This is a genomic window from Rhizobium sp. CF142 (assembly GCF_000281145.1).
Lineage (GTDB): Bacteria > Pseudomonadota > Alphaproteobacteria > Rhizobiales > Rhizobiaceae > Rhizobium.
The window spans coordinates 1-46156 of sequence record NZ_AJWE01000125.1 but is presented as its reverse complement, the minus strand read 5'-3'; the positions used below and the strand labels follow the sequence as shown (position 1 = coordinate 46156).

43 protein-coding genes, 1 tRNA gene and 1 pseudogene are annotated in these 46156 nt (G+C 60.1%); 25 read left to right on the top strand and 20 right to left on the bottom strand.

The window, feature by feature from the left end; translation table 11 throughout:
* Positions 1-57 precede the first annotated feature (57 nt).
* From PMI11_RS31450 to PMI11_RS31430, 5 genes are all read right to left on the bottom strand, one after another.
* A complete protein-coding gene (locus PMI11_RS31450; RefSeq protein ID WP_007825551.1) occupies positions 58-807 on the bottom strand; it encodes an electron transfer flavoprotein subunit beta/FixA family protein in 750 nt (249 codons plus the stop codon).
* A gap of 183 nt (positions 808-990) precedes the next feature.
* On the bottom strand, positions 991-1776 hold the full coding sequence (locus tag PMI11_RS31445) for a rhomboid family intramembrane serine protease (RefSeq protein ID WP_037072551.1): 786 nt from the start codon (positions 1774-1776) through the stop codon (positions 991-993).
* A 37-nt stretch (positions 1777-1813) separates the two neighbouring features.
* Positions 1814-2392: a cob(I)yrinic acid a,c-diamide adenosyltransferase gene (locus tag PMI11_RS31440; protein WP_007825546.1), complete on the bottom strand. Its 579-nt coding sequence runs from the start codon at positions 2390-2392 to the stop codon at positions 1814-1816.
* A gap of 14 nt (positions 2393-2406) precedes the next feature.
* The gene (locus PMI11_RS31435) at positions 2407-2610 is read right to left on the bottom strand and encodes a twin transmembrane helix small protein (protein ID WP_007825545.1); all 204 of its coding nucleotides are present in this window, start codon (positions 2608-2610) and stop codon (positions 2407-2409) included.
* A gap of 18 nt (positions 2611-2628) precedes the next feature.
* Positions 2629-3462 (bottom strand): SDR family oxidoreductase, encoded by an 834-nt coding sequence (locus PMI11_RS31430; RefSeq protein WP_007825544.1) that lies wholly within the window; start codon positions 3460-3462, stop codon positions 2629-2631.
* A 68-nt stretch (positions 3463-3530) separates the two neighbouring features.
* Between PMI11_RS31430 and PMI11_RS31425 the strand changes: the two genes are divergently transcribed.
* Entirely contained in the window at positions 3531-4502 is a 972-nt protein-coding gene (locus PMI11_RS31425; protein ID WP_007825543.1) for a YihY/virulence factor BrkB family protein, read from the top strand.
* Here PMI11_RS31425 and gluQRS read toward each other — a convergent pair.
* Positions 4467-5348 (bottom strand): tRNA glutamyl-Q(34) synthetase GluQRS, encoded by an 882-nt coding sequence (gluQRS, locus tag PMI11_RS31420; RefSeq protein WP_007825542.1) that lies wholly within the window; start codon positions 5346-5348, stop codon positions 4467-4469. The two genes, PMI11_RS31425 and gluQRS, sit on opposite strands and share 36 nt — an antisense overlap.
* Here gluQRS and PMI11_RS31415 point away from each other — a divergent pair.
* Complete coding sequence (locus tag PMI11_RS31415; protein ID WP_037072550.1) at positions 5347-6033, top strand: DNA-3-methyladenine glycosylase family protein; 687 nt, start codon at positions 5347-5349, stop codon at positions 6031-6033. The two genes, gluQRS and PMI11_RS31415, sit on opposite strands and share 2 nt — an antisense overlap.
* A 112-nt stretch (positions 6034-6145) precedes the next feature.
* On the top strand, positions 6146-6703 hold the full coding sequence (locus tag PMI11_RS31410; RefSeq protein ID WP_007825539.1) for an HNH endonuclease: 558 nt from the start codon (positions 6146-6148) through the stop codon (positions 6701-6703).
* A gap of 70 nt (positions 6704-6773) precedes the next feature.
* Here the strand turns inward: PMI11_RS31410 and PMI11_RS31405 are convergent, their stop codons facing one another.
* Together PMI11_RS31405 and PMI11_RS31400 are read right to left on the bottom strand one after the other, a co-directional pair.
* Positions 6774-7289, bottom strand: a complete 516-nt coding sequence (locus PMI11_RS31405) for a disulfide bond formation protein B (protein WP_007825537.1) — start codon at positions 7287-7289, stop codon at positions 6774-6776.
* Positions 7290-7311: 22 nt separating this feature from the next.
* Positions 7312-7902 (bottom strand): YqaA family protein, encoded by a 591-nt coding sequence (locus PMI11_RS31400; protein WP_007825535.1) that lies wholly within the window; start codon positions 7900-7902, stop codon positions 7312-7314.
* Between the two features lie 199 nt (positions 7903-8101).
* Here PMI11_RS31400 and PMI11_RS31395 point away from each other — a divergent pair, with 199 nt between their 5' ends.
* Positions 8102-8401: a hypothetical protein gene (locus PMI11_RS31395; RefSeq protein ID WP_037072556.1), complete on the top strand. Its 300-nt coding sequence runs from the start codon at positions 8102-8104 to the stop codon at positions 8399-8401.
* Positions 8402-8406: 5 nt separating this feature from the next.
* Here PMI11_RS31395 and PMI11_RS31390 read toward each other — a convergent pair whose 3' ends face one another.
* Positions 8407-10152 (bottom strand): cation:proton antiporter domain-containing protein, encoded by a 1746-nt coding sequence (locus PMI11_RS31390; protein WP_007825533.1) that lies wholly within the window; start codon positions 10150-10152, stop codon positions 8407-8409.
* 158 nt (positions 10153-10310) lie between these two features.
* Here PMI11_RS31390 and PMI11_RS31385 point away from each other — a divergent pair, with 158 nt between their 5' ends.
* Positions 10311-10589: a hypothetical protein gene (locus PMI11_RS31385; protein ID WP_007825531.1), complete on the top strand. Its 279-nt coding sequence runs from the start codon at positions 10311-10313 to the stop codon at positions 10587-10589.
* A gap of 100 nt (positions 10590-10689) precedes the next feature.
* Here PMI11_RS31385 and PMI11_RS31380 read toward each other — a convergent pair.
* Positions 10690-10774: transfer RNA gene (locus PMI11_RS31380), tRNA-Leu, on the bottom strand.
* An 85-nt stretch (positions 10775-10859) separates the two neighbouring features.
* Complete coding sequence (locus PMI11_RS31375; protein ID WP_007825528.1) at positions 10860-12155, bottom strand: MFS transporter; 1296 nt, start codon at positions 12153-12155, stop codon at positions 10860-10862.
* Positions 12156-12281: 126 nt separating this feature from the next.
* On the opposite strand from PMI11_RS31375, the gene PMI11_RS31370 reads away from it, so the two are divergent.
* Positions 12282-12854 (top strand): TetR/AcrR family transcriptional regulator, encoded by a 573-nt coding sequence (locus tag PMI11_RS31370; protein WP_007825526.1) that lies wholly within the window; start codon positions 12282-12284, stop codon positions 12852-12854.
* A gap of 47 nt (positions 12855-12901) precedes the next feature.
* Here the strand turns inward: PMI11_RS31370 and PMI11_RS31365 are convergent, their stop codons facing one another.
* Positions 12902-13696 carry a class I SAM-dependent methyltransferase gene (locus tag PMI11_RS31365; protein WP_007825521.1) on the bottom strand — a complete coding sequence of 265 codons (795 nt, stop codon included), beginning with the start codon at positions 13694-13696 and terminating at the stop codon, positions 12902-12904.
* A 238-nt stretch (positions 13697-13934) separates the two neighbouring features.
* A complete protein-coding gene (locus tag PMI11_RS31360; protein WP_007825518.1) occupies positions 13935-14915 on the bottom strand; it encodes an aldo/keto reductase in 981 nt (326 codons plus the stop codon).
* 222 nt (positions 14916-15137) lie between these two features.
* On the opposite strand from PMI11_RS31360, the gene PMI11_RS31355 reads away from it, so the two are divergent.
* The gene (locus PMI11_RS31355) at positions 15138-16775 is read left to right on the top strand and encodes an AMP-binding protein (RefSeq protein WP_037072554.1); all 1638 of its coding nucleotides are present in this window, start codon (positions 15138-15140) and stop codon (positions 16773-16775) included.
* A gap of 99 nt (positions 16776-16874) precedes the next feature.
* Here the strand turns inward: PMI11_RS31355 and PMI11_RS31350 are convergent, their stop codons facing one another.
* The 3 genes from PMI11_RS31350 to secA form a co-directional block, all read right to left on the bottom strand.
* Positions 16875-18152 carry a GNAT family N-acetyltransferase gene (locus PMI11_RS31350; RefSeq protein WP_007825516.1) on the bottom strand — a complete coding sequence of 426 codons (1278 nt, stop codon included), beginning with the start codon at positions 18150-18152 and terminating at the stop codon, positions 16875-16877.
* Positions 18153-19568, bottom strand: a complete 1416-nt coding sequence (locus tag PMI11_RS31345) for an oligosaccharide flippase family protein (protein WP_007825515.1) — start codon at positions 19566-19568, stop codon at positions 18153-18155.
* A gap of 159 nt (positions 19569-19727) precedes the next feature.
* Positions 19728-22445 (bottom strand): preprotein translocase subunit SecA, encoded by a 2718-nt coding sequence (gene secA / locus PMI11_RS31340; RefSeq protein ID WP_007825514.1) that lies wholly within the window; start codon positions 22443-22445, stop codon positions 19728-19730.
* A 248-nt stretch (positions 22446-22693) separates the two neighbouring features.
* On the opposite strand from secA, the gene PMI11_RS31335 reads away from it, so the two are divergent.
* From PMI11_RS31335 to PMI11_RS31305, 6 genes are all read left to right on the top strand, one after another.
* Complete coding sequence (locus PMI11_RS31335; RefSeq protein WP_037072548.1) at positions 22694-23578, top strand: peptidylprolyl isomerase; 885 nt, start codon at positions 22694-22696, stop codon at positions 23576-23578.
* A 231-nt stretch (positions 23579-23809) separates the two neighbouring features.
* Positions 23810-25051, top strand: a complete 1242-nt coding sequence (gene argJ / locus PMI11_RS31325; RefSeq protein ID WP_007825511.1) for a bifunctional glutamate N-acetyltransferase/amino-acid acetyltransferase ArgJ — start codon at positions 23810-23812, stop codon at positions 25049-25051.
* Complete coding sequence (locus PMI11_RS31320; protein ID WP_037072547.1) at positions 25032-25838, top strand: GNAT family N-acetyltransferase; 807 nt, start codon at positions 25032-25034, stop codon at positions 25836-25838. The genes argJ and PMI11_RS31320 overlap by 20 nt, the downstream gene beginning before the upstream one ends.
* Positions 25835-26248 (top strand): 8-oxo-dGTP diphosphatase MutT, encoded by a 414-nt coding sequence (mutT, locus tag PMI11_RS31315; RefSeq protein WP_007825507.1) that lies wholly within the window; start codon positions 25835-25837, stop codon positions 26246-26248. Before PMI11_RS31320 ends, mutT begins: the two co-directional genes overlap by 4 nt.
* Before the next feature lie 126 nt (positions 26249-26374).
* Positions 26375-26713 (top strand): hypothetical protein, encoded by a 339-nt coding sequence (locus PMI11_RS31310; protein ID WP_007825505.1) that lies wholly within the window; start codon positions 26375-26377, stop codon positions 26711-26713.
* A 69-nt stretch (positions 26714-26782) separates the two neighbouring features.
* Complete coding sequence (locus PMI11_RS31305) at positions 26783-26950, top strand: Flp family type IVb pilin (RefSeq protein WP_007825504.1); 168 nt, start codon at positions 26783-26785, stop codon at positions 26948-26950.
* Between the two features lie 113 nt (positions 26951-27063).
* Here the strand turns inward: PMI11_RS31305 and PMI11_RS31300 are convergent, their stop codons facing one another.
* A complete protein-coding gene (locus tag PMI11_RS31300; protein ID WP_037072553.1) occupies positions 27064-27948 on the bottom strand; it encodes a methyltransferase domain-containing protein in 885 nt (294 codons plus the stop codon).
* 77 nt (positions 27949-28025) lie between these two features.
* Here PMI11_RS31300 and PMI11_RS31295 point away from each other — a divergent pair, with 77 nt between their 5' ends.
* Genes PMI11_RS31295 through PMI11_RS31280 form a run of 4 tightly spaced genes read left to right on the top strand, consistent with a single transcriptional unit; the run spans position 28026 to position 30384 of the window.
* Positions 28026-28802: a ComF family protein gene (locus tag PMI11_RS31295; protein ID WP_037072546.1), complete on the top strand. Its 777-nt coding sequence runs from the start codon at positions 28026-28028 to the stop codon at positions 28800-28802.
* 32 nt (positions 28803-28834) lie between these two features.
* Positions 28835-29092 carry a glutaredoxin 3 gene (grxC, locus tag PMI11_RS31290; protein ID WP_007825499.1) on the top strand — a complete coding sequence of 86 codons (258 nt, stop codon included), beginning with the start codon at positions 28835-28837 and terminating at the stop codon, positions 29090-29092.
* A 9-nt stretch (positions 29093-29101) separates the two neighbouring features.
* On the top strand, positions 29102-29959 hold the full coding sequence (locus tag PMI11_RS31285; protein WP_007825498.1) for a carbon-nitrogen hydrolase family protein: 858 nt from the start codon (positions 29102-29104) through the stop codon (positions 29957-29959).
* A complete protein-coding gene (locus tag PMI11_RS31280; protein ID WP_007825497.1) occupies positions 29956-30384 on the top strand; it encodes a DUF1178 family protein in 429 nt (142 codons plus the stop codon). Before PMI11_RS31285 ends, PMI11_RS31280 begins: the two co-directional genes overlap by 4 nt.
* Before the next feature lie 47 nt (positions 30385-30431).
* Here PMI11_RS31280 and ubiG read toward each other — a convergent pair whose 3' ends face one another.
* Both ubiG and PMI11_RS31270 read right to left on the bottom strand, forming a co-directional pair.
* The gene (gene ubiG / locus PMI11_RS31275; RefSeq protein ID WP_007825496.1) at positions 30432-31178 is read right to left on the bottom strand and encodes a bifunctional 2-polyprenyl-6-hydroxyphenol methylase/3-demethylubiquinol 3-O-methyltransferase UbiG; all 747 of its coding nucleotides are present in this window, start codon (positions 31176-31178) and stop codon (positions 30432-30434) included.
* Between the two features lie 167 nt (positions 31179-31345).
* Positions 31346-31846 carry a BA14K family protein gene (locus PMI11_RS31270; protein ID WP_007825495.1) on the bottom strand — a complete coding sequence of 167 codons (501 nt, stop codon included), beginning with the start codon at positions 31844-31846 and terminating at the stop codon, positions 31346-31348.
* Between the two features lie 409 nt (positions 31847-32255).
* Between PMI11_RS31270 and PMI11_RS31265 the strand changes: the two genes are divergently transcribed.
* The 8 genes and pseudogenes from PMI11_RS31265 to clpB all read left to right on the top strand — a co-directional run bounded on the left by PMI11_RS31265 (position 32256) and on the right by clpB (position 43766).
* A complete protein-coding gene (locus PMI11_RS31265; RefSeq protein ID WP_007825494.1) occupies positions 32256-33530 on the top strand; it encodes an aspartate kinase in 1275 nt (424 codons plus the stop codon).
* Between the two features lie 90 nt (positions 33531-33620).
* Complete coding sequence (gene ptsP, locus PMI11_RS31260) at positions 33621-35888, top strand: phosphoenolpyruvate--protein phosphotransferase (RefSeq protein ID WP_007825493.1); 2268 nt, start codon at positions 33621-33623, stop codon at positions 35886-35888.
* Positions 35889-35916: 28 nt separating this feature from the next.
* Entirely contained in the window at positions 35917-36996 is a 1080-nt protein-coding gene (prfA, locus tag PMI11_RS31255; protein ID WP_007825491.1) for a peptide chain release factor 1, read from the top strand.
* A pseudogene (prmC, locus tag PMI11_RS31250) lies at positions 36993-37859 on the top strand (peptide chain release factor N(5)-glutamine methyltransferase); the annotation flags it as partial. The gene prfA and the pseudogene prmC, both read left to right, overlap by 4 nt.
* Before the next feature lie 348 nt (positions 37860-38207).
* Positions 38208-38912 (top strand): DUF4167 domain-containing protein, encoded by a 705-nt coding sequence (locus tag PMI11_RS31245; RefSeq protein ID WP_007825489.1) that lies wholly within the window; start codon positions 38208-38210, stop codon positions 38910-38912.
* Between the two features lie 191 nt (positions 38913-39103).
* Positions 39104-40507, top strand: a complete 1404-nt coding sequence (locus PMI11_RS31240) for a DUF1254 domain-containing protein (protein ID WP_007825486.1) — start codon at positions 39104-39106, stop codon at positions 40505-40507.
* Positions 40508-40688: 181 nt separating this feature from the next.
* Positions 40689-40892, top strand: a complete 204-nt coding sequence (locus tag PMI11_RS31235; RefSeq protein ID WP_157179715.1) for a hypothetical protein — start codon at positions 40689-40691, stop codon at positions 40890-40892.
* 270 nt (positions 40893-41162) lie between these two features.
* The gene (clpB, locus tag PMI11_RS31230; protein ID WP_007825482.1) at positions 41163-43766 is read left to right on the top strand and encodes an ATP-dependent chaperone ClpB; all 2604 of its coding nucleotides are present in this window, start codon (positions 41163-41165) and stop codon (positions 43764-43766) included.
* A gap of 68 nt (positions 43767-43834) precedes the next feature.
* Here the strand turns inward: clpB and PMI11_RS31225 are convergent, their stop codons facing one another.
* A complete protein-coding gene (locus PMI11_RS31225; RefSeq protein WP_037072544.1) occupies positions 43835-45778 on the bottom strand; it encodes a M23 family metallopeptidase in 1944 nt (647 codons plus the stop codon).
* Positions 45779-46156 lie beyond the last annotated feature (378 nt).

Genomic DNA, 46156 nt, shown 5'->3' with positions numbered 1-46156 from the left:
GTTGTCGTGGTCAGCCAGAAGAAGAATGGCCATTATCGTGTTCTCCCTTTCCAGATCTCAGAGTACGCCGGCTTCGTTCTTGAGCTTGTCGACAAGCTCGGCGACCGATTTCACCTTCACGCCTGCCTTGCGGCCCGACGGTTCTTCCGTTTTCAGCACCTTGAGGCGCGGCGCGGTGGAAACGCCGAAATCAGCCGGGCTCTTCTTGTCGAGCGGCTTCTTCTTCGCTTTCATGATGTTCGGCAGCGTTGCGTAGCGCGGCTCGTTCAAGCGCAGGTCGGTCGTCACGACGGCCGGGAGCTTGATCTTGATCGTCTGCAGGCCACCGTCGATCTCACGGGTGACAGTGGCGCTGTCGCCGGCGATCTCGACCTTGGAGGCGAAAGTCGCCTGGGCGGAGCCGAGAAGGGCTGCAAGCATCTGGCCGGTCTGGTTGGAATCATCGTCGATTGCCTGCTTGCCGACAATGATGAGGCCCGGCTTTTCAGCGTCGGCAACACCCTTGAGGATCTTTGCGACTGCGAGCGGTTCTACGGCGTCATCGGTTTCGACGAGGATGGCGCGGTCGGCGCCCATGGCGAGCGCAGTGCGCAAAGTTTCCTCGGCCTTGGCCGGGCCGATTGAGACGACGACCACTTCCTCGGCCTTGCCGGCTTCCTTCAGGCGAAGGGCCTCCTCGACCGAAATCTCGTCGAACGGGTTCATCGACATCTTGACGTTGGCAAGGTCGACGCCCGATCCATCCGGCTTGACGCGGATCTTCACGTTGTAATCGACAACGCGCTTGACTGGGACGAGAATTTTCATGGGGTCCTTCCTTCGAACAGAGATGGGCCTTCAACAGAGACTTCTGGGAAAATGCGCGCTTGGACGCTGCTCCGATTGTCGAATGGCGACATGGATACGCGTTTTTCCTCCAAATACAACGCTTCCGTAACGCAGCCAGTCGATTTGGATGGCAATATATTAACGTTTACGTTCACGTCAATATTAAAGCTTGTCCCGCCCCCAGGGCAGGCGCGGCGGCACGGGCATGCCGGAGGCGGTGACACGGATGGGGACCGGCCGGTCGCGAACGGCACGTGGTGTGACGATCTGCCGGTCGAAGAGCGGCACGCCTGGCCGGCGCAGGATCAGAATGAGCAGGGCGCCAGCGATGATGCCGCCGACATGGGCGCCCCACGAGACGTTACCGTCCGGATCGACCAACAGCATGAAAAACTGCTGACCAACCCAGAGCAGGAGCGGAATGAAGGCCGGCAGCGGCAATGGCACGCGGATGAAGACCAGCACCCAGACCCGCACGCGCGGATGCAGCATCAGATAGGCCGCCACCACGCCGGAAATTGCGCCCGATGCACCGACGAGAGGCGCTTCCGATATCGTCGACAGCAAGCCATGGCAAAGGGCACCGGCCGCAGCGCAGGCGAGGTAGAAGACGAGGAAACGCAGATGTCCCATCGCATCCTCGACATTGTCGCCGAAGACCCAGAGGAAGATCATGTTGCCAGCAAGATGCCAGAAGCTCGTATGGATGAAGGAATAGGTGATGTAGGTGGCGGCTTCCGGCACGATCTCCAGTCCCGGCGCCAGCATCGCATGGCCGAAGATGATAGCCGGGATATAGCCGAGGCCGACGGTTGCCGCCTGCGCGACCTGATCGCTTTCGACTGCCGTGAAGATCCAGGCGGCTATGTTCGCCGCCATCAGGCCGAGCGTGACCCACTGAACCCTGATGTGTTTCAGCGTATTGGCATCGTGCAGCGGTATGAACATGAAGGCCTGCCCCCGGGCGATCGTGACGGCTGCGAACCTACCTGTTTTTTCCGGGAACCCAAAGCACATCCGCCTTGCCGCCATTATTTGCATGACGGGCGGCTACGAACAGAAAATCGGAGAGGCGGTTGACGTATTGGAGTGCTGCGGCGCTTACGATTTCCCCGTCGTTTCGGGCAAGCGCCACCATCAGCCGTTCGGCGCGGCGCGCGACCGTGCGGGCGAGGTGCAGATGGGCGGCCGCAGCGCTGCCGCCTGGCAAAACGAAGGATTTCAGCGGTTGCAGTTCGGCATTCAGCCTGTCGATATCCTGCTCCAGCCGTGTGACCTGGCTTTCGACGATGCGCAGCGGCTCGTAAGCCGGCGGCTCAGCGGTTTCAGGCGTGGCGAGATCTGCACCGAGATCGAAGAGGTCGTTCTGGATCAGCGCCAGCATGGTGTCGAGCTCGAGCAGGTCCGCCGTATGCAGCCTTGCTACGCCGATCGCCGAATTCGTTTCGTCGATGGTTCCATAGGCTTCGACGCGCAGGTCGTGCTTCGTGCGGCGCGGGCCGGAGACCAGCGCGGTCGTGCCGTCATCGCCGGTTCTGGTGTAGATCTTGTTGAGCTTTACCATTGCCGGCTCGCAGATCAGCTCGGACGTCCGCCGCCGGTCAGCCAGAGCGTCAGCATGATCAGGATGACGGCTATCGCCTGCAGCAGCACGCGTAGCTGCATCAGCTTGTTGGAAAGGTTCGCATCGCCACCCTTCATCATGTTGAACAGGCCGCGGATCAGCACGAGTGCGACGAGGCCCATGACGATGATCGCGATGACATAGGTGACTGTGGACATGGCAGTCTCTTTTCTTCTTCAGTCCGTCCAGCGCATCAGGCAGTAGAAGAGATTGGCCGGAAGCAGCCTCTTCAACAATATGCCCTGTTTAGCCGGAATCGTTACGGGATAATGTGGCTTCGGATTTTTCGAGTTCAATGCACGCGTCAATACTGCATAGACCGCCTCGGGGCCAAGTTTGTGGCGGTTGACCGGGCCTGAGCCTTCAAGGCGGGCAAGCTGTCTGCGGTATTCGACCGCATGGGGCGAGTTTTCCAGGTCGATATGTTCTTTGATCTTTGCCAGCGCGTTTGCCGTAAAGCGGCTGGTGATCGGTCCCGGCTCGATCAGGCTGACATGAATGCCGCTTCCCTGCAGTTCCATGCGCAGGGTGATGCTCAAGCCTTCCAGCGCGAATTTCGAGGCCGTGTAGGCGCCGCGATAGCGGTAGGGCACGAGGCCGAGAATCGAGGAGCATTGCACGATGCGGCCCTGGCCGCGGCGGCGCATGAAGGGGATGACCTGTCGCGTCAGTTCATGCCAGCCGAAGACATTGGTCTCGAACTGGTCGCGTAGCGCCTGCGTCGACAGATCTTCTACCGCGCCCGGCTGCCCATAGGCGCCATTGTTGAACAGTGCATCGATCCTGCCCCCGCTGCGCTCGGCCACAGCATCCACCAGTGCCGAGATCGTCTCGGGCTGTGTGTAGTCCATCAGGAAAGCTTCGATGCCGTCTGCTTCAAGCGAAGACAGATCCTCGACCTTGCGTACTGTGGCGAAGACACGCCAGCCATCCGCTTTCAGGGCGCGCGCGCAATAGGCGCCGATGCCGGAAGAGCATCCGGTCACGACGATGGTGCGCTGATCGGCCATTCAATGATTCCTGTACAAAACGGGACTCGTTTCCCATATTCGCGGGAAGGATACAATTGGGAAGCCGAATGCCGAAATTCCTGCGCACGCTCTATGATGTGGTCTACGATGCCATCTGCCACCTCATCGAGGACGATGGCTTTGCCATGGCAAGCCATGTTGCGCTTTCCACTCTGCTTGCAGTCTTTCCCTTCCTGATCTTCGGCACTGCGCTTGCCAATTTTCTTGGTGCCGACCAGTTTTCCACCACGGCCATCCATCTGATCTTCGATACATGGCCGGAAGCCATCGCCAAGCCGCTGGCCGATCAGGTGGTGCAGGTGTTGACGATCCCTCGCGGCGGGCTGCTGACCATCTCTGTGCTTGCAGCTGCCTATTTCGCCTCTAACGGTGTCGAGGCGCTCAGGATCTCGCTGAATCGTGCCTACCGCGTGCAGGAGACGCGCCCCTGGTACCTCACGCGCCTTGCGAGCCTCGGCTATGTCCTCATCGCCGTGATCATCTTTGCGGTCATCAGCATCCTACTCGTGGCAGTCCCTGTCGGTCTTGATTATGCCCGCGACTGGCTGCTGCACAACGACTCGCTCGAATGGCTTCCCGTCACGATCCGCCAATGGCTGCCTGCTATTGTCGATACACTCGAAATTGTCTTCAGCTGGCGTATCTACGGCACGCTCGTCATGCTGACGATTGCCCTGCTTGTCGTCCACCTCTGGCTGCCTTCCGGCAAGCGTCGTGTTTTCGACGTTGTTCCAGGCGTGTTCCTGACCTTGGTGGCCTGGCTCGTCGGCGCGCTGATCTTTGCTTACTATCTCACGACCTTCGCCAATTACACAGCCACCTATGCCGGTCTGGCATCTGTCATGATCGTGCTGATCTTTCTCTATATGGTGGGTGTTATCTTCATCGTCGGCGCGGAGATCAATGCGGCGCTCATGAAGTTCCGGGTGCTGCGCAATTTCTCGCGAACATTCTCGGTGGTCGGACGTGACCACGCCGCCGATTCAAAGTCCGACAAGACGGCGAATATCGGAAGCTGACAGCCCGCGGTCACGCAGTTCCGCAAGGCCGGTATCGCCCTCGCTCTTGGAAAGCTTGCGGCCGTCTGCATCCACGACGAGGCGGTGATGGTGGTAGACGGGCTGCGGCAGGTTGAGCAGGTTCTGCAGCAACCTGTGCACCGAGGTGGCGTGAAAGAGGTCAAGGCCGCGCACGACGTGGGTCACGCCCTGCAGCGCATCGTCGATGACGACGGAGAGGTGGTAGCTGGAGGGCGCATCCGAGCGTGAGAGAACGACGTCGCCCCAAGCAGCGGGCTCGGCCAGGATGTCGCCCTTTCGTTCATCGCCGGTCTCCGTCCAAAACAGCGGTTCGCCGATCAGATCCAGTGCCCTGTTCATGTTGAGCCGCCATGCATGTTTGAGACCGGAGGCCAGCATCGCGTCCCGTTCTTCCTCGCTGCGGTCACGGTCGTCGGCTGGATAGTGCGGCGTGCCATCCGGATCGCGCGGCCAGGGCTCGCCCATTCTCTCATAGGCGGAGACGCGTGTTTTGACCTCGCTGCGCGTGAGGAAGGAGGGATAGACCAGTCCGCGTTCGATCAGTGAATGAAGGGCTGCCTGGTATTCGGAGAAATGTTCCTGCTGGCGACGGACCGGCCGTTCCCATTCAATGCCCAGCCACGCGAGATCGGCGTAGATGCTGGCCTCGAATTCGGGTGTGCAGCGCGTCAGATCGATGTCTTCGATACGCAGCAGCAGCCGTCCGTCTGCGGCCCTGGCCATGTCGTCGTTCAGGAAAGCCGACAGCGCGTGACCGAGATGCAGAGGTCCGTTGGGGCTCGGGGCGAAACGGAAGACGGGTTTTTGACGCGGAGTCGTGATCATGCTTTCTTCTGGCATGGATTTGAAGCGATCGCGAGGCAAGGTGCGGGTCATCAGCAATGAAAAGGATATTGAAGAGGGGCTTGCCGCTCTCCTTGTTCTCGATCCACGGCTCGCGCCGATTGTCAGCGAGGCCGGCCCTGTCCCGCTGAGGCTGCGCGAGCCGGGCTTTGCCGGCCTTGCTCATATCATCGTTTCGCAGATGGTATCGCGCGCCAGCGCCGAGGCGATCTGGCGGCGGATGCAGCCGGCGAGCGGACTGCTAAGCGCGGAATCTTACATATTGCTTCACCCCGATGCCTGGCGCGAGTTTGGGCTATCGCGCGCCAAGGCCGATACGCTGACGCGGATTGCGCAAGCGGTCGCATCCGGACGAATCAATCTGCAGACCCTGGTCCAGAAACCGCCTGGCGAAGCGCTCGCAGAACTGACGGCTCAGAAGGGAATCGGGCCATGGACGGCAGAGGTCTATCTGATGTTCTGCGGCGGCCATGTGGACGTGTTTCCGGCGGGTGACGTGGCGCTTCAGGCGGCGGTCGCTGCGGCATTCGGTCTCGCTGAACGCCCGCAAGCCAAAGTACTTACAGGGCTTGCGGAAATCTGGTCACCCTGGCGCTCGGTCGCAGCCCGGCTTTTCTGGGCTTATTACGCCGCAAAAACGCGTCGCGACGTGCTGCCGATCGGCTGACAGACACGCTCCCTCAATTTGCCTTTATCCCCTGAATTTATTGGACTTCACAATCCTGTAACAACCGGCCTAATATACAGGTGCAGATGCCGAATCGATCCAGGAGGGCTCCTTGACGATTGCAGTCTCACCACAGGCCCTGCCAGCGCTCGTCCTGAACGCTGACTACCGGCCACTGAGTTATTACCCCTTGTCGCTCTGGTCCTGGCAGGACGCGATCAAGGCGGTATTTCTCGACCGTGTGAACATTATCGCAGAATATGAGCATGAGGTTTCCTCACCGAGCTTCTCGATGCGGTTGCCGAGTGTCGTGTGCCTGAAGACTTACGTTCAGCCGTCCCGCAATCCCGCCTTCACCCGCTTCAACGTCTTCCTGCGCGACAGGTTCGAGTGCCAGTATTGCGGCGCTCACGACGATCTGACCTTCGACCATGTCATCCCGCGCGCTCATGGCGGCGAGACGACCTGGGAGAATGTCGTGGCGGCCTGTTCGCCCTGCAATCTACGCAAGGGCAGCAAGCTTCCGAAGCAGGCAAGCATGTTCCCGGCGCAGAAGCCGTACCAGCCGACTGTGCAGGATCTGCACAATAACGGCCGGCTCTTCCCGCCGAACTATCTGCATGACAGCTGGCTCGACTACCTCTACTGGGATACCGAACTGCAGCCGTGATGCCTTGGTTCGAAGTCTGTGGTTTGCGCAGTCGTCAGCTGCGCAGTTCTGCGCGACGTGCCATGAGCGCTTAGGCTGTCTTCTTCACGCTCCAGAAGGCGAAGGCGGCGAGGGCCAGGCTTGCGATCACATTCCAGCCCGCAAAGGACAGGCCGAGAACGCGCAGTGCTGCATCCGTGCAGGACGGGCCCTTGATCGTGTTCAGTTCGCCCAGGAGATCGCCGGCATTGGTGGTCATGCTGCTTGCAGTGGTCGAGCAGGTGGCGGGGCCTGGCCAGAAGTGCCATTCCACGCCTGCGTGATAGACGCCCATGCCGGCGCCGACGAGCATCAGGATGCCGACGGCAAGAATGATGGCGCGCGTCATCCAGTTCGGCAGGCCAATGAGGGCGGCGATCGCGCCGACGATCGCGATCGGAATGCCATAATAATAGGGCTGGCGCTGCAGCAGGCAGAGCGCACAGGGAATATAGCCGCCGATATACTGGAAGCCGAGTGCCGTTCCGACGACCACTGCCATGGCGACTGCGAACAGCAGAGAGAGGACGACGCCCGGACGGGCAAGCGGCGAGGTGGTGGCATTCATGGCGGAACTCCGCGAAGTTGGCTCAGTGGGCAAAGTATCGGTAGGCGATATATAGCACGATCACGACCGCCGCGCCGATGCCGACGATCTGGCCGAGGCGCTTCTCGATGAAGTGGCGGATCGGCTCGCCGTAACGACGCAGCAGCCAGGCAAGGAACAGGAAGCGGGCGCCGCGGGCGATGATCGCCGAAACGATAAAAAGCGGCAGGCTGACATGGATGACGCCTGACAGGATCGTGACGATCTTGATCGGCGGCAGATGCGCCAGACCCGAGGTGACGAGCAGCAGCAGGATCGTCTCGTAAGTGACGTAGGATTTCATCTGCTCGAATTGATCGAGCTTTCCATAGAATTCCAGAACCGGGCGCGCCACGGTTTCGTAGGCAAAATAGCCAAGCGCCCAGCCGGCGATGCCGCCCAGCACCGATGCGACGGTGGCGACGATCGCGTAGCGATAGGAGCGTTCGGGCTTGGCAAGCGCCATCGGCAGGAAGAGCACGTCAGCGGGAACCAGAAAGACGGAGCTTTCGACGAAGGCGATGACGGCGAGCCAGACTTCGGCTGATTTCTTCGAGGCCAGAGACATGGTCCAGTCGTAAAGTCTGCGGAGCATCCGTTCCCTTTCTCTGTTGCGACGCACAAAGCATTAGGGGGCGATCATTGCGCTGTAAATGCTCGGGCTGCGGCTTCCCGGCGTTCGCGTTGAAAATTTTCGTGATCTGATGCACGTATTCCCTCCCAAGATCTTGCGGGATGGCAAAAGCGCCAAACTACGTCAGGCTGGGTTGTCGTTCGACGAATCCGGGCATGTCATGAAATTCAGGGTCATAGAGGGCGGGCTGAGTTCCGCAGGTGAGCGGGATAGGCAAGCGAGCGGTCGCGGGCCGGAGCGAGAGGATATCAGGCGCGAGGCAGTTCGTCGTTTGAGCACCAGCGGCTATCACCGTTCCCGCATTATGGAAGCAGCCGGCGTGTCGATGCCGCCGGCGTTCCAATATTTCGCCATGCAGATCGATTTCGCTGCAGACGCTATCTGCCAGCTCGATCCCATCCCGGCCGATTTTCGTTCTGATCTTTACTGGCCGAAGCTGGATGAAACTGCGACGGCGTGATCCGCTTACGACAGGTCCATGGATTTTTCCCACTGCTGGCGCATGACGTTCATTTCGGTGCGCTTCTGCGCCATTTCGCTGACGATGGCGCGAAGGTTGGGGTGACGAGACATGAACATATTGAAGTCGCGCCGTTCCAGCACTTCGAACTGGCAGAAATCGACGGCGGTGACATCAGCCGTGCGGCGTCCACCGCTGAGCAGCGCCATTTCGCCGAAGAAGGCGCCGGGTTCGAGTCGCACGGCACCACTTGCCAGCCGCACCTCGACCGCGCCGGAGGAGATGAAATACATGCTGTCGCCGCGGTCGCCGCGGCGGATGACGCGTTCGCCGGGCGAGGCGAGTTTGGGGTTGAACAGCAAGAGCAGTTCCTCAAGCGCATCCTCGCCAACTTCGGAGAAAAGCGGGAAGGTCTCGACCAACTGCTGGATCCGCAGATGATGCTGGCGTGCGCGCTCCTCGCCGAGCGCCCTGATCTTTTCCAATTCCCGTGCCAGGGCGTCCTGGTTTTTCCGGCCGTAGCTTTCATGCAGGCGCGGCCATTTCACCCTGATCTTGCGGTTCAGCTTCTCCGCCACGAAGATGACGAGCGGGTTCAGCGTGATGGAAAGGATTGCGGCGGCGAGGATCAGATCCTGTCCTTCATGCGGCAGGAGCCCGAGCGAAACGCCAAGGCTGGCAAGGATGAAGGAGAATTCGCCGATCTGGGCAAGGCCGCCGGCGGCCGTCAGGCCCATGCCGATCGGATAGCGCAACAGGACGACAATCCCGAAAGAGATGATTGCCTTGCCGACAATGATCAGTGCCAAAGCACTGATCACGGCCAGAGGCTGCTGCACAATGATCGACGGATCGAAGAGCATGCCTACGGAAACGAAAAACAGCACCGAGAAGGCATTCTGCAGGGGCAGGGAATCGGCGGCGGCGCGATGGCTGAGATGGGATTCGCTCATGACCACGCCGGCGAAGAATGCGCCGAGCGCAAAGGAAACGCCGAAGATTGCCGCCGAACCGAAAGCAATGCCGAGCGCGATGGCGAGCACGGTGAGCGTGAAGAGTTCACGCGAGCCGGTGCGGGCAATCAGCGTCAGAAGCCAGGGCACGATGCGCGGCCCAAGGAAGATCGCCATAGCGGCAAAGGCTGCGACTTTCAGCAAGGTGAGTACGATGGTGGCCGAAAGCGGCAGGTCGAGGCCATGCGAGGCGGCGTCGCTCGCATGCCCGCCCAGAAGTTCGGCGAGGGCCGGCAACAGCACGAGCGCCAGTACCATGGCGAGATCCTCGACGATCAACCAGCCGACGGCCACGCGCCCGCCGGCTGTATTGACGAGGTTGCGCTCTTCCAGCGCCTTCAGGAGTACGACCGTGCTGGCAACCGAAAGGCTGAGGCCGAAGACGATGCCGGCGCCGAGGCTCCAGCCCCAGAGCTCTCCGAGGCCGACGCCGAGCAGGGTGGCAAACAGGATCTGACCGATCGCGCCCGGCACGGCGACGCCGCGCACGGCCAAAAGATCGGATGCGGAAAAGTGCAGGCCGACGCCGAACATCAGGAGGATCACGCCCATTTCGGCGAGCTGGCTCGCAAGCTCGGTGTCGGCCACAAAGCCCGGTGTGAACGGTCCCATGAGAATGCCGGCGAAGAGATAGCCGACCAGTGGCGGCAGTCGCAGCCTGTCGGCGCAATAGCCAAGAACCGCCGCAAAGACGAAGCTTATGGCTACCGTCGCAATCAATCCTGCGTCCTGATGCATCATCCCTCTCAAAATGCCCCGCGGCCGGCACTTTAGGATGAAGCACCGGCAAAGTTAAAGAGTTGATTTCGATGGATTAGGCCTAAATGGACGGCTTTTTGAGCGGAACCACTAGGCTCCCCTGTCGTTGCCTATACATGACGACAAGGAGAAGAGAGATGCAAAAGATTATCATCAACTGTGCAATCGCTGCCCTTGCCCTGGGCTCGGCTGCAGCGCCTGCAATGGCAGACAGCGTGACGGTCACACGCGAGCGTGCCTATGACGGTTATGACCGGTATGACCGTGACCGGGTTCGCCCCGGCGTTACCATTAGTGATCGCGGCATTGCGTTCGGCGCGGTGCGCGAACGGGACCGTGACCGTTGCGTCACCCGCAGTGTGACCCGTCAGACCGATGAAGGCACTGTCACAAAAACGGTCCGACGGTGTGATTGAACAGTAGCCTGAGGCACTCTACTCCGCTGGGACTCAGCATCGTCCGCCCTCGCCCTTCGGGGCGTGGGCGAAGTCTAAAATCCATTTATTCAGAGATATTTGGTGCCCCATGCCGGGGTCGAACCAGCACTTCTTTCGAAACTCGATTTTGAGTCGAGCGCGTCTACCAATTCCGCCAATGGGGCAGCGAAATACGAGGCGGCTGTCTAACATGCGTTCGCCCGCGCGTGCAAGACGGCGGGCGAAGTTTTGGCGTTTGGAAATCGAGGTTTAGTGGGCGACTGCCTCACTCGGGGCCGTGAGGCCGGATTTCTTCAGAGTGATCGCCAGGACCGAGGCCAGCAGGCAGAAGGCGCCGGCAATGAAGAAGGCTGGCAGGTAGCTTTCCAGCGCCGTGCGCGACAGGCCGGCGCCATAGGCAGCGGTTGCAGCGCCAAGCTGGTGGCCGGCGAAGACCCAGCCGAAGACGAGGCCGGCTTTTTCACGGCCGAAGCGATCGGCGGCGATCTTGACGGTCGGCGGCACGGTGGCGATCCAGTCCAGGCCATAGAAGACAGCGAAGATCGACAGGCCGTAGAAGCTGAAATCGCTGAAAGGCAGGAAGAGCAGCGAGAGGCCGCGCAGGCCGTAATACCAGAAGAGCAGCCAGCGATTGTCGAAGCGGTCGGAGAGCCAGCCGGAGCCGATCGTGCCGAAGAAATCGAAGATACCCATGACGGCGAGAACGCTGGCGGCTGCGACCGGCATGATGCCGAAATCGCCGCAGAGTGTGACGAAATGCGTCTGGATGAGGCCGTTGGTGCTGAGCCCGCAGATGAAGAAGGTGGCAAACAGGATCCAGAAGGTCGAGGTCGTTGAAATGTCCCTGAGAACCGTGATCGGCGTTGCAAGCGCTGCGCCGAGCGTGCCTCGGGCCGGGGCCGGCGCAACCTGGGTTTCGCCGACTGAGGGCAGGTTTACGTCAGAGGGGCGGTCGCGCATGAAGAGCAGCACGAGAAGGGCCGCGACCATGATCATGGCACAGACGAAGAAGACGGTGGCGCGCCAGCCATAGCGTTCGGTCAGCTCAGCCATCAGCGGCAGGAAGACGAGCTGGCCGGTTGCCGAACTTGCCGAGAGCATGCCGACGACAAGGCCGCGATGCTTGACGAACCAGCGCGTGGAAACCGTGGCTGCCAGCACCATGGCCGTCAAGCCCGTGCCGAAGCCGACGACAATGCCCCAGAGCGCCAGCAGATGCCAAAGCTTGGTCATAAACAGCGAGCCGACGAAGCCCGCGCCGATGAGGGCGAGTGCGAAGACGATGACCTTGCGGACGCCGAAATAGTTCATGAAGGCTGCCGCAAACGGACCCATCAGGCCGAAGAGGATCAGGCGGATGGCAAGCGCGGAGGAGATCTGCGAGGTTTCCCAGCCGAACTCATCCTGCAGCGGCTTGATGAGGACGCCCGGTGCGCCCATTGCGCCGGCGGTCACCAGCATCGTCAGGAAGGTGGCGGCGACGACAACCCATCCATAGTGAATGTTTCGCCGGGCAAGGGATGATGCAAGGACTGCAGAGACCATGGGCAAATTCCGTTTATGACCTGAGGACCATATACAAGACCGCTTTACATGACGGCCATCATATTTGTTGCGTATTGATGATGGACATCATATAAATTGTCAAGCGACCAATTCCGGAGACGAAAAATGCGGGTCAGCCGCGAGAAATTTGCAGAAAACCGCGAGAAGATTCTGACGGTAGCCAGCGTGCTCTTCCGCGAGAATGGGTTCGACGGCGTCGGTGTTGCCGACATCATGAAGGCTGCAGGTCTTACACATGGCGGGTTTTACGGCCATTTCGAATCGAAGGACGACCTTGCGCTGGAAGTCAGCCGCAAGCTGATCGAGCGCGTGGAAGAACGCTGGCGTGAGATGATCGCCGCTGAACCAGACAAGCCGCTTCAGGCGTTGCTCGATCACTACATCGATTGGTGCACGGTCGACGATCCCGGCGGAAGCTGCGTGTTCGCCTCGTTGATCCAGGAAGTCAGCCGCAGCGAAGGTGCGGTTCGTGCAACCTTCAGCGAGGGCTTGTCCACGCTGGTCGATGTGTTGAAGGAGGTGGTGCCGGGGGCGACGGAGGAAGAGCGCCGCGCCAATGCAACGACGACGCTTTCATCGATGATGGGGGCCGTCATTCTTGCCCGCGCGGTCGAGGATCGGGCGCTCGCAGAGCAGTTTCTGGTCACGATGCGCCGCAAGCTCGACCCGGCGCAGTAATCCCAAAGTCCGGACACAAACCGCGACACGCTTTTACTGGAATTGCTTTAGTCTCGGAAGGCGATCACCGCATGGCTTTCCACGATTTCGGTGAAGGTGCCGTCCGGCGACAGAGCGGCGAGTTCGCTGCGGAAGGCTGCCTCGAATTCCTCTGTCTTGTCGCCTAGCGCCTGTGGAGAGGTAACGGACATGGAAAAGGCGCGGCCGATGATATCCTCTGTTCCGATTACCCGTTCGTTGACGATGCCGATGCGTTCGAGGTTGCGGAAGGGGGAGCGCAGCAGAACCGCCTCATGCGGTCCGAATTCCTGCGCGCGGCGTAGTTTACGCTCGGCGCTTTTTTCCGGCGAATAGGTCTCCGACAACTGATGCAGCACGTCACGCCAATCCGGTGTCGCTGCGATATGTCTGTCGGAGAAGAGAACGACGGCTCCGCCCGGATCGATGAGCTTTTCTAGGACTGCAAGCGTCGCCGGGCGGTCCATCCAATGGAAGGAGCGGCCCAGGACAGCAAGTTTCAGCGGCGCCAGATCCGGGTTGAGATCGTAAGAGGAGCCCTGGATGAGCCTTATGTTCACGGCGGCTTCGGCTGCATTTTCGCGTGCGGCATCCAGCATTTCCGGCTCGGGATCGACCCCGATCACATCAGCGCCGGCGAGGCGTGCGAAGGCGACGCCGAGCGGTCCTGGTCCGCAGCCGAGATCGAGCACGCGGTCGCCGGGTTTCAGGCCGGTACGTTCGGCGACGCGTCCGATCAGCCTGTCGGGATAGGGGACGCGGAAGCGGCTGTAGTAGACGGCAGTGGTGCGAAAGCGGCGGGCTTCGTAGGGAACGATGGTCATGTGGACGGTCCTCTGTTTGCCGCAAACCGCTAAGGCTCAACTGTGATCGGCTCGTGATGGTTTTTTGCTACGGCGCGGGCCGCCTCGAAAGAGACCACGTTTTCCCGCTGGAGCGGCATGATCTGCTTCAATAGATCGCGGCCCAGCTCACACAGCGGGCACCAGCATGGGAGTCCCGATATCGGGAAAGGAATGAGCCTCTCTCCATATTGGCGGAGGGAGGCCGTCACTCGGCAGCTTATTTGAAGCCGGCGACGTTGTGCGGGATATAGGGTGCTTCGAGTGCGGCGATATCATCGGCGCTGAGTTTCACAGTCAGTGCACCGACGGCGTCCCTCAGGTGTTGCGCCTTGGAAGCGCCGATGATCGGGGCGGTGACGGCGCTCTTCTGCAGGATCCAGGCGGTGGCGACCTGCGCGCGGGAAACGCCATGGGCCCTGGCGATTTCGGCAACCTTCTCTACGATCTTGCGATCGGCATCTTCGGCCTGCTTATAGAGCGTCTTGCCGAATTCGTCGGTCTCGCTGCGGTTGGTCTTCTCATCCCAGTCACGGGTCAGGCGGCCGCGGGCAAGCGGGCTCCAGGGAATGACGGCAATCTTCTGATCCTCGCAGAAAGGCAGCATTTCGCGCTCTTCCTCGCGGTAGAGCAGGTTCACGTGGTCCTGCATGCTGACGAATTCCGTCCAGCCATTGAGGCGCGAGGTGTAGAGCGCCTTGGCGAACTGCCAGGAATACATGGAGGAGGCGCCGATATAACGCGCCTTTCCTGATTTCACGACGTCATGAAGGGCTTCCAGCGTTTCCTCGATTGGTGTCGTGTAGTCCCAGCGGTGGATCTGGTAGAGGTCGACGTAATCGGTGCCGAGGCGGCGCAGGCTGTTGTCCATTTCGTCGAAGATCGCCTTGCGCGACAGGCCGGCGCCATTCGGTCCGGGCCGCATGCGGTTGAAGACCTTGGTCGCGAGTACGATATCCTCGCGCTTGGCGAAATCCTTGATGGCGCGGCCGACGATCTCCTCGGAGGAACCATTGGAATAGGTGTTGGCCGTGTCGAGGAAATTGATGCCGAGATCGATCGCCTGTTTTAGGAGCGCGCGGCTTTCCTCTTCCGGCAGGCTCCAGGCGTGATTTCCACGGTTGGGATCGCCATAGGTCATGCAGCCGAGGCAGATCTTCGAGACTTCGAGACCGGTCTTCCCGAGTTTTACATATTCCATGAAAGTGCTCCGCGATGAATTTCAGCGACTCCCCAGGCGCATGCACATGATGTAGCGCAGAAATCGCCGAAGTCTCAGCGAGCACACGGAGAATGTGTTCTGCAGCTAGCGCAATAATACGTGATGAGCGGGCGGGATGTCGTCTTATCCATGCGGATTACAATGCTTGCGCATTCGGTCGGTGAGGTGTTAGCTGGTGCAGCATTTTACCGGATCATGCCCATGAAACTGCCGCCCGGCGATCGATATGACACGCTCTACCGCGATTTCTCCTGGCAGATATCAGAGGATTTCAATATCGGCCGCGCCGTCTGCGACGATTGGGCCGCGCGTGACCCTGATCGCGTCTGCCTCGAACATTTCAGTCCCGACAGCCACCATCTCTCATTGACCTATGGCGAGCTTGCCGCCCGTTCCTCATCTTTCGCCAATGCGCTTTCAGCGCTTGGTATCGGCAAGGGGGATCGTGTGGCGCTGCTCCTGCCGCAATCCTTCGAGACGGTCATTTCGCATGTGGCGATCTACAAGACGGGCGCGATCGCATTGCCGCTCGCGCTGCTTTTCGGTGTCGAGGCGCTGGAGTACCGGCTGAAGGCTGCGGGTGCGGCAGTTATCGTCACCAATGGTTTCGGGCTCGGACGCATCAACCAGATCCGCGACCGACTGCCTGACGTCAAACATGTCATCAGCGTCGAGGGAGCCTCCGCAAGCACGCTCGGCTTTGCCGATCTGGTCTCTGCCCATTCTTCCACTTTCGAAATTGCGCAGTCAGGCCCGGACGAGCCGGCGCTGATGATCTTCACGTCGGGCACGACGGGGCCGCCGAAGGGCGCGCTGCATGGCCACCGGGTTCTCGCCGGTCATATTCCCGGTATGCAGTTTGCCCATGAGGGTTTCCCGCAGACGGGAGACAAGGTCTGGACGCCATCTGACTGGGCCTGGGCCGGCGGGCTGCTCAATGCGCTGCTGCCGAGCCTGCTGCTCGGCGTGCCTGTCGTTTCCTCGCCGGCACAGAAATTCGATGCGGACATGGCCTATCGCATCATGGCCGAGATGAAGGTGCGTAATGCCTTCATTCCGCCGACGGCACTCCGGCTCCTGAAATCCGTCGAGGAGCCGCGCTCGAAATACGATCTCGTGCTGCGCACGATCGGTTCGGCAGGTGAATCCCTGGGGCGCGAAACCTACGAGTGGGTGCGCCGTACGCTCGGCGTTACCGTCAATGAATTTTACGGGCAGACGGAGTGCAATTTCGTGCTGTCTTCGAGCGCTGCCTTCGGGGTGACGAAGGCCGGTGCAATCGGGCGCGCTTCACCCGGCCACAGGGTGGCTGTTGTCAGCGACGAGGGCGACGAGTTGCCGGTCGGCGAGCAGGGGCAGATCGCTATCGCCAGCCCCGATCCGGTGATGTTCCTCGGCTACTGGAACGACCCCGATGCGACCAGCAGGAAGTACGCCAAGGGATGGATGCTGACTGGTGATATCGGGAGGCAGGATGCGGAGGGCTACGTCACCTTTGCCGGCCGTGACGACGACGTCATCACCTCGTCCGGCTACCGCATAGGGCCTGCAGAGATCGAGGACTGTCTCATAGGCCATCCGGCCGTCCAGCTTGCTGCGGCCGTCGGCAAGCCCGATGCGCTGCGTACGGAGATCGTCAAGGCCTATATCGTGCTTTCGCCGGGCTACAGCCCGAGTGCGGAGCTGGCAGCGGAAATCCGGGACTGGGTGAAAACCCGGCTTTCGATGCACGAATATCCGCGCGAGGTCGAATTCGTCGATGCGCTGCCGCTGACGACTACAGGCAAGGTCATCCGCCGGCTGTTACGGGAAAAGGCTGCAGCGGAAGCCGAAAACTAGAGCATCTCCGTTTCTCTCCAAGTCACGGAAATACTCTATCTATTGGTTTTTTACGCAATTCCGGACGCAAAGCCGCTGCGCAGTTTTGCTGGAATTGCTCTAGCCGCGGCCGGCAAGCGACATGATCTTCTCGCGGAGCATCTTCGCCATGTTGCGGGTGCTGCGGTACATGTGAAGCTGGGCCGCGACCTGACGCATGTCGCGGTCGCCGTTCTGGGTGAGGCCGATCACCAGTGTGCCCATCTCCTCGCGTTCCTGCCAGAAGCGGCTCATGATCGGATGATCGGAGACGGCGCAGGAATCCGAACGTACGACATTGGCGTCGTCGAGATGCCATTCCGTCAGTTCGCTCATCAACAACTTGCCCGGCGAATAGCGGGAGTAGCTTTCGTCATAGGCGGTTTTCCAGGTATAGGCCTCGCCGCCCATCATCAGCACGACCACGGCGGCGATCGCCTTGCCGTTAATGTCGATCGTGTGGATGCGCACGGCATCGACTTCCGCCAGATTGGAGACGGCCTCGCGGGCGAAGGCGGTGTGATAGCGGTCGGTCACCAGCGCGCTGCGGCGCTTGCCTTTCCAGCCGCCGGCCTCCAGCGCCAGGAATTCCTCGAAGCGCATGTGAATCTCTCGCGGCTGGCGGGCAACGGTGTGGACGACCGTGCCGAGCTCATCGAGCAGCCGCCACTGGCGACGCATCTCGCGCAGGTGAGAGGAGGATACGGTGCGGCCGAGATAAACCATCGCGTCGTCATCGCTCTGCAGCATCGGCCGCTCATAGGGATTGGCGACGGTTAGCGGTAGGTTGCGGCTGAGCGCTACTGCCTTTGCCATGCGCACGAAGATGCCGTTCAGCCGAACATCCGGCAGCACCAGCGTACCCGGTAGGCCGAGGTCCGGCGTGATCAGGCCTTCGAAGAGGTTGTCCAGCGTCTCGGCCGCATCCTCGGCGTCGACCAAGGGGGTGCCGAGCGGACCGAAGCTGTTTGCCCAGCCGCGGATGATCGACGGGCCGACGGCGAAACCGGGTTTGTCGACAGAGAAGGGCATGAGCAGGCGCATGCGGCTGCGATGTTCGTTCTCGTCGCGGATGATCGCGAAATTGACCTGCCGGTCTTCCAACCGCGGCATGGCAGGCGCCAGGAAACGGCCGCTGAAGAAGACGTTCGGCTCCATCGCGCGGTTGGAGAGGAAGTCCAATTCTTCCTGCAGATCGTAACCCAGCTTACCAGGGTAAAGGCAGAGCTCGCGCCCCAGCCGGCCGATTTCGATCCGTGCTTCAGCCTGCGGTGCTTCGAACTTGAGCGCGGCAAGATCGTGAACCATGCGGTTCGCGTTGCTGTCGGTGCTCTCGGTGATGGGTGGTACACGCACCATCTATCGGGCTCTCATTTCTGGCGTTGCGGCGGAAGGGGTTGCGAAGGCGAAAAGCGTAAAGCCGAGTGCGCGGCGCACGAAGACATGCAGCAGGATCGCTTCCACGGCCATGGCGGAGGCCGTAGCGATCGCCGTGCCGACGATGCCATAGTGCGGGATCAGCAGGATATTGAGGCCGACATTGGCGGCAAGCGCTCCAGCGTAAAGGGCGACGCAGAGATTCTGCTTGCCTGCCATCATCAGCAGCGTCTCGGCGGGACCGACCAGTGCCTTGGTGAGGATGCCGGCCAGCAGGATCACCATCAGCATATAACCGGCCGTGAATGCGCCCCCGAAAAGCGACAGCAGCAGATGCCCGGCCGCCAGGACCGCGAGACCGATGGCGAGGGCAGGCCAGAAGGTCCAGCGGGCAGCGTCGACGGCCGCAGCCGCGAGATCGGCCCGGTTGCCTTCGGCGATAATCGAGGAGAAGCGTGGGCCGGAGGCGGCTTTCACCGAGAAATTGATGAAATGCACCAGAGCCATGGTCTTGGCCGCTGCAAAGTAGATCGCGACGTCATGCGGCTCCAGGAAGATGCCGACGATCACGACATCGGAATTGGTCAGCAGGAAGCTCACGCCTTCGATCAGGAAGATCGGGAAGGCGACGCCCAGCCATTCCACGAAATCTACCTTGCGGGGACCGGTATTGTAATGCTTGCGCATCCGATAGAGGGTGGCGGCATATTGGCCGAGCGCGGTGACGAAGGTTGCCGCGAGTGCCGCCTGCATGGCGGTGACTGCCGTGTGCGGTGCGCCGAAGAAGATCGCAGTCAGCATGAAAAGGATGATGAGGATCGGCCTGACAATATAGACCGGACTGAGCGCCATGACGGGCCAATGATTGGCCCGCGACGTGCCCTCGAGAATGTCGCCGAGCGCGATCATCGGCATGGCCATGAGGCCGAGGAAGATCGGCACCAGATAATAGCTCTCTATCCTGTCGCCGAAGAAATGCAGGCCAAGCATGCCGGCGATGAGAACGGTCGTACCCGAGAGCAACGCGAAAACGCGCGCGGTGCCAGTCAGGCCGCGGATTTCGGCGAAGGCGCCGGCGGCGCGATATTGCGGCAGGAAGCGGACGATCGCGGTGTGAAAACCGAGGCAGGAAAGATCACCGCAGAGGACGACCAGCACCCAGACGAAAACGAAGATGCCATATTCATATTCGCCCATCAGCCGGGCGAGCACGATCTGCGACAGGAAGGCAAGGGCGGCGCTCAGGATGCGGATCGAAAAAGCGATCAAAGCCATGCGCTGTGCGGCTGCCTTGTCGCCCCGTTCGGTCAGCACGGCGGCGAGCATACGCAGCACGCGGCCGGCGATCGGCCGCAGCCCCGCGGGCAGCATTTTTTCCGCTGTTTCTATGACCGCCATTTTAACACGCAAAACTCTAAGGGCAGGGCATTCGCACGGCCAAGTCTTGCCAGATCAGAGTTAAGAAACGGTATGCCCAACGAGGCGGCATTGCCTGTCGCGCTGATCCATAATTGGGCGGAAATTACCCAAGAAAAATGGCGCCCGAAGGCGCCATTCTCAGACCTGTTCGAAAGCACCGTGGCAGTGCTTGTATTTCTTGCCCGAGCCGCAGGGGCAGGCCTCGTTGCGGCCGACCTTGCCCCAGGTCGATGGATCGTTGGGGTTGCGGTTTTCCGGCGGGACGGTGATTTCAAGCGCCTGATAGGTCGTATTTGTAAACTCATCCTCGCCAGTCGTCGGATCGAGGTGATGGGCCTGCATGACCGGCGGTTCCGGCTGCTGCGGAGCCTGCTGTACCAACTCGACGCGCATCAGCTGTGCGGTGACGGCCTGACGCAGGTTGTTGAGCAACGCCTGGAAGAGTTCGAAGGCTTCCGACTTGTATTCCTGCAGCGGATCGCGCTGGGCGTAACCGCGGAAGCCGATGACGGAACGCAGATGGTCGAGGTTGACGATGTGCTCGCGCCACAGATGATCGAGCGTCTGCATGACGACCTGGCGCTCGACATAGTGCATGATATCGGGGCCGAAGCGCTCGACCTTCTCGTTGAAGGCGGCGTTGGTGGCTTCCGTCAGGCGTTCGCGGATATCGTCTTCGCCAATGCCTTCTTCCTTCACCCAGTCCTCGATCGGAAGGTCGAGGTTGAGGATGTTGGCGGCCTGCGTCTTCAGGCCGACGGCATCCCACTGCTCGGCGTAAGCGCGTTCCGGAATGTGGGTCGTGACCAGATCGTCGACCACTTCACGACGCATGTCGGATACGGTCTCGGAAATATTCGGCGCTTCCATCATCTCGACGCGCTGTTCGAAGATGACTTTGCGCTGGTCGTTCAGAACGTCGTCGTATTTCAGAAGGTTCTTGCGGATGTCGAAGTTGCGGGCTTCGACCTTCTTCTGCGCGCGTTCCAGAGCCTTGTTGATCCAGGGATGGACGATCGCCTCGCCCTCCTTGAGACCCAGCTTCTGCAGCATGCTGTCCATGCGGTCGGAGCCGAAGATGCGCATCAGGTCGTCCTGAAGCGACAGGTAGAACTTGGAGCGGCCGGGATCGCCCTGACGGCCGGAACGGCCGCGCAGCTGGTTGTCGATGCGGCGGCTTTCATGGCGCTCGGTGGCGATGACGTAGAGACCGCCTGCCGCAAGCGCCTGCTCCTTGAGTCTCTTGATCTCTTCGCGGATTGCCTCGACCTTGGCGTCGCGTTCGGAACCCGGTTCGACTTCGCCAAGTTCATGCTCGATACGCATGTCGAGGTTGCCGCCGAGCTGGATGTCGGTACCGCGGCCGGCCATATTGGTGGCGATCGTCACCGCACCCGGCACACCGGCCTGGGCGACGATATAGGCTTCCTGCTCGTGGTAGCGGGCGTTCAGAACCTGGAAGTTCGAGAAGCCCTGCTTGCGCATCAGTTCGGCCAGGAATTCCGACTTTTCGATCGAGGTCGTGCCGACAAGCACCGGCTGGCCGCGCTTGTGGGCGTCCAGGATCTCGGTGATGATCGCCTTGTACTTTTCTTCGACCGTCCGATAGACCTCGTCGTCTTCGTCGATACGCTGGATCGGCAGGTTGGTCGGCACTTCGAGAACGTCGAGGTTGTAGATGTTGCCGAATTCTTCCGCTTCCGTCTGGGCCGTACCGGTCATGCCGGCAAGTTTGGCATACATGCGGAAATAGTTCTGGAAGGTGATCGAGGCCAGCGTCTGGTTTTCCGGCTGGATCTGCACCTTTTCCTTGGCTTCCAGCGCCTGGTGCTGACCTTCGGAGTAGCGGCGGCCCGGCATCATGCGGCCAGTGAATTCGTCGATAATGACGATCTCGCCGTTGCGGACGATGTAGTCCTTGTCACGCTGGAACAGCTTGTGGGCCTTCAGCGCATTGTTGATGTGGTGAACGATCGCGACGTTCTCGATGTCGTAGAGCGAGGCGCCCTTCAGGAGGCCGGCCTGCTTCAGCAGGTTTTCCAGCTTCTCGGTGCCGACTTCGGAGAAGTTTGCCGAACGTTGCTTTTCATCGATCTCATAGTCTTCCGGCGTCAGCAGCGGAATGTAAGTGTCGATGGTGTTGTAAAGGTCGGAGCGGTCGTCGAGCGGGCCGGAGATGATGAGCGGCGTGCGCGCTTCATCGACCAGGATCGAGTCCACTTCGTCGACGATGGCGAAGTTATGGCCGCGCTGGACCATCTGGTTCGTCTCGTACTTCATATTATCGCGCAGATAATCGAAGCCGAGTTCGTTGTTGGTCGCGTAGGTGATGTCGCAGGCATAGGCGTCGCGGCGCTCCTCGTCGGAAAGGCCGTGGACGATGACGCCCGTGGTCAGGCCGAGGAAGCCGTAGAGGCGGCCCATGGTCGCCGCGTCACGCTGAGCAAGATAGTCGTTGACGGTGACGACATGCACGCCCTTGCCGGCAAGCGCGTTCAGATAGACCGGCAGGGTCGCGACGAGCGTCTTGCCTTCGCCGGTCTTCATTTCGGCGATGGCGTTGGAATGCAGGATCATGCCGCCGACGAGCTGTACGTCAAAAGGTCGCATGCCGAGGACGCGGCGGGAGGCTTCGCGCACGACCGCGAAGGCCGGGATCAGGATATCGTCCAGCGTTTTGCCTTCTGCAAGGAGAGCACGAAACTCCACCGTCTTTGCGGCAAGCTGCTCGTCCGTCAGCGCCTTGGTCTTCTCTTCAATAGAGTTGATTGCGGCGACGTTCGGCTGGAAGGATCGCACACGGCGATCGTTGGCTGAGCCAAATAACTTGCGGGCAATACCGCCAAAGCTGACCATATGACTGGTCCTTTCTGAATATTCTTCCCCGACGTTTCTTATTCGCTACCCAGCCGAAAAACAGGCGCACGCTTGAAAACGCCCGGAAACTGTTCTGGACGCGAGGTTGCGTGACAGATAAGAGGGGGGGCAAATGATGTCAACGGATTTGGCTGATATAGAAAGGCCACATTCCGGTGTTGAAGGCTGTTTTCGGGCTGGATTCACGAAAGCTGAAGCCGGCGGGTATAATTGTGAAGGGTTATTTGATGTTGAGCACCAACAAACTTGCTGCGCTGGCGTTTACGGCCTTCGTCGCCTTCCAGGCTCCGGCCTATGCCGATGATGCCGTCGTCGCCAAGGTCGGCAATCTGGAGATCCACCAGTCGGAACTCGATCTGGCCGTGGCCAATCTTGACCCGCAGCTCGCGCAGCTCCCTGATGACCAGAAGAAGGTCGCCGCACTTTCTGCTGCCATCGATGTGAAGCTGCTTGCTGCCGACGCCACTGCCGAGAAGCTCGACCAGACTGATGATTTCAAGAAGCGCATGCAGTATCTGACCGACCGTGAGCTTCATAACGCCTACTTCAAGAAGCATGTTGTCGACACCGTAACCGATGCCGACGTGAAGGCACGCTACGACAAGGAAGTCGCCGCCCTGCCGAAGCAGGAAGAAGTTCACGCCCGCCATATCCTCGTCAAGACCGAGGACGAAGCCAAGGACGTCATCAAGCAGCTCGACGCCGGCAAGGACTTTGCCGAACTCGCCAAGGAAAAGTCCACCGATCCGAACAAGGATGACGGCGGCGACCTTGGCTATTTCTCCCGCGGCCGCATGGTCAAGGAATTCGAGGATGCAGCCTTCGCTCTCGAAAAGGGCACCTATTCCAAGACCCCTGTGAAGACCGACTTCGGGTATCACGTCATCAAGGTCGAAGATAAGCGCGACGCTCCGCCGCCGCCGTTCGACCAGGTGAAGGATCAGGTTCGTCAGCTCGTCATGCGCGACAAGTATCTTGCGCTCCTGAACGATGCGAAGGCTAAGTCCAAGGTCGATATCACCGACGAAACGCTTCGCAAGGGCTACGAAGACGCCAACAAGCAGCCGGATCCTGGTGCCGAACCCGCGCCAGCTCCGGCACCGCAGCAGTAATTATCGCATCAGGGCCCGGTTCTTCCGGGCCCTTCATTAGATCCGGATGATTTTGGGCCTGATCGGCCTAAAATCTGAATCCGGATCTAAATCAAAAAATAGAGCATGATGTCGTCCGAAAACCGCTCACACTTTTCGGCATCATGCTTGAGCATCGTTTGTTGTCGCATTTCCGGACCGGCGAACTGGTTTCCATTTCGCCTGGAAATGCTTATTGGCAGGTCACATCCCATGTCCGCTACCGTTTCTCCGCTTGCCCCGAAAACCTTTGCCTCGTTGCCCGCGCTTCGCGGCGTGCGCATGGCGACCGCTTCCGCCGGCATCAAATACAAGAACCGGACGGATGTGCTGATGATGGTTTTTGATGCGCCGGCTGCCGTTGCCGGCGTCTTCACCAAATCGAAGTGCCCCTCCGCGCCCGTCGATTTCTGCCGGGCCAACTTGCCGCACGGCACGGCACGCGCCGTCGTCGTCAATTCCGGCAATGCCAATGCCTTCACGGGCTTGAAGGGTCGCGTTGCGACTGAGCTCACCGCAAAGTCGGCCGCCGCTGCCGTCGGCTGCGGCGAAAATGAAATCTTCCTTGCCTCGACCGGCGTCATCGGCGAACCGCTCGACGCCACCAAATTTGCCGGTGTGCTCGACAAGATGCATGCCGATGCGACAGGCGACTTCTGGTTCGAGGCCGCCAAAGCCATCATGACCACTGACACCTATCCGAAGGTTGCGACCCGCACCGCCGAGATCGGTGGCATCAAGGTGACGATCAACGGCATCGCCAAGGGCGCCGGCATGATCGCGCCTGACATGGCAACGATGCTGTCCTTCGTCGTCACGGATGCCGATATCGCGTCTTCCGCCCTGCAGTCTCTGCTGTCTGCCGGTGTTGAGCCGAGCTTCAACTCTATGACCGTCGACAGTGACACCTCGACCTCGGACACTCTGATGCTGTTTGCGACGGGTGCAGCCGCGGCTGATGGACAGGCTCGCATCACGAGCGCGGACGATCCGCAGCTCGGTGCATTCCGCGCAGCCCTCAACGAACTCCTCAAGGATCTGGCGATCCAGGTCGCCCGCGACGGCGAGGGCGCCACGAAGATGCTCGAAATCACCGTGACCGGTGCCGAGAGCGATACCGCTGCCAAGGCGATCGCTCTTTCCATCGCCAATTCGCCGCTGGTCAAGACGGCGGCTGCAGGCGAGGACGCCAATTGGGGCCGTATCGTCATGGCCGTCGGCAAGGCCGGCGAAATGGCCGATCGTGACCGGCTCGCCATCTGGTTCGGCGATGTGCGTGTTGCTGTTAATGGCGAGCGCGACCCTTCCTATTCCGAGGATGCGGCCTCCGCCGTGATGAAGAAGCAGGATATTCCTGTCAAAGTCGATATTGGCCTCGGCTCCGGCAAGGCTACGGTCTGGACCTGCGACCTCACCAAGGAATATGTTGCGATCAATGGCGACTACCGGAGCTGATCGTTCGTTGATGCAGGCATCCCTTCCGAAGCAGAACCTGCCGCTGGTCCGGCGGCTGGAAGCCGTGGGCTTTCGCGCCTGGCCGGCCGCTTCCGTGCAGTATGATGGAAGCTGGCAGGTCCGCCTGACGGCGGGCCATCCCTCCAACCGGCTGAACTCCATCGTGCCGCTTGATCCCTCCGACCATCGCGATGTCGAGATCAGGCTGGAGAAGGCAAGCCGCAAATTCGAGGCCTATGGCCGTCCTGCCGTCGTACGCGAGACGCCGCTTGCCTCGCCTGTTCTGATCGACCTGATCAAGAAACAGGGATGGAAGCGTTTCGATGAAACGGCCGTCATGGTCTGCGATATCTCGCAGGCCGATCTGCCCGATACGCTCGATCATCTTCCGACCCACGATGTCGGCCGGTTCGTCGATGCCAATCTCGCCGTCGATCAGGCGCAGCTTTCTCTGAAACCGGCGCTTGCCGAGATCATATCGGCAATCAAGCCGCCATCCGGCCTTTTCATGATTGAGGATACCGTCCACGGCTCGCTGGCAACGGTCCTCTGCGTGCAGGACAACGATCTTGCGGGCATCATGTCGCTTTCGGTCGCTGACAGCCATCGCCGCAAGGGGCTCGGCATCGAGATCCTGACTTCTGCACTCCGCTGGGCGCGGATGCGCAGCGCCCGTACCGCCTGGCTACAGGTGAAGCTCTCCAACGCACCGGCGATTGCTCTTTATGAGCGTCTCGGTTTCCGTGATGCCTATCACTATTGCTATTGGCAGGAGCGCTGCGAATGAGCGACGCCGGAAGGAAGCTGCTCCTGGTCGCAGCCTGTGCGCTGATCGATGCGGACGGGCGTATCCTTCTGGCACAGCGGCCGGAAGGCAAGTCCCTTGCCGGCCTGTGGGAATTCCCCGGCGGTAAGGTCGAACCCGGCGAGACGCCGGAGGAAACGCTGGTGCGTGAACTGAACGAAGAGCTCGGTATTTCGACGAAGGTGGCGTGTCTTGCGCCGCTGACCTTCGCCAGCCACAGCTATGATACGTTCCACCTGTTGATGCCGCTTTATGTCTGCCGCCGTTATGAAGGCATTCCGCAGGGCCGTGAGGGCCAGGCAATCAAATGGGTGCGCCCGCAGGCGCTGCGCGATTATCCGATGCCGCCGGCCGACGAGCCGCTCATCCCGGTACTGCAGGATCTACTTTAGCTTTTACTGATTATTGAGGCGAAACGTCGATTTCGCCTGTGGATATTAATCGATCATTTAGCACCTTCTGGCAATGATCGGCCTCACTCAAGCAACTGGCGTGTGTGTATTTAAGGGCTTGACGTCATGGACGACGATTTCTGGAAAGCTGTGCGCGAAAAGGAACGTGCTTCTTCGTCTGCTTCGCGCAGGACGGGGGCGCTCAATATTGCCCTTCTCTTCGGCACGGCCGTAGTGGCGCTGACCCTTATCCTGACGCCAATGCTGGCGGATTCTTCCAAGAAGAGCGTGCTTGCCAGCGCGCCGGCCGATTTCGACACGATCACCACCGGCTCCATCCCGAAGACCGAGAACGGCCCGAAGAGCGAGAACGGCAAGCGCTATACAATCCGCCGCAGCGTGCTCCAGGATACGCCTGGTTCGGTCTGTGTCGTCCAGGGCTACGGCGTCGGCGCCGGCTGCTGAGGAAATGAGGTTTCCTTCGCCGGAGGCCGCGAATTTCATTGCTGTCTTGCGCGCAAAAGGGTTGGGTTGATGAATTTGCTGAAGAAATTTCTGGCAGACAGAAGCGGTGCGACGGCAATCGAATATGGATTGATTGCGGCGCTGATGGCGGTTGCCCTTATTGGGGGGCTGGGTGTGTTCACCAATGGCCTGCGCGGCGTGTTCAACACCGTCGAGAATAACCTGACGATCAACTGAGCTGTCCGTTAGAGTGCCGCGCGTCCATTCGGACGCACGGCACTCTAACTCTTTGAATCTACTCATCAGGCTTTCCGAAAATCGATTCCGATTTCGGGCCGATGCTGTAGGCCTCACTGCCTGAGCTTCTGCTCTTCCACCTTCAGTGCGTCAGCAAGCCGCGCCTTGGCCGTTCCTGGCTTCAGCGGCTGCTGCTGGCTTTCATGCGGTGCCCATCCCGACACATAGATCACTGAAAATGTCGCGCGGATGCGGCCGTCGGGGTCCGAATAGCGCTCGGCATAGATTTCAGCGGCGCGCAGGAAGAAGGCGCGCGTCAGTGGCTTACGGCTGCGGGCAGCGAGCGGATTGGCCATGCCCATCGCTCTCAGGTCGCGCATCAGCGGAAAAATTGAATCATAGCGCACCGTATAATTCTCCGCGTCGATGACGGGCAGCGCAAAGCCTGCGCGCTGCAGCAGACCGCCCACATCGCGGACATCGGCGAAGGGGATGACGCGCGGGCTTGCACCGCCGGTCATCTCGATCTCGGTCGCGAGCAGTACCTCGCGCAGTTCCTGCAGCGTACCGGCGCCCGGAATGGCGGCCAGGAACAGGCCGTCCGGCTTCAATGCGCGGCGGATCTGAATGAAGACGCCGGGTGTGTCGTTGGTCAGGTGCAGGTTGAGCGGTGCAATTACCAGATTGGTCGATTGGGGCGCGAGCGGCACGTCTTCGAGCGGCGCGTCGAGAAAAGGTTCGCCCGGCGCGACATAGCGGATGTTGCTTTCCACGCGGGTGAGGCTGCCGACCTTGCCGGTCGCGATCGCCGCACGGGCGGCCGCGCCCGTGGTGCCGTGCAGTTCCACCGCATGTTCGAACCTGCGCTCCACGACGGCCAGGCGGTCTGCCAGTTCCTCGGCGGCGATATCGAGCAGGAAGCCCGCTTTGGGATCATTGTTTGCGAGCGCGCGCCTACGGTTTGCGGCGATCTGCGCCTTATCGAAGATGATATCCATGGCGATGTCCATATTCCGCCATCCGGCAGGCGGCAAGGCGATTTTCCTTTGGCGCGCGACGCGCTAGTCTGCCTCATATGGGGACGATCGAGATGAAAAGTGAGACGGGGTGGGTATGGGCGCAGCTTCTGCGACCCTTTTCGGTACTTGCCGATCTTGTCTATCCTCCGTCCTGTGCGGCTTGCGGTGTTTCGACAGGCGGCCATCGCGGGCTCTGTGCCAAATGCTGGTCCGAGGTCCGTTTCATCGAACGGCCCTATTGCGAGGTGCTCGGCCTTCCCTTTTCCCATGATCTCGGGGCCGGCATCCTGAGCGCCGAGGCGATCGCCAATCCGCCGCCCTTCGATCGGCTGCGTTCAGCAGCCACCCTTGATCATGCCGTTCGCACTCTTGTACACGGCCTCAAATACCGGGATCGTACCGATCTCGCGCCGATGATGGCCGGCTGGATGCTGCGCGCGTCGGACGACATGGTCGAACGCTGCGATGCCGTCATTCCGGTTCCCCTTCATCGCACCCGCATGGTGTCGCGCAAATTCAACCAGGCAGCGGAGCTTGCCCGACATTTGGCGGGGCTTGCAGGAAAACCGCTGTTGCCGGGAACGCTTCTGCGTGTGAAGCGTACCAGCCAGCAGGTTGGTCTTGGTGTACGGGCGCGCGAGGACAATGTCCGCGGCGCTTTTGCGGTCGCCGCGGGCAGGGAAAGCGATGTCTTCGGCAAACGCATCGTGCTTGTCGACGACGTCTTTACGACAGGGGCGACAGTTGGTGCGGCAACGCGTACGCTGCGCAAGGCGGGGGCTGCCGATATAACGGTTTTGACCTTTGCAAGGGCTATTGCAGAAACTATATGACAGAAAGAAAACAGCACTGTCTGGAGACCTTCATGGTACCCGTTGCCATCTATACGCGTCAATTCTGCGGCTATTGTGCACGCGCCAAATCTCTTCTTGAAGAGAAGGGCGTCGACTATGTCGAACATGACGCGACCTTCTCGCCCGAGCTTCGCCAGGAAATGCTTGGCAAGTCGAACGGCCGCACCACCTTTCCGCAGATTTTCATCGGCAGCACCCATGTCGGCGGTTGCGACGATCTCTACGCGCTCGATCGGGCAGGCAAGCTCGATCCGCTGCTGGCAGCCTGAGGAAGAGCGATGAGCTTCACGGCCGCTGCCATCCAGATGTGTTCCGGTGTCGATCCGGAGCGGAATGCCGCTTCGATGGCGCGCCTCGTCCGAGAGGCTGCTGCAAAGGGCGCAACTTACGTGCAGACGCCTGAAATGACCGGCATGCTGCAGCGTAACCGCGCGGCGGCAAAAGAAGTGCTGCGCGACGAGAGCAATGACATTATCGTCAAAACCGGCTCGGCGCTTGCGGCCGAACTCGGCATCTTCATGCATGTCGGCTCGACGGCGATTGCGCTCGACGATGGTAAGATGGCCAATCGCGGTTTCCTCTTCGGACCTGACGGCAAGATCCTGAACCGTTACGACAAGATCCACATGTTCGATGTCGATCTCGACAATGGCGAGAGCTGGCGCGAAAGTGCAGCCTACAGGCCGGGCTCGGAGGCGCGCGTTCTGTCGTTGCCGTTTGCCGAGATGGGTTTCACCATCTGTTACGACGTGCGTTTCCCGCAGCTTTTCCGAGCGCAGGCGGTTGCCGGTGCTGAAGTGATGACTGTTCCTGCCGCTTTCACGAAGCAGACCGGCGAGGCACATTGGGAAATCCTGTTGCGGGCGCGCGCCATTGAAAACGGTGTCTTCGTCATCGCCGCAGCGCAGGCCGGCATGCATGAAGACGGACGCGAGACATTCGGCCATTCTATGATCATCGATCCCTGGGGCAAGGTGCTGGCGTCAGCCGGTCCGACCGGCGAGGCGGTCATTCTGGCGGAGATCGATCCGGCGGCTGTGAAGGCCGCGCATGCCAAGATTCCGAACCTTAAGAACGGTCGGGAGTTTTCCATCGAGAGGATTGCGGGGGAAATTTCAGGAGGCGTAGCAGCGTGATCCGCTATTCCCTTATTTGTGAGAATGCCCACGAATTCGAAGGCTGGTTTTCTGAAGGCGCCGATTTTGACCGGCAGGTCGCAAGCGGCTTTCTGACCTGCCCCATCTGCAATTCCGCTTCCATCTCCAAGTCACTCATGGCTCCCTCCGTCTCGACCGCGCGCAAGAAGGAAGAGATGCAGACGGTCGCGATGGACACGGCCCGCCGCGAAGCCTTCCTGAAGCTCAAGGAAGCTGTCGCCGCGATCAAGGCGAATTCCGAGGATGTCGGAACCCGATTTCCCGAGGAAGCTCGCAAGATCCACTACGGTGAGGCGGATGCCCGCGGTATCATCGGCCAGGCAACGCCCGACGAAGCTGAAGCGCTGGTGGAAGAAGGCATCGAGATCGCCGCCCTGCCGGTCTTGCCCGAAGACGTGAACTGATATGCCGGCGGCTGGTCTTTTATGATTTGGGCCTGCGTGCGGTGTGATCAGGCCGGCCGTTTTGCCAGCAGCATGTAATTCACATCCATGTCCTTCGACAGGTTCCACTGGTTTGCCAGCGGATTGAAGAAGACGCCCGTGCGGTCGACAATCTCGAGACCGCTTGCGGCAAGCGGCTTTTCCAGTTCTTCCGGGCGTACCAGCTTCTCATACTGATGCGTTCCGCGCGGCAGCCAGCGTAGGACATTTTCGGCAGCGAAAATGGCAAGTGCGGCCGCCTTCATGGTGCGGTTGATCGTGGCGACGAACATCAGGCCGCCCGGCCGGACCATGCTGGCGCAGGTATTCATGAAAAGCTCGACATCGGCCACATGCTCCACCACTTCCATGTTGAGCACGATATCGAAGGTCTCGCCTGCCTCGGCTAGTTGCTCAGCAGTGACGGCGCGATAGTCGACCGCAACACCCGATGCCTTGGCATGGGTAGAGGCGATGCCGATGTTCTTTTCCGAGGGATCAGCGCCGACGACCTCGGCGCCCATTCGGGCGACCGGCTCCGATAAGAGGCCGCCGCCGCAGCCGATATCGAGCACGCGCAGGCCTTCAAGCGGCTTGGCAGTCTTCGGACTGCGCGAAAAATTCTCTGCTGCCTTGTCGCGGATATAGGCCAGGCGAACAGGATTGAACTTGTGCAGCGGCTTGAACTTGCCCGTCGGGCTCCACCACTCGGCTGCCATGGCGGAAAAGCGATCGACTTCGCTCTGGTCGATGGTGGTCTTTGCCGCTTCGTTCATCTGCCGCTCCTTAATGTCCTATCAGTGAAGTCGGATGATCGAGGCGATAAGTCAAGGGCGCTCAGGTCGCACCGAAGGCTTGGCAGGGACCGTAAAAAATAGAGCTCGTCTGAAGGCAGTAAAAACCCCGCGTCTTCGCGGGGTTTCGGATCCAAGGTGACGCCGATTCAGCGGCACTGACGGCGCGGGCCGTAGGTGGGCTGGTATGTGTTATCGTATGCGCGGTACGAGCGATAACGGCTGTAGCAGTATTCGGCATGTGAACTGCCCGCACTCACGCGCGGCTGCGAGGCTATGATACCACCGATGATCGCGCCGGCGGCCAGACCACCGATAATGGCGCCAGTATTGTCATGGCGGCGATAATAGCGGTCGCGGTAGTAGCGGTCCCCATAATAGCGGTCGCCATAATAGCGGCGGTCCCTGTCCCATCCGCGATCATAGCTATAACGGTCCGAATAGCGGTAATTGCGGCCCCAACCCTGGTTATAACGAGGGCATTTCGTGAAGTTGTTGCAGCCGACCTGAAGAAGCTCGGCCTGGTCTCCGGCGGTTTGGGGTTGCGCTGCCGACTGAGCAGGGTTTGCCGTATAGGCAGGCCCCGCCCAGGCAGGCATTCCGGAGAATGCGGTTGCTATCGACAGTGCAATTATCGCTAATCTTCTCATTCTACTCACCAGCTTTCTTGACGTATCTATTGCTGTTTAAACGCATTTAGGACCACTAAGTTCAATCGCTTTCATGCTCCGGTTTGACGGGTACGGTGAAAGGGGTGTTTTGTAGCGGGCGGCGGGGACCTTTCTTGCGAACTCCTGCCGTCTCCACTTCACCCTTTTCCCGCCCTTGCCACCCCCTGTCAAACTCGCTAAGAGACGCGCCAACTTTCGTCCTTGGTTGGCGGGGCTTTAGAAGCGTTCTAGAAACCAGTATTTCCGGGCTCTTCGGCCATTTGACAGCTGGGGTTTTCTGATGTCCGGGAGGGCAATGCGTCTCCCGGCGGTTTGTGAATGGCGCGTGGCGTGCCGGGAAAGAAAATCCCGTTTTCCGGCAATCGCGCGCGGGTCGTGGTAGAGGCTTATGGCACGCATCGTTATGAAATTCGGCGGAACCTCCGTCGCTGATCTGGATCGCATCAAGAACGTTGCCCGCCATGTGAAACGTGAAGTCGATGCCGGTCATGAGGTGGCGGTCGTCGTTTCCGCCATGTCCGGCAAGACCAACGAGTTGGTCGGTTGGGTTCAGAATACGCCGAAGGTGATCGGCGCCAACTCGCCCTTCTACGATGCGCGCGAATACGACACCATTGTCGCTTCCGGCGAGCAGGTCACGTCAGGCCTTCTAGCAATTGCGCTGCAGAGCATGGGCATCAACGCCCGTTCCTGGCAGGGCTGGCAGATCCCGATCCGCACCGACAACGCACACGGCGCGGCGCGCATCATGGAAATCGACGGGGCCGATATTATCAAGCGCATGGGCGAGGGTCAGGTTGCCGTCGTCGCCGGCTTCCAGGGACTCGGTCCTGATAACCGTATCTCGACGCTCGGACGCGGCGGATCGGACACGTCGGCAGTGGCGATTGCGGCCGCCGTGAAGGCCGATCGTTGCGACATCTACACCGATGTCGACGGCGTCTACACGACCGACCCGCGCATCGAGCCCAAGGCACGGCGCCTGAAGAAGATTGCTTTCGAAGAAATGCTGGAAATGGCGTCGCTCGGCGCCAAGGTTCTTCAGGTGCGCTCGGTCGAGCTTGCCATGGTGCATAAGGTACGCACCTTCGTGCGTTCGTCTTTCGAGGATCCCGATGCTCCGGGCATGGGCGACCTCTTGAACCCGCCCGGAACGCTGATTTGTGACGAGGATGAAATCGTGGAACAGGAAGTAGTCACCGGCATCGCCTATGCCAAGGATGAGGCTCAGATCTCGCTTCGCCGTCTTGCCGACCGGCCGGGTGTTTCCGCCGCGATCTTCGGGCCGCTTGCCGAAAGCCACATCAACGTCGACATGATCGTCCAGAACATTTCCGAAGACGGTTCGAAGACCGACATGACCTTCACCGTGCCCTCGGGTGATGTGGAGAAGGCCATCAAGGTTCTCTCCGACAACAAGGACAAGATCGGCTACGACGTCGCGCAGAGCGAATCGGGTCTGGTAAAGGTCTCGGTCATCGGCATCGGCATGCGCAGTCATGCGGGCGTTGCAGCGACTGCCTTCCGAGCACTTGCCGAAAAAGGCATCAACATCAAGGCAATTACAACCTCAGAGATCAAGATTTCGATCCTGATCGATGGTCCTTATGCAGAACTCGCTGTCAGAACTTTGCATTCCTGCTACGGTCTGGATAAGAATTGATTCCCAGCGGGCGGCCTGCCCCTTCAGGTTGAAGATGCGGCCGGTTCTTCTGGCCGCATTAAGCGTTTGTTTCGGGGAGCTTGAGACGCAATGAGAGACCTTTCCGGCGGTCCGCGCGTGCTGCTCAAGCGGCTGCGCGAATTGATGGCGGAACCGCTGGAGCCGCAGGAGCGACTCGACCGGATCGTGCGCCAGATCGCCAGCAACATGGTGGCGGAGGTTTGCTCCGTTTACGTGCTGCGCGCCGATGGCGTTCTCGAGCTTTATGCTACCGAAGGTCTCAATAAGGAAGCCGTCCACCTCTCGCAGCTGAAGATGGGACAGGGCCTCGTCGGCACGATCGCCGCATCGGCCCAGCCGCTCAATCTTTCCGACGCGCAGTCGCATCCGGCCTTTCGCTACCTGCCGGAAACGGGCGAAGAGATCTACCATTCCTTCCTCGGCGTGCCGATCCTGCGTACGGGACGCTCGCTCGGCGTTCTCGTCGTGCAGAACAAGGCGAGCCGCAATTATCGCGATGAGGAGCTGGAAGCGCTCGAGACGACGGCGATGGTTCTCGCCGAGATGATCGCGACCGGCGAACTCAAGAAGATCACCAAGCCGGGCCTGGAACTCGATCTTACCCGTTCGGTCACGGTCGATGGCGATACCTATAATGACGGCATCGGCCTTGGTTACGTCGTGCTCCACGAGCCGCGCATCGTGGTCACCAATCTGCTCAACGAAGATGCGGAGAAGGAAATCCGGCGGCTGGCTGATGCCATGGGTTCGCTCCGGATCTCCATCGACGACATGCTGTCGCGCCGCGATGTGTCGATGGAAGGTGAGCACCGCGAGGTGCTCGAAACCTATCGCATGTTCGCCCACGACCAGGGCTGGGTGCGCAAGCTGGAAGAGGCGATCCGCAACGGCTTGACGGCGGAAGCAGCGGTCGAGAAGGTCCAGAGCGACACCAAGGCGCGTATGATGCGCCTGACCGATCCCTATCTGCGCGAGCGCATGCATGATTTCGAGGATCTGGCGAACCGGCTGCTGCGTGTGCTGACGGGCTATACCGGCCGCACGACGGCCGAGGGTTTTCCGACTGACGCAATCATTCTGGCGCGGGCGATGGGTGCGGCGGAGCTCCTCGATTATCCGCGCGCCAATGTGCGCGGGCTGGTGCTGGAAGAAGGCGCGGTGACGAGCCATGTGGTGATCGTCGCGCGTGCCATGGGCATTCCGGTTATCGGCCAGGCGGCGGGTGTCGTGGCGCTTGCCGAAAATGGTGATGCCGTCATTATCGACGGCGACGAAGGGCATGTGCATATCCGGCCGATGCCGGACCATCAGCGCTCCTACGAAGAAAAGGTCCGCTTCCGTGCGAGGCGGCAGGAGCAGTTCCGGGCGCTGCGCTCCGTCGAGCCGGTCACCCGGGACGGACAGCGCATCCAGCTTCTGATGAATGCCGGCCTATTGGTCGATCTGCCGCAGCTGGCGGAATCTGGCGCCGAGGGTATCGGCCTATTCCGCACCGAGCTGCAATTCATGATCGCATCGACCATGCCGAAGGCGGAAGAGCAGGAAATGTTCTACCGCAATGTGCTGAAGCAGGCAGGCGGCCGTGTCGTAACCTTCCGTACGCTCGATATCGGCGGCGACAAGGTTGTTCCCTATTTCCGCGGCCACGAGGAAGAGAACCCGGCGCTGGGTTGGCGGGCAATCCGTCTCTCGCTCGATCGGCCGGGATTGTTGCGCACGCAGTTGCGCGCCATGCTGAAGGCTGCGGCGGGCACCGAGCTGAAGCTGATGGTGCCGATGGTGACCGAGGTTTCCGAACTCAGACAGGTGCGCGAACTCCTGCAAAAGGAAGTGCAGCATCTTTCGCGGTTCGGCCACGGTCTGCCGCGCAAGCTGCAGTTTGGCGCGATGCTGGAAGTGCCGGCGCTGCTCTGGCAGCTCGATGAGCTGATGGATGCGGTCGATTTCGTTTCGGTCGGTTCCAACGATCTGTTCCAGTTCGCCATGGCTGTTGACCGCGGCAATGCACGGGTTTCCGAGCGCTTCGATCCGCTGGAACGGCCGTTCCTGCGTCTCCTGCGCGATATCGTGCGCGGTGCGGATCGCAACAAGACGCCGGTGACGCTCTGCGGCGAACTGGCAGGCAAGCCGATTTCGGCCATGGCGTTGCTCGGCGTCGGGTTCCGCTCCATCTCCATGTCGCCGGCTTCGATCGGACCGGTCAAGGCGATGTTGCTCGGTCTCGATGCCGAGGCTCTGACGAAGGCTGTCAATGAGGCGCTGGACGACCGGAATGCGACCGTGCCGATGCGCGAGGTGCTTGCCCGCTTCGCCGAGAGCCACAATATTCCCCTTTAGACATATATAAGAAGAATTGGAGTAAGGGGTGGCGAAGCTTCCCATTGAAAAGATGCGCGAGCTTGAGCGCCGCTTCGGCGAGATCGAAGCGCGCATGTCGGCCGGCCCTTCGGCCGACGTCTATGTAAAGCTCGCGTCTGAATATTCAGAACTGCAGCCCGTCGTCACCAAGATCCGCGCCTATCAGAAGGCTGTCGGAGAACTTGCCGATCTGGAGGCGCTGCTCGAGGACAAGTCCGTCGACCGCGACATGCGTGAGCTTGCCGAACTCGAACTGCCCGACGTAAAAGAGCGGATCGAGGCGCTGGAGAACGAAATCCAGATCCTGCTGCTGCCGAAGGATGCGGCCGACGAGAAGAGCGCGATCCTGGAAATCCGCGCCGGCACCGGCGGCAATGAGGCGGCCCTTTTCGCTGGCGACCTCTTCCGCATGTATGAGCGCTACGCGTCAACGCACGGATGGAAGGTGGAAGTGCTGTCGTCGAGCGAAGGCGAAGCCGGCGGCTACAAGGAAATCATCGCGACGATTACCGGCAAGGGGGTCTTTGCCAAGCTGAAATTCGAATCCGGCGTGCACCGTGTGCAGCGCGTACCGGAGACGGAAGCAGGAGGACGCATTCACACCTCGGCTGCGACGGTTGCCGTTCTTCCCGAAGCGGAGGATATCGATATCGAGATCCGGCCGGAAGATATCCGCATCGATACGATGCGTTCCTCGGGCGCGGGTGGCCAGCACGTCAATACAACGGACTCGGCGGTGCGTATCACCCACCTGCCGACGGGTATCGTTGTGACCAGTTCGGAAAAATCGCAGCACCAAAACCGCGCCAAGGCCATGCAGGTACTGCGCTCGCGTCTCTATGATGCCGAACGGCAGAGGGCCGATAGCGAACGTTCGGCCGATCGCAAAAGCCAGGTCGGTTCGGGAGATCGCTCGGAGCGCATCCGCACCTACAATTTTCCGCAGGGGCGCGTGACCGACCACCGCATCAATCTGACGCTCTACAAACTCGACCGGATGATGATCGGCGAGATCGACGAAGTGGTGGATGCGCTGCTTGCCGATTACCAGGCGAGTCAGCTCGCGCAGCTTGGTGAACAGCAATGACCGCATCCGGGCCGACGGTTTCCGAGATGCTTGCCGAGGCCCGGCGCCGCTTCATGGAAGCCGGCATTGCCGATCCACAGACCGATGCGCGGTTGCTGATTTCGGGACTGCTGAAGCTTTCGCCGACCGAGATGCTGACGGCGGGTCGCGAGCCGGTTTCGGAGGAGCAGGCAGGCAGTATCGGCCGCGCTATCGAAAGGCGGCTGAAGCACGAGCCGGTGCATCGCATTCTCGGAGAGCGGGAATTCTACGGCCTGCCGCTTTCGCTGTCCGCCGGCACACTGGAACCGCGGCCCGATACGGAAATCCTCGTCGATACGATCATTCCTTATCTGCACGATCTTGCAAAGACGGAAAGCAATATCCATATCCTCGATATAGGAACCGGGACTGGAGCGATTTGCCTTGCGCTCCTCAATGAATGTCCGGAAGCATCAGGCATCGGCAGCGACATTTCGACCGATGCACTTGAGACGGCGAGATCAAACGCAGAAAGAAACGGATTGCAGGAGCGATTCACGGCCATTCGATCGAATTGGTTCGAGAACATCCACGGGACGTTTCATGTGATTGTCTCAAATCCGCCCTATATTGCTTCCAATGTCATTCACGATCTCGCTCCCGAAGTGACGAAATTTGATCCGGCTGCAGCTCTGGACGGCGGTACGGATGGGCTTGACGCCTACAAAGCCATAGCAAAGGATGCGGGAAGGTTCGTACGGCCAGATGGAATCGTCGGACTGGAAATTGGCTACGATCAGCGAAACGATGTGACGGCGATCTTCGAAGCGGAGGGCTTCAAGTGCCTCAAATCCGTGAAAGATTATGGCCAGAATGACAGAGTGCTCGTGTTCTCGCCGGCATGCCCGGCGACAAATTGCAGCATCGAACTGGACATTATTGCTATTGCGAAGAAAAGGCTTGGATTTCCCGAGGAAGCAATATAGGTTGCCCTTACGCGTTGGGCGCATAGGAATGAACGAGATTCGTTCGGTACTTGCTCAGCCTCGGGGGTCTGCTCTTTTAAACGAGAGTTTCAAAGGTTGAACACGACCCAATGCGTGAATCAGTCAAACTGACTTGAAGACAAGCGGCAGGTCGGCGCGAAGGCGCACTATGCTTGCGGCACGAAGGCCCTGATCCGGATGGACCGGTCTTGGCGGTTGGTGCCATGTATCCAATCACAAACAGAGAATTCAGGTGAACGATCGATGAGGCCAGGACAGCAGAACAAGCGCGGTCGAGGGCGTGGCAATAACAACAACAATAACAATGGCGGCGGCGGAAATAACAACAATAATAATTTCAACCGTAAGGGTGGGAACCCGCTGACCCGGACCTACGACAGCTCCGGCCCCGATGTGAAAATCCGCGGCACTGCCCAGCACATAGCTGAAAAATATGCGCAACTCGCCCGTGACGCCCAGAGCTCCGGCGACCGCGTCATAGCTGAGAATTACCTGCAGCACGCCGAACACTATAACCGCATCATTGCCGCCGCACAGGCGCAGATGCAGGAACGCTTCCAGCGTGACGACCGCAACGATTATAATGATCGTGACAACGCGGACCGTGACGGCGACGAACTGGATACGGGCGACAATGACGACGTCGTCATCGTTCAACCGCCTCACAAGCAGCAGCGCGAACAGCAGCAGGCTGCTCCGGTAGCGGCGCCGGTGCAGCAGGCGGAAGCGATTGACGGCACAGGCCCGCAGCCGGAAATCGAAGGCATTCCCGCCGAAGTCGCGATGGAAGACGAAGGCTCTGCTGCGCCGCAGCGCGAGCGCCAGCCTCGCCGTCGCAATGCCGGTAGCCGCCCGCGCCGTCCGCGTCGCGGTGCTGAAGGTGAAGCGACCGGTGAAGAAGGTGCTTCCGCGGAAGCGCCGGTTCTGGCTGAAGCTGCTTCCGAATAAGCCTGCTTCGATCGCAGAATTTGAAGGCCGCCTTTCCGGGCGGCCTTTTCTTTTGCGGGGCGCCTGCTCTTTTGGTTGCTTCGGCTATTTGTGAGGGCGCGTTTACACGCGAATTTACAGTAACGTACTTCCGCATTGAGCCTTCGAGGCATTCACTCCAGGACACCTGTCGGGACCGGAGGAACGCCATCATGAAGTATCTTGTTTTCTTGTGCATGCTGGTCGCAGCCTCCGCCCATGGCGCGGAGAAGGCAGCGCAGCAAGTTTTCGACAGTGAGATCGAGCGGAAGGCCGTGCAGGCTGTCGTATGGGGAATTCCTGTCGTCAATTACGACCTGATGCGCCAGGAGATGCTGACCAAGACGCCGGGCAAGGTCGGGCAAGTCATCTATTGGGGTCGGCCACTGGATTGGAAGAACCAGACGCTGACGCCCAATCCCGATGCTCTCTATTTCATGGCTTTCTTCACCACGAGGGATGGTCCCGTTGTTCTCGATTTGCCGGCCGCAGAGAGCGGCGCCTCTTTCAACGGCAACATCGTCAATGCCTGGCAACTGCCGCTTGAGGACGCCGGCCTGCTCGGAATCGATAAAGGCAAGGGCGGAAAGTTCGTAATCCTGCCGCCGGCCTATAAAGACAAGCTTCCGGATGGTTTCCTTCCGCTGCAGTCGGAGGTCTACGGCGGCTACATGCTCTTCCGCTCAAACCTGAAGAGCCACAGCGACGCCGACGTGCAGGCTTCGATCGACTATGGCAAGAAGCTGAAGATCTACCCTCTCTCCGCTGCCGGCAATCCGCCGGAGACCATTTTTGCCGACGTCCAAAACATCCTCTTTGATTCCACCATCAAATGGGATGAGAGCTTCTTCGACAATCTGAACCGCGTCATTCAGGAGGAGCCGTGGATTACCCGTGACCGCGTGATGATTGATCAGCTGAAATCGATCGGCATCGAAAAGGGCAAGCCCTTCAAGCCGGACCGGCATGTGCAGTCCCTCCTGACCAAAGGCATCAAGGAAGCGCAGGCGCTTTTGGAGGCGAAATATGATGCCGGGCTTCCCCCATTTTTCACCGAGAAAAGCCGCTGGACCTTCCCGGCCTACCCCGATCTCATCAAGGCGTCGCAGTCCAATTTCGATGAACCCGATGCCTATCCCGTCGATCATCGCGGCGTTGCTTACAGCTATGCCTATATCGGCATCAAGCGGCTGGGCGCAGGCCAATTCTATTCGATCTCGATCCGCGACAAGGACGGGAATGATTTTGACGGTGGCAAGACCTATCGCCTCAACGTTCCGCCAAATGTGCCCGTCGAGCAGTACTGGTCGGTGACGGCCTATGACCGGCAGACACATGTGCTGATCAAGAATGTTTCGCGCGCGAGCCGCTCATCGCAGATTTCTGAGCTCGTCAAGAACGAGGACGGCTCCATCGACCTCTATTTCGGACCAAGCGCGCCGAAAGGTAAGGAGGCCAATTGGGTACCGACCGACCCGAAGCGGAAGTTTGAGCTGATGTTCCGCGCTTATGGTCCAACCAAGGACTTCTTTGACAAGAAATGGGTGCTGCCGGATGTCGCGCCGATGAGCAAGTAAGGCTGAGAGGCAATCTGCTCTCACAAGCCGGCAATCAAAGCTACCCTGGAGATAGGTCGATGATTAGCGGACTACATTTCGCGAGATGCGGGATTGGGCTTTTCCTGTTCGGGTCTTTCCGAGCTTCGGCGTCATCGCTCATTACTGCGTGGGTGCGCGATGGCCGACCGGCGAATTGTTCATGCAGAATATTACGCTCTGGTGGGCATGCCCATGGACATTGTCGATCGCGGCGGTCCAGGCCGGTGGCCTTGGCATGGTCGCGATCGGGCTGACCATGACGGTGATGGAGCGTGCATCCCTACCGCTTCGAGCATCCGGCTTGCCGCCTCTTCTATATGTGGTGGGTCTGCTCAGCTTTTTGATGGGACGTCAAATTGGATGACGGCACGGAACGCTTAAAGACGTCATCGGCTGCTCCTTCGGGAGAAACCGATGGGAACAAGGAAGACATGGCTGCAGGGGAGGCCGCTTTGAGCTGCTGGTTTTTCCCTTGCCCGCCCCTTTAAACTATTGGGATTCTCCACCATATCCTGCTCAGGTTGTTTGCCGCAAATTCCAATGGCGACAAACAGGGGCTTGCCTTTTGAGGGAGCTCAATCTCAATCATCGGTCTGTGCCTTATGAAGGGCAGGGCGATTCATGGAGGTAACATATGAATATCGAAAAATACTCCGAGCGAGTGCGCGGTTTCGTTCAGTCCGCCCAGACCTATGCGCTTGCGCAAGGGCACCAGCAATTCACCGCAGAACATGTGCTCAAAGTCCTGCTCGATGACGATCAGGGCATGGCCGCTTCGCTGATCGAGCGCGCCGGTGGCGATGCAAAGGCCGCGCGGCTTGCCAATGATGCCGCACTTGCCAAACTGCCGAAAGTTTCCGGCGGCAACGGCAACATCTATCTTGCCCAGCCACTCGCCAAGGTCTTCTCCACTGCCGAAGAGGCCGCGAAGAAAGCCGGCGACAGCTTCGTGACGGTCGAGCGTCTGCTGCAGGCACTGGCGATCGAAACCTCTGCCTCGACCTACCAGTCGCTGAAGAATGCCGGTGTGACCGCACAGGCGCTCAACCAGGTCATCAACGAAATCCGCAAGGGCCGCACCGCCGATACGGCGAGTGCTGAGCAAGGTTTCGACAGCCTGAAGAAATATGCCCGCGACCTGACGAGCGATGCCCGCGAAGGTAAACTCGACCCGGTCATCGGCCGCGACGACGAAATCCGCCGTACGATCCAGGTTCTCTCGCGTCGCACCAAGAACAATCCCGTCCTGATCGGTGAGCCGGGCGTCGGTAAGACGGCGATCGTCGAAGGCCTTGCGCTGCGCATCGTCAATGGCGACGTGCCGGAAAGCCTGAAGGACAAGAAGCTGATGGCGCTCGACATGGGTGCCTTGATTGCCGGTGCGAAGTTCCGCGGCGAATTCGAAGAGCGCCTGAAGGCTGTGCTGAACGAGGTTCAGTCGGAGAACGGCGAGATCATCCTCTTCATCGACGAAATGCACACGCTTGTTGGTGCCGGCAAGGCAGATGGGGCAATGGATGCCTCCAACCTGCTGAAGCCTGCTCTTGCCCGCGGTGAGCTGCATTGCGTCGGTGCTACCACGCTCGATGAATACCGCAAGCATGTAGAGAAGGATCCGGCTCTTGCCCGCCGTTTCCAGCCTGTCATGGTCGAGGAACCGACGGTCGAGGATACGATCTCGATCCTGCGCGGCTTGAAGGAAAAATATGAGCAGCATCACAAGGTGCGCATCGCCGATGCTGCGCTGGTTGCTGCTGCGACCCTTTCGAACCGTTATATCACCGACCGGTTCTTGCCGGACAAGGCGATCGATTTGATGGACGAGGCGGCTGCCCGCCTACGCATGCAGGTGGATTCCAAGCCGGAAGAACTCGACGAGCTCGACCGCCGCATCATCCAGCTGAAGATAGAGCGCGAGGCGCTTAAGAAGGAAACCGACGTGGCTTCCGCCGACCGGCTGAAGCGGCTGGAAGGCGAGCTCGTTTCTCTCGAGGAAGAAGCCGACGCGCTGACGGCCCGCTGGCAGGCGGAAAAGCAGAAACTCGGCCTTGCCGCTGACCTTAAGAAGCAGCTCGACGATGCCCGCAACGAACTGGCAATCGCCCAGCGCAAGGGTGAATTCCAGCGCGCCGGCGAGCTCGCCTATGGCGTGATCCCCGATCTCGAAAAGCAGCTGACCGAGGCTGAAAGCAAGGAAGACAACAGCCGCAACGCGATGGTGCAGGAGGTCGTGATCCCTGACAATATCGCCCATGTCGTTTCCCGCTGGACCGGCATTCCTGTTGACAAGATGTTGGAGGGCGAACGCGACAAGCTGCTGCGGATGGAAGACGAGCTGGCGAAGTCGGTGATCGGCCAAGGCGATGCGGTTCAGGCCGTATCCCGCGCCGTGCGCCGTGCCCGCGCAGGCCTTCAGGATCCGAACCGGCCGATCGGTTCGTTCATTTTCCTCGGCCCGACCGGCGTCGGCAAGACGGAACTCACCAAGGCGCTCGCCCGCTTCCTCTTCGATGACGAAACGGCGATGGTGCGCATGGATATGTCCGAGTACATGGAGAAGCACTCCGTGGCCCGGCTGATCGGTGCGCCTCCCGGCTATGTCGGCTATGATGAAGGTGGTGCGTTGACGGAAGCTGTCCGTCGCCGGCCCTATCAGGTCGTTTTGTTCGACGAGATCGAGAAGGCGCATCCCGATGTCTTCAACATCCTGCTGCAGGTGCTGGACGATGGTCGCCTGACCGATGGTCAGGGCCGGACGGTCGACTTCCGCAACACGATGATCATCATGACCTCAAACCTCGGTGCTGAATACCTGACGCAGTTGCGTGAGGGTGAGGACAGCGAGACCGTTCGGGAGCAGGTGATGGATGTCGTTCGCGGTCATTTCCGGCCGGAATTCCTGAACCGTATCGATGAGATCATCCTCTTCCACCGCCTGAAGCGTGAGGAAATGGGTGCGATCGTCGATATCCAGCTGAAGCGGTTGATCTCGCTGCTGTCCGAGCGCAAGATCACACTCGATCTCGACGAGGATGCCCGCAATTGGCTGGCGAACAAGGGATACGATCCGGTCTACGGCGCTCGCCCGCTGAAGAGGGTGATCCAGAAGTTCGTCCAGGATCCGCTCGCCGAGCAGATCCTTTCAGGTCAGGTCCCGGATGGATCGACGGTGACGATCACCAGCGGCTCGGACCGGTTGCTGTTCCGGTCGAAGCAGTCGGTCAGCGAAGCGGCGTAAGGCTAAGCAGACGAGAATTGAATTGGCGGCCCTCGGGCCGCCATTTTTGTTTCTGCAGACGGGGAGAATTATTTGCTCGCGACCTGATCCGTGGCGGGCTGGTTATTCAGCAGCGTGTCGATGCGCTTGCGCTCGTCCTCGAACTTGGCGAGCGCATCGCCCTGGAGCGACTTGCCGCCCGGCAGGCGGATGCGCAGCGGGTCGACCTTGGTGCCGTTGACGATCAATTCATAGTGCAGGTGCGGGCCGGTGGATTCGCCCGTCGTTCCTACCCAACCGATGACCTGGCCCTGTCGCACCTTGGCGCCCGGCACGATGCCTTTGGCGATGGCGCTCTGGTGGTTATAGGAGGATTCATAGCCATTGGCGTGGCGGACGATGGTCTGGTTGCCGTAGCCACCGGAATCCCAGCCTGCCTTTTCAACAGTCCCGTTGCCGGCCGCAATGATCGCCGTGCCGCGGGGCGCCGCCCAGTCGACACCAGTATGCATGCGCGCGAAGCCGAGGATCGGGTGGCGGCGCATGCCGAAGCCGGACTTGAAGATGCCGTTCGGGACAGGATTGCGCAACAGGAACTGGCGGATGCTCTTACCGTCCTGATCGAAGTAATCGATCGTGCCGTCCTCCGGGTCCTGGAAGCGATAGAAGCGCGTCAACGTATCGCCAAAGCGGGCGTTGACGTAGAGAAGATCGGAATCCTCGGTCGCCTGGCCGTTGCTATCGGTGACGGAGAAGAAGGCTTCAAGATAGTCCGTCGGCTTCAACTGCGCCTGGAAGTCGACATTGGCTGCGAGCAGCTTGATGATCAGCGCCGTCATGTCCTTGGTCATGCCATAGGAAAGAGCTGCGCGGTAAATGCCGTCATAGACGCGCGGCAAATTCTGGCCGGCGGGCGGCGCGAAGGAATTATCCTCAAAGGCGGTGGTGACGGCATCCAGCATCGGCGGTTCGCTGCCAGCCACGAAACGACCCTTGTCGTCGAGGGCGACGGTAATCAGATGCCGTGTACCGCGATAGATGCTGGCGCGGATGATCTTCGCCTGCTCGCCCTTCTGAATGATACCGATGCGCAGGACGTCGCCCTTCGAAAGCGTATCGGTGCCGAACAGGGGAGCGATATAACCGGACATGCCGTCTGCCTGCGGCTGTGGATAGCCGGAATCGGCGAGCGCCTTGGCGATTGTCGTATCCTGGCGCACCGGCAGGATGTCGTCGGCGAATTCTTCGGTCTGCGGTGTGATGGATTCCGGTGCCGAGACCGTCATGTTCTGTTCGAGCACGCGCGCGGCAAGGCCGGCGGTCAGGTCGACATCGTTGTCCTCGGCGGAGAAACGGCGCGGGTCCACATAGTAGAGGGCGGCAAGCTGGGCATTTCCGTCCGTCAGAACGGAGCCGTTGGAGCGGACGTTTTCCTCGACCTCGTCGAGCGACAGGCCAGGGGCCATGTTGAGGTCGGATTTGCCGGTTGGGAAGGGAATGGTCTTTAACGCCACTTCGGATTCGACATCGGAGCCGTAAATTGCGCCGGTGCGGCTTTGCGGTGCCGGCTGGGGCTCGTCGGCCGAGAAGATCGCCAGTGGATCGAAGTCCGGATAATCCTCAGTCGCGACGTGGTTGGCAGCCAACATCATCTTCACATGGGAGAAGGGCTGGCGGCGCACGACTTCTTTCTCGCCGTCATGGACGACGGTCGAGACTTCCATGACGGCACGGTCGGATGGCTTGGCGGCGATGACGGGGGCTATCAGACGACCGCCGCGGGTAACAGACGTATCCTGATGCGCGTCGGCCGATGCGCTTGCATAGGCCTCGGCCGGGATTGCCAGCTGCTGCCGGCCGTCAAGGGCAGCAAAAAGCGCAACACCCATGAGGATCGATGAAGTAATGCCTGTGAGGAACGTGCCCGAAAGCCAGCGAAGCGAAACCTCGCGCCGGTCGGGCGCTCGTCGCCCGTCTGCCAGAAGCGGAGGCTCGCTGCCCAGCGAGCGGATCATCATTTTCTCCGTCATCATGGCAGTGGAGTTCGCATCCTTACATTCGATGTCTTTATAGGCATCCGAGGGCCATCCTGGCTGGGGCGAAAGATGTGCATATTTTGGGCACTGAAGTCAAATCACACCGGAATAGGCACTCTACGTGCGCATGCCTGCGTGAATCATGCGTGTTTCCTCTGACCAGCAGAATGTGATGATGTCGGGGCGAAGACGATCAAAATCGTATCTTCCACAGCAAAACCGACAAACAGTCATGTTTTCCAGGCTTTTCCGGTGCGATCGGAATCCGGGAAACGAGCGGACTTTAGCGACCGATATAAAATCTCTTGTCGAAACAATTGGATGGAAGAAAAACGATTTTTTTGAAAAAGGCCTGTTGACTGTTTCGATGTGTGG

Bases quoted from the DNA above. Each gene is read 5' to 3' on its own strand.
- PMI11_RS31450 (WP_007825551.1), bottom strand. From the start codon at position 807: ATGAAAATTCTCGTCCCAGTCAAGCGCGTTGTCGATTACAACGTGAAG.
- PMI11_RS31445 (WP_037072551.1), bottom strand. From the start codon at position 1,776: ATGTTCATACCGCTGCACGATGCCAATACGCTGAAACACATCAGGGTT.
- PMI11_RS31440 (WP_007825546.1), bottom strand. From the start codon at position 2,392: ATGGTAAAGCTCAACAAGATCTACACCAGAACCGGCGATGACGGCACG.
- PMI11_RS31435 (WP_007825545.1), bottom strand. From the start codon at position 2,610: ATGTCCACAGTCACCTATGTCATCGCGATCATCGTCATGGGCCTCGTC.
- PMI11_RS31430 (WP_007825544.1), bottom strand. From the start codon at position 3,462: ATGGCCGATCAGCGCACCATCGTCGTGACCGGATGCTCTTCCGGCATC.
- PMI11_RS31425 (WP_007825543.1), top strand. From the start codon at position 3,531: ATGCCGAAATTCCTGCGCACGCTCTATGATGTGGTCTACGATGCCATC.
- PMI11_RS31415 (WP_037072550.1), top strand. From the start codon at position 5,347: ATGCTTTCTTCTGGCATGGATTTGAAGCGATCGCGAGGCAAGGTGCGG.
- gluQRS (WP_007825542.1), bottom strand. From the start codon at position 5,348: ATGATCACGACTCCGCGTCAAAAACCCGTCTTCCGTTTCGCCCCGAGC.
- PMI11_RS31405 (WP_007825537.1), bottom strand. From the start codon at position 7,289: ATGAATGCCACCACCTCGCCGCTTGCCCGTCCGGGCGTCGTCCTCTCT.
- PMI11_RS31400 (WP_007825535.1), bottom strand. From the start codon at position 7,902: ATGCTCCGCAGACTTTACGACTGGACCATGTCTCTGGCCTCGAAGAAA.
- PMI11_RS31395 (WP_037072556.1), top strand. From the start codon at position 8,102: ATGAAATTCAGGGTCATAGAGGGCGGGCTGAGTTCCGCAGGTGAGCGG.
- PMI11_RS31390 (WP_007825533.1), bottom strand. From the start codon at position 10,152: ATGCATCAGGACGCAGGATTGATTGCGACGGTAGCCATAAGCTTCGTC.
- PMI11_RS31385 (WP_007825531.1), top strand. From the start codon at position 10,311: ATGCAAAAGATTATCATCAACTGTGCAATCGCTGCCCTTGCCCTGGGC.
- PMI11_RS31375 (WP_007825528.1), bottom strand. From the start codon at position 12,155: ATGGTCTCTGCAGTCCTTGCATCATCCCTTGCCCGGCGAAACATTCAC.
- PMI11_RS31370 (WP_007825526.1), top strand. From the start codon at position 12,282: ATGCGGGTCAGCCGCGAGAAATTTGCAGAAAACCGCGAGAAGATTCTG.
- PMI11_RS31365 (WP_007825521.1), bottom strand. From the start codon at position 13,696: ATGACCATCGTTCCCTACGAAGCCCGCCGCTTTCGCACCACTGCCGTC.
- PMI11_RS31360 (WP_007825518.1), bottom strand. From the start codon at position 14,915: ATGGAATATGTAAAACTCGGGAAGACCGGTCTCGAAGTCTCGAAGATC.
- PMI11_RS31355 (WP_037072554.1), top strand. From the start codon at position 15,138: ATGAAACTGCCGCCCGGCGATCGATATGACACGCTCTACCGCGATTTC.
- PMI11_RS31350 (WP_007825516.1), bottom strand. From the start codon at position 18,152: ATGGTGCGTGTACCACCCATCACCGAGAGCACCGACAGCAACGCGAAC.
- PMI11_RS31345 (WP_007825515.1), bottom strand. From the start codon at position 19,568: ATGGCGGTCATAGAAACAGCGGAAAAAATGCTGCCCGCGGGGCTGCGG.
- secA (WP_007825514.1), bottom strand. From the start codon at position 22,445: ATGGTCAGCTTTGGCGGTATTGCCCGCAAGTTATTTGGCTCAGCCAAC.
- PMI11_RS31335 (WP_037072548.1), top strand. From the start codon at position 22,694: ATGTTGAGCACCAACAAACTTGCTGCGCTGGCGTTTACGGCCTTCGTC.
- argJ (WP_007825511.1), top strand. From the start codon at position 23,810: ATGTCCGCTACCGTTTCTCCGCTTGCCCCGAAAACCTTTGCCTCGTTG.
- PMI11_RS31320 (WP_037072547.1), top strand. From the start codon at position 25,032: ATGGCGACTACCGGAGCTGATCGTTCGTTGATGCAGGCATCCCTTCCG.
- mutT (WP_007825507.1), top strand. From the start codon at position 25,835: ATGAGCGACGCCGGAAGGAAGCTGCTCCTGGTCGCAGCCTGTGCGCTG.
- PMI11_RS31310 (WP_007825505.1), top strand. From the start codon at position 26,375: ATGGACGACGATTTCTGGAAAGCTGTGCGCGAAAAGGAACGTGCTTCT.
- PMI11_RS31305 (WP_007825504.1), top strand. From the start codon at position 26,783: ATGAATTTGCTGAAGAAATTTCTGGCAGACAGAAGCGGTGCGACGGCA.
- PMI11_RS31300 (WP_037072553.1), bottom strand. From the start codon at position 27,948: ATGGATATCATCTTCGATAAGGCGCAGATCGCCGCAAACCGTAGGCGC.
- PMI11_RS31295 (WP_037072546.1), top strand. From the start codon at position 28,026: ATGGGGACGATCGAGATGAAAAGTGAGACGGGGTGGGTATGGGCGCAG.
- grxC (WP_007825499.1), top strand. From the start codon at position 28,835: ATGGTACCCGTTGCCATCTATACGCGTCAATTCTGCGGCTATTGTGCA.
- PMI11_RS31285 (WP_007825498.1), top strand. From the start codon at position 29,102: ATGAGCTTCACGGCCGCTGCCATCCAGATGTGTTCCGGTGTCGATCCG.
- ubiG (WP_007825496.1), bottom strand. From the start codon at position 31,178: ATGAACGAAGCGGCAAAGACCACCATCGACCAGAGCGAAGTCGATCGC.
- PMI11_RS31270 (WP_007825495.1), bottom strand. From the start codon at position 31,846: ATGAGAAGATTAGCGATAATTGCACTGTCGATAGCAACCGCATTCTCC.
- PMI11_RS31265 (WP_007825494.1), top strand. From the start codon at position 32,256: ATGGCACGCATCGTTATGAAATTCGGCGGAACCTCCGTCGCTGATCTG.
- ptsP (WP_007825493.1), top strand. From the start codon at position 33,621: ATGAGAGACCTTTCCGGCGGTCCGCGCGTGCTGCTCAAGCGGCTGCGC.
- PMI11_RS31245 (WP_007825489.1), top strand. From the start codon at position 38,208: ATGAGGCCAGGACAGCAGAACAAGCGCGGTCGAGGGCGTGGCAATAAC.
- PMI11_RS31240 (WP_007825486.1), top strand. From the start codon at position 39,104: ATGAAGTATCTTGTTTTCTTGTGCATGCTGGTCGCAGCCTCCGCCCAT.
- PMI11_RS31235 (WP_157179715.1), top strand. From the start codon at position 40,689: ATGCAGAATATTACGCTCTGGTGGGCATGCCCATGGACATTGTCGATC.
- clpB (WP_007825482.1), top strand. From the start codon at position 41,163: ATGAATATCGAAAAATACTCCGAGCGAGTGCGCGGTTTCGTTCAGTCC.
- PMI11_RS31225 (WP_037072544.1), bottom strand. From the start codon at position 45,778: ATGATGACGGAGAAAATGATGATCCGCTCGCTGGGCAGCGAGCCTCCG.